Source organism: Curtobacterium sp. L3-7 (assembly GCF_048756585.1).
GTDB lineage: Bacteria > Actinomycetota > Actinomycetes > Actinomycetales > Microbacteriaceae > Curtobacterium.
This window is the reverse complement of sequence record NZ_CP151474.1, coordinates 1,063,849-1,119,781: the sequence shown is the minus strand read 5'-3', so window position 1 is coordinate 1,119,781 and position 55,933 is coordinate 1,063,849. Positions and strand designations below refer to the sequence as shown.

Below are 55,933 nucleotides of genomic sequence, written 5' to 3'. Positions count from 1 at the left end.
GAGAAGCTGGCCGAGGCCGGCAAGTAAGCAACACAGCACCCGACAGGGCCCCGTCCGCATCGCGGACGGGGCCCTGTCCCGTTCCCGGGCGCGACGCCGAGTCTCGGCGCCGCAGGCCCGAGTCTCGGCCTCAGCGACATTTCTCGCGCCCCCGGGCGCAAGCACCGTCGCTGAGCGCGAGACTCGCATCCGGGCATGCTGCCGGGGTGCGCGGACCGGGCCCGGCCACCACCGGACGGGAGGCTCAAGGCGGGCCCGCCACAAGCCTCCCGTCCGGTGCGGCGCGAGCCGGTACCAGGGCCGAGACTCGGCCTCAGCGACAGTTCTCGGGCCTCCGACCACGAGAACTGTCGCCCAGGGCGAGACTCGGGGCCGGTACGCGAGACTCGGCACGCGAGCGCGAGCGCCGACGGGCAGCTACGCGTGGCGGGCACGCAGGCGGCGGGCCGCCTCGCAGAGGTGCGGGACGTCCACCCGAGCGGTCCCGAGCACGATTGCCGGCGTCGTGTCGAAGTAGCGCCGGGTGAGTCGTTCGCCGAGGAGCGAGACCCGCGACCACGGGATGCCCGGCTCGCCGGCCGTCACCGCCACCGGGAGCATCCGCACGGCCTCGCCGATCTCGACGAGGCGCATCCGGACCGCGTCGTAGACGAGGTCCTCCGGCAGCGACGTGTCCGAGACGTACCGGTCGATGACCCCGCACGCCCGGATGACGTCGTCGAGCCGCTCTGGGACGTCGCGGTTCACAGCGGCACCGCGTCCCGGACGACGTCCTCGCTCATGCCGGCCGCCGCGACGACGTCGACGCGCACGCCGAGTACCTGCTCCGCGGCGTCCTGGATGCGCATGAGGGCGAAGATCCCGAGCCCCGGCCGCAGGTCCACCATCAGGTCGACGTCACTGTCCGGGCCGTCCTCGCCCCGGGCGACGCTGCCGAACAGTCGCGGGTTCATCCCGCCGAGTCGTGTGATGACCTCGAGCAGCTCGAGTCGGGCGGCGGCGACTCGTTCGCGGAGCGGCGGCGGATCGGCGACGGGCTCCAGGTCGATGACGGTCATGAAGCCCGCGGCGAAGAGCAACCGCTGGAGCGCCGCGAGGGACGGCTCGCGTCGACCGTTCTCGTAGGTGCTGATGACGCTCTGCGTGACGCCCGCCCGCTTCGCGAGCTGGACCTGGGTCAGCTCGGCACGGTGTCGCGCGTCACGGATGAGGTCGGCCGCGGACAGTCGGTCCGCGGGTCGTGCAAGGACACCTGACATGACGCCACGATACACAAGATGAGAAATTTCGTATCATCTCGCGCACTGATCGTTCTGCCCCGCGTGTCGGAGCGGTGCGTGTGGCCCGTCCGCGAGGTCGTCAGTCGCGGACGGAGACGTCCGTCCGGTGGAAGTTCTGCGCCGACCGCGACGGTGTCGGGCCACGCTGGCCCTGGTACCGCGACTGGTACTCGGCGGAGCCGTACGGCTTGTCCGCGGGGCTCGACAGCTGGAAGAAGCAGAGCTGCCCGATCTTCATGCCCGGCCAGAGCTTGATGGGCAGGGTCGCGACGTTCGAGAGCTCCAGGGTCACGTGGCCGGAGAACCCGGGGTCGATGAACCCGGCGGTCGAGTGCGTCAGGAGTCCGAGACGGCCGAGCGAGCTCTTGCCCTCGAGCCTGGCGGCGATGTCGTCGGGGAGCGTGACGACCTCGTACGTCGACCCCAGCACGAACTCACCTGGATGCAGCACGAAGGCCTCGTCCGGATCGGTCTCGACCAGACGGGTGAGGTCGGGCTGGTCCACGGCCGGGTCGATGTGGGGGTACTTGTGGTTGTCGAACAGCCGGAAGAACTTGTCGAGGCGCACGTCGACGCTCGACGGCTGGACGAGCGAGAGATCGCGGGGATCGAGGCCGATCCGGCCTGCAGCGAGCTGGGCGGTGATGTCGCGGTCGGAGAGCAGCACGGTACGGAATCTTAGCGGGCACAGGCGCTCCCCCGATATGCTGCTCGGCTGCCCTGCAGACGGCACGGGCGGCGGAAGGAACCACACCGTGTACCGCGTCGTCGAACTCGACGTCCCCGCCACCATGACCGACGACCCTGCGAAGGTGCGGGCGTTCCGCGAGTGGGTCGACGTGTCGAACCGCTCAGAGGTCGCCGTCCACGGCCTGGCCGAGCTCGCCTGGAAGGCCGAGGAACAGCTCCCCCTGCAGCACGATCCGGAGGCACCGAGCCGACTGTTCGTCGTCCGGGACGAGACGGCAGATTCCGGAGACGGAGGCATCGTCGTCGCCGCCGGCGCGTACGACTCGAAGACCGCCGAGGGCACCCCGAACTGCTGGATCTCGATCGGCGTCGACCCCGAGCACCGTCGCCGCGGGATCGGCACCCTGCTCGCCGACCACATCGAGGGCATCGCCCGCGCCGAGGGCCGCACCCAGTGGAAGACCTACGCGGTGTCGCGGCAGGTCGGCCCCGCTGCCGGCCCCGGGTACGTCGTCGCCCCGACCGGGTTCGGCGCCGTCCCGTCGGACGAGCCAGGGGTCCGCTTCCTGACCGGCCGAGGCTGGCGGTTCGGCCAGGTGAACCGCATCAGTCGACTCGCGCTGCCGGCCGACCACTCGGTGGTGCAGACCCTGCACGAGCGGGCATCGACCGCGGCAGGTCCCGACTACCGCGTGCACTCCTGGACGGGTCGCACGCCGACCGAGTGGCAGGCGGGCATCGCCCTGCTCGAGACCCGGATGAGCACCGACGCACCAGAGGGGGACATGGAGGAGCCGGAGGACGTGTGGACCGTCGAGCGGCTGCAGGAACACGAGGAACACCTCGAGGGCTCCCCCAGGACGATGCTCACCGTCGCGATCGAACACGTCCCGAGCACCACCCTGGTGGGTTTCACGCAGCTGTCCGTGCCGGACGACCGCGACCAGCCCGTGTTCCAGTGGGACACGCTCGTCCTCCGGGAACACCGCGGGCACCGGCTCGGCTGGCTGCTCAAGGTCGTCGGGATCGAGACGATCGAGCGTGACCACCCGGGGCACCCGTCCATCGTGACGTTCAACGCCGAGGAGAACCGGCCGATGCTCGACGTGAACGAGGCGGTCGGGTTCGTCGGCGTCGGCAGCGAGGGGATCTGGGAGCGCAAGGTGTGATCAGTCGGCAGCGCCTACCATGGAGGGTCCGCGGTCTCGCGGACGCAAGCGTCCCCGGAACAGGTCGATGACCGTCACGTCACCCGAAACACAGCCTGGAGGCTCGGCGCCGGAATCGGCGCCCGTCACCGCTCGTACGTCCACCGTTGCGACCGTGCTCGCCATCGCGATCCCGCTCGCGGTCGGCTGCTCGATCCTCGGCATGACCGTGACCGGCGCGTTCACGGCGAGCCAGCAGCTCGTGTCGGCCGGCGACCTCGTGCAGTACGGGCTCCCCGTCGCGCGGGTGGTGCACGACACGATGGCGGCGCTCACGATCGGGCTGCTCATCGTCGCCGCGTTCGCGCTCCCCGCGCAGAAGAAGGACCACGGCGCGATGTCGAGCGTCCAGCACCGGGCGGTTCGGTGGGCGGCGACGACCGGAGCGATCTGGTTCCTCGCCGCCGTCGTCAGCCTGGTCTTCACCGGGGCGAACACCCTCGGGGTCCCGCTGACGAACTCGGTGTTCGCGCGGAACTTCATGCTCTTCGCGTTCCAGGTCGAGATCGGGCAGGCGCTCGTCGTGTCGGCGGCCGCGATCCTCATCGCGACGGTGCTCGCGGCGTTCGCGACCCGGGTCACGACACTCGCCGTGGCGACGGTCGCCGGGCTCTTCGCGCTGCTCCCCCTCGCCCTCTCCGGCCATGCCGCCGGGTCCCTCGAGCACGCCAACGCGGTCAACTCCCTCGCGATCCACCTCATCGGGGTGTGCGTGTGGGCCGGTGGGCTCGTCGCGGTCGTCGCACTGCGCACCAGGACGAAGGGCGCCACCGGACGCATGGTCGCCCGGTACTCGACGCTCGCCGGGTGGTCGTTCGCCGCCGTGGCGTTCTCAGGCATCGTGAACGCCTCGCTCCGTCTGACCGGGCCGCTCGACCTGTTCACGACGACCTACGGCTGGCTCATCACCGTCAAGGCGTCGATCCTGATCTTGCTCGGACTCGCCGGTGTCGTGCAGCGACGGAAGCTCGTGCCGGCACTGCTGCGCTCCCCGCTGGACCGCCGGTCGTTCACCCGGTTCGCCCTCGCCGAGATCGTGTTCATGGCCGTCGCGATCGGCGTCTCGGTCGCGGTGTCCCGGAGCCAGCCGCCGATCCCGCAGACCCCGGAGACCGGCGAGGACACCCGCTCGGGCCTCATCGGCTACCCGTACCCGCCGACGCAGACACTGCACACCTTCCTCACGCAGTGGCACATCGACTGGGTGTGGCTCGCCCTCGCCGTGGTCGGTGCCGGCTGGTACCTCTTCGCCGTCCGGAAGCTCCGGAAGCGCGGCGACAAGTGGCCGGTCGGCCGGACGATCTCGTGGCTGCTCGGCTGCGCGGTGTTCATCTGGACGACCTCGGCCGGTCCGTCGGTCTACGGCATGATCCACTTCTCGTCGCACATGATCCAGCACATGCTGCTGATGATGTTCGTGCCGCTGCCGCTCGTGCTCGGCGGCCCGGTGCTGCTCGCGCTGCGGACCCTGCCGGTCCGGAACGACGGCTCGCGCGGCGCCCGGGAGTGGCTCATGCTGTTCGTGCACTCGCGGTACATGCAGTTCATGGCGAAGCCCGCGGTCGCCGGGGTGATCTTCGCCGGGTCCCTCGTGGTGTTCTACTTCACCGGTGCGTTCCAGGCCGCGATGCAGTCACACGAGTGGCACGTGGCGATGGTCGTCCACTTCGTGCTGAGCGGCTACCTGTTCTTCTGGGTGTTCGTCGGCATCGACCCCGGTCCCAAGCGCCCGCAGTACCCGATCCTCATCATCGCCCTGCTCGCGACCCTGGCGTTCCACGCGTTCTTCGGTGTCGCCGTGATGACGTCGGAGTCGATCTACGCCGTCGACTGGTTCCACGCGCTCGGGCAGACGAACGACGCCGCACTCCTCGCCGACCAGCACACCGGCGGCGGCATCGCGTGGGGGGCGTCCGAGCTGCCGATGGTGTTCGTGGCGCTGCTCGTGGTGCGGAACTGGGTGAAGTCGGACAAGCGCGACGCGAAGCGCCTCGACCGCCAGGCCGACCGCGACGGGGACGCCGAGCTGAAGGCGTACAACGAGCGCCTGTCCGCGATGAACCGCGACTGACGCCGAGCCAGTCGGGCGGCCCGCGGCGCCGTCCGCCGTCCGCGGCGTCCGCACAACCGAAAGCACCCCGAACCGCCGATCGCCGTGGTTCGGAGTGCTTTCGGTTGTGCGGGTGCGATCCGTACCGCCGCCGTACCGCCACCGCGCCGCGGCGTGGGAGCGCGCGCGCCGATCAGTCCCCGTGGACGATGCAGACCGCGTCGAGGTCGAGTGCGGCCTCGAGCGCAGCCGCGATTCCCGACTCGCCGTCCGACCCGGCAGGGGTCACGGTGTCCACCCACCACAGCGGGGTCCCGAGGGTCGGGGCGTCCGGAAGGATCCGCTCCACCTCGTCGAACGAGTCGACCCGGCGGACGCCGAGCACCGTGATCACCGGGTGCTCCTGGTCACGGCAGACCTGCATCATCGGTCCGTCGTCGAGTGCCCGCACACCCCAGGTGTCGTCGTGGAGCAGCAGCGCCTCGGCGACCTCGCGGATCTCCACCTGTTCCCGGCAGAGCAGGGTCACATCACGGGGCACCGATGCCACCGTGCCGACCGCCGGCACCGACGTGCCCGTCGAGCGTTCCCTCGTCGTGCGCCGGGTCGAGCGGAGCGCCGCCGACCAGCTGGAGGAAGCGGTCCTCGTCGATGCGGTCGAGGAACGACTCGAGCGCCGTCCAGCCGTCTTCGAGCCGGACGATGAGTCCCTGCCCGCCTCCGTCGACCGCAGCTCCGGCACCGAACGTCGAGGTCGAGGTGTGCGGCGGCGGCCACACGGCGCCTCGGTCGAGGAACCCGGCCGCCTCCGGCCCGACCACGACGGCGAGTGGTGCCGGTTCGCCGTGCGACACGGCACGGACGAGGTGGTCGGCGTCCCCACGCCGCTGCATCACGACGCCGAACACCGGGACGACGTCCTCGGCGACGCGGTGCACGGCGTCGAGCAGCCGGTCCGCGAGCGCCGGGTCCGCCCCGTCCTCCGGGATCGTCAGGACGGCGGACATGGTCTCGATGACGACGCCGTCGGTGAGGTGCGCGGTCATGGTCGCGGAGAACCCGTCGCCCACGGCGTACGAGGTGCTGACGCCGGGCGACTCGTGCTTGGCGTACTGCGTGACGACCCAGCGGTCCCACGGCACCGACAGCGGCTCGGCGGTGCCCCAGCGCGTCGGACAGGTACCGACCGTGTGGCACAGGGCCTCGATCGCGGAACCGATGTCGACCGCCCGCTCGTCGTGGTGGCGCAGCGTGAGGTCGATGCTGATCTGGCGCACCGAGTCACCGGCGACCGGGTGTTCAGGGGACGGTGTCCCGAGCAGTTCCGGCCCGCGCTCGACGAAGTCCTCGACGCCGGCGGCACGGACACCGGTCCGGCCGTCGCGGAGGCTCCCGTCGAAGTCCCGCACCGCCCATGCGGCACCGTGCACGCCCAGGGCGTGGCGGAGCGCCGGCGTGAGCGCAGCCTGCGGCCCGGTCCGGAGCACGACCATGCGTTCGGCCGCGGACGCACGCCGCAGCAGCGAGGCCAGCGCCTCGGTCAGCCACACCACCTGCGAGTCGGAGTCGACCACGATCGCGGGGCCGACGACGTCGTCGATGAGGGGATGTCTGACCATCCGGGTCCTCCTCGGTTCAGGGTCGCTGGAACTCCCTGGACGGTACACACGCGTCCGACACCTGTCCGTCAGGCGGGCGGGCTCACAGAAGAGACACGGGCACCGAACGGGAGGCTCGGGTCGGCCCCGGCACGACGGCACACGGCACGCGGTCGGCTGGCTTCCAGCCGAGAATCCGGTATGGTTGTCGAGTCCCGCTGAGCGGGTACGCGAGTGTAGTTCAATGGTAGAACTCCAGCTTCCCAAGCTGGTAGCGCGGGTTCGATTCCCGTCACTCGCTCCACAGGTCCCCGTGGTCGTCCTCGGGTACCGGCCTCCTACCGCCGGGCCTCCAAGAGCCCCAGCCGCTCCTCCGTCTCGGCGTCTGCCGGCAGGTGCACCAGCAGTCGCAGCCCTGGATCGGGTTCGAGCCACGTGGTCGCGACGTCGAACCGGAGCCGTCCGACCCGCGGGCTGTCGTAGACCTTGTGTCCGGTCCGCGGTTGCAGCACGTCGTGGCGATGCCAGAGCTCGACGAACCGCGGGGAGGCGGCGCTCAACCCGGCGACGAGCGCGGCGCGGCGGTCGGCGAGCGGTTCGATCTCGCTCTGCGACCGCAGCTGCGCGACCATCCGTCTGGTCACCGACTCCCAGTCCGGCATCGCGGCACGCCAGTCCGCGTCGGTGAACGCCAGCCACATGGTGTTCCGCTCCGTCGTCGGCAGCGCGTCGAGGTCCGTCACGAGGTGCCCGAAGGACGCGTTGTGGGCGACCACGTCGAAGCAGCCGTCCTGGACGTACGCCGGAACCGGGGACAGCCGCTCGATCAGCCGCACCACCACGTCGTCCACACGTGGTCGACCGTGTGACGAGGGCGTCACTCGGTACCCGCCGAGGTGCATCACGTAGGCCAGCTCGTCGTCATCGAGTCGGAGCACGCGACCGACGGCCCGCAGCACCTGCTCGGACGGGTGGATGTCACGCCCTTGCTCGAGCCACGTGTACCAGGTGACGCCGACGCCGGCGAGTTGGGCGACCTCTTCACGCCGCAGCCCGGGTGTGCGCCGACGTCCACCGGGGGCGAGGCCGATCTCCTGCGGCGGGATCCGTCCGCGACGCGACCGCAGGAACGCTCCGAGCTCGCGAAGTCGAGTGTCCACGACCTCATCCTGCCCCTGGGGAGCCGTTCCGTCCTGGTGGTGCTGGTAACCGTACCAAGAGGCTCCTGGTACCAGCAGTGCACCTGCGCGACGCTCCTCTCATGACCTCAGGCACGTCCCAGGACACCGCATCGCGGCGCACCCCGGCGCTCAGCCGGCTCGGACTGACGGTCCTGCTCGTCGGACCGTTCCTCGCCAACCTCGACCTGTTCATCACGAACGTCGCGCTGCCGAGCATCGCGCACGACCTGCACGCGTCCGCCGGAGCGCTCGAGCTGGTCGCCGGCGGGTACGCCGTGACGTACGCCGCGTTCCTCGTCCTCGGTGGCCGGCTCGGCGACCGCTTCGGACGACGCCGCCTGTTCGGCATCGGACTCGTCGCGTTCGCCCTGACCTCCCTGCTCGCCGGCACCGCGCCGACCGCGACGGTGCTGGTGCTCGCGCGGTTCGCCCAGGGCGCCGCCGCCGCGCTGCTGACACCGCAGGTGCTCGCCACGGTGCAGACCGTGCTGGAAGGCCCCGCGCGTGCTCGCGCCATCAGCCGGTACGCGGTCGCCGGCGGACTCTCCGCGGTCGCCGGGCAGCTGGTCGGTGGGCTGCTCATCCAGGCCGACCTCCTCGGCCTGGGATGGCGGACGGTGTTCCTCGTCAACCTGCCGATCGGCCTCGCGGCGTTGCTGCTCACACGTCGCACCGTCCCGGAGAACCGGTCGTCCGTCCGCGCGGGGCTCGACCTCGTCGGTGTCGTGCTGCTCGCCGTCGTGCTCGTCTGTCTGCTGGTCCCGTTGGCGGAGGGACCCTCGCTCGGCTGGCCCGTGTGGACCGTCGTGGTCCTCGTCGCCGTCGCGCCGGCAGCAGCCGCGCTGGTCGTCGTCGAAGCACGAGCGGAACGTCTCGGGCGACTGCCGCTGCTCCCGCCGTCGCTGCTCCGGCTACCGTCCATGCGGCGAGGACTCCCGATCCTGCTGGTGTTCTTCCCGGCAGTCAGTGCGTTCCTGTTCGTCTTCGCCCTCACCACGCAGGACCTCCTCGGGATCAGCCCGCTGTGGTCCGGTGTCGCCGTCACCCCGATCACGATCGCCTACGTCTGCACCTCGTTCGCCGTTCCCGCGCTCCTGCGACGCCATGGACGGAGGGTGCTCATCGCCGGCGGACTGACCCAGGGGATCGGGTTCGCGGGGACCGCAGCGCTCGTCATCGCCGCGCCCGACGGGCCCCCGATAGTCGCCGTGGTGCTGACGTTGGCGCTGTCCGGAATCGGGCAGGCCCTCGGCGTCGGCGCGCTCTTCGGGACGGTCCTCGCCGACGTCCCGTCGCACCTCGCGGGTGTCGGCGGCGGCGTGATGGTCACGGTGCAGCAGACCGCTCTCGCGCTGGGGGTCGCGGTCCTCGGCACCCTCTTCACCGCGCTGCTGCCGATCGACCGGACCCTCGCCATCGCCGTCGTCGCGGGCGCTCTCGTCGCCACACAGCTCGTCGTCGCCGTCGCCGCACGGTCCACGCTGCGAACGCCCGTGGTGCGCTGACCAGCCGTCGGGTCACGCCAGAGGATGACTTCCGACGGTCGGCCTTCGTCATCGAGGAGGACGCGGCCACGTGGTCCGTCTCCCTAGCGTTGTGCCATCGGGATGTGCCCGACGACCTGAAGGGCGATCACGATGGTGGACACGACGAAGCTCCTGGACCGCCGCGGCGCCGCGTGGCTCGCGTTGGCGGGGGCGTTGGTGATCGCCGTGGTGCTGTCGCCGGCCGCCGTCGCCGGTTGGACATCGGGAACACACCTATCGGTCGCGGAGCTCCCCGGCAACGTCGCCTCCGGGTTCGGTCAGTGGGTGGCGTCGGGGCGGGCGTCGAGCGCCCCGCTCGCCGCAGCGGTGTCGTACTGGTCGGTGTTCCACGTGGTGAAGGCCGCGGCGGCCATCGCACTCCTGGTCGCCCTCCTGCCGGTCGGGAGGCGGATCTGGGGTGCGTGGGCACGTGCGAGTTCCAGAGGACCTCGGACCGGCCTGCTGCTGGTCGGGGTGCTCGGCGCTGCGGTCGCACCGCTGGTGCTGCTGGTGGCGATGGCGAACGTGCAGGGTGCGGTCGCGCCGCTGTCGTCGGTCCTGAACTTCCTCCCGCTGGACAGCGCTCCGGTGGCGCAGGTCCGCGACCAGCTCGCCACCGGGGCGACGACCCCGGTGCTGACCGCCCTCGTCGACGACTTCCGGCTCTACCACGCCGCCCTCGTCGGGACCGCGGTCGCTGCGATCGTGCTGGTCGCCGCCGGCACCGTGGCGCTCTGGGTACGGCGGGCCCGCACCCCCAAGCCCGATCGGCGGCTCCGACGCGTGCTGACAGTCGGGGGCGTCCTGCTCCCCTGCATGCTCCTGTTCCTCGGCGTGGTACTCCTGGCGAACGTGTCCACCGTCGCGGACACGGCACCGGCCCTGTCCGCGTTCTTCGACGGCAGCGGGATGTGACCCCGCCACGGTCGGGTGAGCATCGGCGGGACGCTGAGCGGGGGCCAGCTTCCCGAGCTAGCGGCACGACGTCACATCGACTGGAGTCGGTAGGCGGCACCATCCTGCGAGCGGACGAGCACGCCGGAGTCGACCGCGTCACGGCGGACGAGCGCGACGTCCTCGACGAACATCGCGAGTGAAGCGTTCAGCGTCTCCTCGCTGATGCTGCGCCGGCTCGGCAACCGATCGAACGCGGTGCGCACGATGGCGTTCGAGAGTTCCTGACGCTTGTTCGCCTCGATCGGCAGGTCGCTGATCCGTCCGACGTGCAGGACAGCCCGGTCGGTGAGGAGGAGCTCGATCGCTTCCCTGGTCTCCGACAACATCTCACGGTCGACCGCCCCGTCGGGACCGACCCACTCGAACCGGTCCGCCGGGATCGCCGGATTCATCGTGGCCGCGACCACCTGTCGTGCACGCCGGAGCGCGGATTGCATGCTCACTTCGGACCCTCCACCCTTGTCTCAGTGTCCTCGACGATATCGAGGCCGTCGCGGCCAGCGCATACGATCTGGAGATGTCCTCGGACCAGACCACCACCCACGTCGTCATCGGCGGCGGGGTCGTCGGCGCCGCGACCGCCCACGCCCTCGCGACCCGCGGCGAGCGCGTCCTGCTCCTCGAGCAGCACGGTCGCGGACACCACCTCGGCTCGTCCCACGGCGCGACGCGGATCTTCCGGCAGGGGTACGCAGACCCGGAGTACGTCGCGCTCACCACGCGCGCACTCGAACGATGGGACGCGCTCGAGACCGCGAGCGGCGAGACGCTGCTCGACCGGACCGGTGCCGTCGACCACGGTCGGCCCGAGGTCGTCGACGCGATCGCCGCGGCGCTGTCCGACGCCGGCATCCCCCACGAGACCCTGACCCAGGAGGCCGCAGCAGCACGGTGGCCCGGGCTCGCCTTCGAGGGGCACGTCCTCGCGCACGCCACCGCCGGCCGGATCCGTTCCGCCGACGCGATCGAGGTCTTCCTCACGCTCGCCGAGCGGACCGGCCTCGCTGAACTCCGGTTCGACACCAGGGTCACCGGGATCGAGGACCACGGCGACACGGTCACCGTCTCGTCCACCGAGCCAGACGGAACGGTCCTGCGGACGACGACCCGGTCTGTGGTCGCGGCCACGGGGTCATGGGCTCCCGCGCTGGTCGGCGACCTGCTCGCGGCACGCGGGGCGAGCCTCCCGGCCATCCGCGTCACCCAGGAGCAGCCGGCCCACTTCCCCAGCCACCTGGCGGACGACGCCTGGCCGAGCTTCGTGCACTACCCGCTCGACGGCGGGGACGTGTACGGGCTGCTCACACCGGGCGAGGGCGTCAAGGTCGGGTTCCACGGCACCGGGCCGGTCGTCGATCCGGACGCGCGGGACTTCACCGCGGTGCCAGAGGAGCTCGAGCGGCTGCAGGCGTACGTCGCGCGCTTCGTTCCCGGTGTCGATCCGACCGAGCCCTCGCCGATCAGCTGCCTGTACGACAACTCCCCCGACGACGACTTCGTGATGGACCGTCGCGGGCCGATCACCGTCGCGACGGGCTTCTCCGGTCACGGCTTCAAGTTCGCGCCGCTCCTCGGGGAGATGCTCGCGGACCTGGCGACCGGCGGTGCTCCCCACCCGAGGTTCGCGCTGGCCTGAGTCCGTGACACGACCGCTACGGTGGTCGCGTGCACGTCGTGATCGCTCCTGACTCGTTCAAGGGGACCGCCACCGCGGCCGCCGTCGCCGCCGCGATCGGCGAGGGGTGGGCATCGGAGCGCCCGGACGACACCCTCATGCTCATGCCCATGGCGGACGGCGGGGAGGGCACGCTCGACGCCTTCGCGACCTCGTTCCCCGATGCCCGCCGCGTGCCGATCACCGTGACGGGGCCGGCTGGCGACCCCGTCGACGCCTCCTGGCTGGCGCTGCCCGACGGACGTGCGGTCGTCGAGCTCGCGGCGACGAGCGGGCTCCCGCTGCTGACGACCCTGCAGCCGGACACCGCGCAGACGATCGGCTTCGGGCAGGCGATCGCCGCAGCGCTCGACGCCGGGGCGACCGGGCTCGTGCTCGGCATCGGCGGGAGCGCGTCGACCGACGGGGGCGAGGGACTGCTGTCCGCGCTGACCCTCCCCAACGGGTCGTTCCGCCCGCTGCCGCCGCTCGGGGTCTCGGTGTTGACCGACGTCACATCACCCCTGCTCGGGCCGTCCGGTGCTGCGGCGGTGTTCGGTCCGCAGAAGGGCATCACCCCGTCGCGCGTTCCCGTGCACGAGGAACGACTGGCGGCGTGGGCCGCGCGGTTCCCGGACGTCGACCCGTCCACGCCAGGAGCGGGTGCCGCGGGAGGTGCCGGATTCGGGCTGCTGGTGTGGGGCGCGACGCTCGTGGGTGGGGCGTCCGGGGTCGCCTCGGTGCTCGGGCTCCCCGGTGCGATCGCGACCGCCGACGTCGTGGTGACGGGTGAGGGGCGCTACGACGGGCAGAGTGCCGTGGGCAAGGTGCCGTCGGTCGTGGCCTCGCTCGCTGCAGGACGTCGGCGGATGCTCGTCGCGGGGGCGATCGACGCTCCGCTCGACGACTGGGACGCGGGTGCTTCCCTGACCGTCATCGCCACGCAGACCACCGGTTCACCGTCTGATGCGCTCGCGGACCCGCTGCGCTTCGCCCGGATCGCGGGGCAGCGCCTGGCCCGCATGGCCTGACCCGCGCGGCTGGCGCTCGCGGTCCGTGCCGCGGAAGCGACAGAGCCAGGGCCTGACCCGCGGTCAGTGCCGCGGAAGCGACGGATTGCCGCAGGACTTCGGCGGGAGGGTGTCGCTTTCGCGGAACGCCCGGACGGCCCGGCGGCCCGGCGCACGGGCCTCGGCAGCGACGTCAGGCGGCGGGGGCCCGGAGGAAGTCGGCGTAGGTGGGCTCGTCGACGACGGCGAGCACGGGGTGCCCGAGGCGCGCCTCGACGAGCGCGGCGATCTCGGACGGGGAACGGAGGCCTCGGCGGTGCCACTCGTGGGACGGCAGGGATGCGGATGTGGCGGTCATCAGGACCAGCCCTTCGTGGGCCACTGGCCCGGTGTCTCCCGAGGTCGCTCCGCTGTGCCAGGGATCCGCAGGACGCGGACGGCATCGTGACGACGGATTCGTTTCGACTCGGTACAGCAACCGTACGGTCCCGATCGGGCGCTGTCGAAGGGCGTGCGTGTTCTGGACGAGCACTCGGTGTTCCGCCTCCGGGGTGCCCTGTCGGTACCCCCCACGGGAGCGCTCCAGCGGGCACGATTGTCGTCGGGCCGGAAACGGCCCGACGACAACCCCACGAGGAGACCATTGCGCACCGTCAACGCGTACGCGGCACCGTCCGCCACCGAACCGCTCGTCAAGACCACGATCACCCGTCGTGACCTCGGCCCGAACGACGTCGAGATCGACATCGCCTACGCCGGCATCTGCCACTCGGACATCCACACCGTCCGCGGCGAGTGGGGCCCCATCCAGTACCCGCAGGTCGTCGGTCACGAGATCGTCGGCCACGTCTCGTCCGTCGGCGAGAACGTCACGAAGCACAAGGTCGGCGACCGCGTCGGCGTCGGCTGCATGGTGAACTCCTGCGGCGAGTGCGAGAACTGCGTCGCCGGCGAGGAGCAGTACTGCCTCAAGGGCAACATCCAGACCTACGCGGGCGTCGACCCGGCAGACGGCTCGATCACCCAGGGCGGGTACTCGCAGGCCGTCGTCGTGAACGAGGACTTCGTCCTCCGTGTCCCCGAGTCGCTCGACATCGAGAAGGTCGCGCCGCTGCTCTGCGCCGGCATCACGACCTACTCGCCGCTGCACCACTGGAAGGCCGGCCCCGGCAAGCGCGTCGCCGTCGTCGGCATGGGCGGCCTCGGCCACATGGCCGTGAAGATCGCCGTCGCCCTGGGCGCCGAGGTCACCGTCCTGTCGCAGACCACGTCGAAGGAAGCCGACTCGCTCCGCTACGGCGCGAAGGCCCACTACGCGACGAAGGACGCTGCGACCTTCGAGCAGCTGGCCAGTTCGTTCGACCTGATCATCAACACGGTGTCGGCGAAGATCGACATGGGCGCCTACCTGGGCCTCCTCGCCGTCGACGGCACGATCGTCAACGTCGGCGCCCCGGCCGAGCCCCTCGAGGTCCCCGCGTTCTCGCTCATCGGACACCGTCGCAGCTGGGCCGGTTCGGCCATCGGCGGCATCCGCGAGACCCAGGAGATGCTCGACTTCTGCGCCGAGAAGGGGATCCTGCCGGAGACCGAGCTCATCAGCGCCGACCAGATCAACGAGGCCTACGAGCGCGTCCTGAACTCGGACGTCCGCTACCGCTTCGTCATCGACGCGGCGACGCTGGCGTAGTCAGTCCGCACCCATGACGGGTGCGATCGGAAGTCGATTCGCGCGTAGGAGGTCGGGAAAGCCGACCGCCTACGCGCGATTCCGCTTCCGACGCTCGGAAGCGCCACGCTTCGGGCGCCGACGCCCGCGGGGACTCACGCGAAGCCTCGGTAGGTCACCACCGGGGCCACGTCGCGCCAGCCGACGGTTCGGTAGAGCGCACGGCCCTCGTCTGAGGCCACCAGCAGCCCGGTGTCCGCGCCGTGCGACACCGCCCACGCCGTCAGTCCGGCCACGATCCGCCCACCGAGGCCCCGCCGTCGGTACGGCTCCTCGGTCTCGATGCAGTCGAACACCGCGTCGCGGCCGACGAGCGCGACCTGGCCGCGCGCAGCGGTGACCCCGTCCACCTCGATCCGCAGGAACGCCACCCCGTCGGCGGTGTCCACCACGACGTCCGCCGGCATCGGGACGGGCGCGAGCCGAGCCTCCATCACGGTGCCCGGCCTGGCCATCCGGTCGAGCGAGCCGAGTGCGGACAGCGCGTCCGGGGCGATCCCGCCGACGATCGTGAGCCAGCTCGTGTACCGCGGTGCCACGACGCGGGCGAGCCGCAGCGCCTCGACGCCGGACGGCTCCGCGACGACGTACTCGTCCAGTCGGGTCTCCGCGCCGACGGTGACGTGCCAGCCGCTACCGTCCGCCTCGAACGGCATCGACCGCGACCGTGCCCACCCGGCGACCCACCGCTCGACGACTGCTGCATCCATCGGGCTCGACGCTATCCGACCTCGTCGCCGCTCGGCAGCGCGCCGCACCAGTCGACGTCCTCACCGACGGTGCTCGCCTCGAGTGCGCCGGACGTCGCATCGACGATGCTGACGAGCGCGCCGGTCGGCGACTTCGTCGCGACCGCGACGAACTGGCCGTTCGGCGACGGGCAGACCGCCGTCAGGCTCGCGTCATCAGGGATGGTGACGGGCAGCCGGGAGGCTCGGCTCCCGTCCACGCGCACGATGCGGCTGGCGATCGTCCCGTCAGCTCGGACGTCGCCCACCGTGCGCAGGTACGTGTCGTCCGTCAGCTGGGCGATCCGACCGAGGTACTGCGCGTCCGTGCTCGCAGCGGGTGCGACGATCGCGGTCCGCATGCCGTCGGTCAGGTCCACGCGTTCGATCCCGGTGCCGGACTCGACGACCGCGGTGGTGCCGGTGCCGACGAAGCCGTGCAGGTAGGTGGCGGAGCCGAGCCGCACGAGGTCGGCGCGCCCGCTCATGTCGACGAGGAACAGCTCGTCGGCGGCCGTGCGCACCAGCGCGCTCTCGGTGCGCGGGACGTACGCCCACTGGCTCACGGTCATCGGGACGGCTCCGGTGGTGGGCTTGCCGTCGGCCGCGATCGCCTCGGGCATGTGGGTGCCCGTCATGTCGACGACGTAGAGCCCGACGTCCTTCGACTGCCCCGTCGACGTGTCCGCGTACTGGAACCCGAAGGACGCGCCGTCGTCCGCGGCGTGCAGCGCGCTCGCATGTCCCTCGGAGGTCGGGAGCGTGAGGTGCTCGACGGGCGCGTCGGGGTCCTCCACGCCGTTCCGCAGCGTCACGACGTCGATCCGGGAGTCACCGACGTCGGAGTCGCTCAGCACGACGAGGAACCGGCTCAGGCGGACGTACTCGGTGATGCCCGTCCCCTGGTACACGGTCGTCGCACCCGAGGCGTCGAGCGACCGGCGCACGACGCGGTCCTTCGCGCCGTCGGTACCCGGGACGAGGGCGAGCACGTCGGTGGTCCCGGTACGGATCGTCGCGCGGAGGTCGGCGGTCGCACGCTGTCCCGGTGCCCGCGCCCCGGCGACGGTCACGGTGTACGACCGGTCGTAGGCGAGCGGGCCGGCGAACTCGACGGCGACGGTGTTGCCGCTCGACGTCACGGTGTGGGCCGCGGCCGGCGAGACCCGGACGTCGTCCGCGGACACCTTCTGGAGCGCCTGGTTCGCCGTGATGATCACGCGCTGCGCCGGGCGGGAGACGATGCCGCTCGCGTCGTAGGACACCGACTTCAGCCGCGGACCCTGCTGCGACCCGACGACGGCGGCGAGCGCCGCGACCACGACGAGCACGAGCACGACGGCCGTGAACCGACGCCGGAACCGGTGCGCGACCGGGCGGCGCCGTCCTGGCTCAGTACTCATACGGGTCCTTCGGCTGGTCGACCCGCTTGACGGTGGCGGCCTTGATGACGATCCGGGCGTCGGCGGACTGGTCGGGGTTCGCGGCGAGGGCTCCCGTGACGGTCACCCACTCGTTCTCGTCCGGGACGGTGCCGTCGGTGGTCACGCCGAGGCCGACCGGCTGTGCGTCGACGGCGCAGCAGCTGATCACGAAGCGGGTGAGGGTGAACGAGCCGTCCGGTCCGGGGACGACGAACCCGGTGAGGGTGACCCGCTTGCCGACGAGGGAGCTCGTGTCGGTGGTCTGCCGGATGAGCGCTGCCCAGTCCTTCACGCCGTACCCGGACGTGTCGACCGACTCGCTGCCGAGGAGCGACACGGTGCCGGATCCGGTGGCGTTCGACAGCGTCGCGGAGTCCACACTCCGCTGCTGAGCGGTCCGTGCCGACAGCGTCGCCGGGGGCAGGACCAGCATGGCCACGGTGACCCCGATCGTGATCGCGGCCGCGATGCCACCGAGCGTGGCGCGCACGAGGCGAGCCGAGCCTCCAGGCCTGGCGACCGGTGCGTCGTCCGGACCCGCGTCGTCGTGCGTGTGTCCGGCTCCCCGCGCGACCACGACCAGCCCCGCGATCGACGCCGGCACGGCGACGGCCGCGAGGACGATCGTGAAGACCGCGTAGCGCGGGTTGATGTACAGGTCGAGGTGCCCGGCGACGGCGAGCCAGAGGGTGCAGAGCGCGACCGCGAGGACGGAGCCGAGGCCGAGGAACGCGGGCTTCCGCGATTCAGACGAGGACATTCATCACCAACCCCACGGCGAGGGCGAACAGGACGCACACGACGGCGAGCAGCACGAGGAAGCGGGCGCGGAACGTCGTGCGGAGCAGGGCGATCATCTTGACGTCGATGATCGGCCCGATGATGAGGAACGCCGTGATCGACCCGGGCAGGAACGTCGAGGCGAAGGACAGCGCGAAGAAGGCGTCCACGTTCGAGCAGAGCGACACCGTCATCGCGAGGAGCATCATCGCGAGCACGGACAGCACCGGGTTCGACCCGATCGCGACGAGGGTGCTCCGCGGCACCGCGACCTGGATCGCCGCCGCGAGTCCGGCGCCGACGAAGAGCGCCGGCATCATCGTGGCGGTCTCCCCGCCGAACTGGGCTGCGCTCTCCCGCAAGCGGTTGGTCGGGGCGGCGGCGCCGATCACGGCGCGGCACCGGGCCTCGAACGCCGGGAGCAGCAGGTCGGCGGGACGTCGGTGCGCCGCGACGATCCAGCCGACGAGGTTCGCGACCACGAAGCCGCCGACGATGCGGACGGGGAGGATCCACCCGGACCAGCCGAACGCCTGCGCGGTGCTGACGATCACGAGCGGGTTGAGGATCGGGGCCGCGACGAGGAACGTGACCGCCTCGGCCGGGGTGAACCCGCGGAGCATGAGGCCGCGGGCGAGGGGCACGTTGCCGCACTCGCACACCGGGAAGAGCATGCCGATCAGGGAGATCACCGCGCGGCGGGGCATCGGGCGACTGGGGAGGATGCGTTCGAGGGCGCCGTGCGGGACCCACACCTCGACGACGATCGACAGCACGATGCCGAGCACGACGAACGGCAGGGACTCCACGACGACGCTGATCGCGAGCGTGAGGAAGTCCTGCACGACGTCGGGGAGCCCGGCGGTGCCGACGGCCGGTGTGGCGAGCCGGATCCCGAGCAGCACGACGACGGCGAGCAGCACGAGACCGGGGCCGGTGCGGGTCCGGGCACGCTGCTGCTGCGGCGGCGTGGTGGTGCGCGTCGTCACCGGCTCAGGATAGGCGACGAGCGGGTCGCCGGCCGGCCTCAGCCCGCGGCCAGCGCCGCGACGTGGCGGTCGAGCAGGTCGATCGCCCACGTGGCGTCGCCAGCGGGGTCGAGCCGCACCACGTGCAGCGCGAGCCCGTCCACCAGGGCGTGCAGCCGCCGCGTCTCGTACTCCGTGTCCGCCGCGGGGACGCCGACCGCGTCGAGGATCCGCACGCACCACTGCCGCATCTCGTCGACGACCCGGTCGTGGAACGGACGGAGCTCGGGGTCCGTCAGGGCCGCCGTCCCGAGGGCGAGGTACACGTCGAGCTCGATGCGGCGCTCGTCGTCGAGGGGCAGCAGCTCCACGAGGACCGCGTGCGCGAAGTCCGTGCCACCGAGCGAGGCGGACAGCGCGTCGATGCGGGCGGCGGTGCCGTCGAAGACGAGGTTCAGCGCATGCTCGCGGACGCTCGCCTGCGTGGGGAACACGTAGCGGACCGTGCTCGGTGGGAGACCGGCTTCGGCCGCGACGTTCCGGACGCTCAGCGCGCCGAGGCCGTCGCGCGCCAGCACCTGGCAGGCGGCTTCGGACACGGTGCGGCGCCGTTCCTCGAGGTCGATGCTGCGCGTCACCCGATCATTCTGGCACGACTGTGCGACTCGTGCTAGAAAGGTATTGTCGCACAGTCGTGCGACTATCGGAAGGGAATCGTCATGACCTGGATCGTCCTGGTCCTCTCCGGCGTGCTCGAAGCGGTGTGGGCCACCGCACTCGGCGCGTCGAACGGGTTCAAGAAGGTGGTGCCGACGATCGTCTTCGTCCTCGGCATGGCCGCGAGCATGGCCGGCCTGGCGTACGCGATGACGGCGATCCCGGTCGGCACGGCCTACGCGGTGTGGGTCGGCATCGGTGCGTCGCTCACGGTGCTCGTCGCGATCGCCCGGAAGCAGGAAGCCGCGTCGTTCGGCCGGGTCGCCCTGGTGCTCGGCCTGGTGGCCTGCGTCGTCGGACTCAAGGTGGTGAGCTAGATGGCTTGGATCGTCCTCTTCGTCAGCGCCGCGCTCGAGACCGTCTGGGCGACCGCCCTCGGCCAGAGCCACGGCTTCACCCGGCTCGAGCCGACCATCGTCTTCGCGATCACGATCGTGATCAGCCTCGTCGCGTTCGGCTACGTCCTGCAGCACATCCCGATCAGCACGGCGTACGCGGTGTGGACGGGAACCGGCGCGGCACTCACGGTGCTCTGGGGCATGGCCACCGGCGCCGAGCCCGTCACGGTGCTCCGTCTGGCGTTCATCGCCGGCATCGTCGGCTGCGTCGTCGGCCTGAAGCTCCTGCCGGCCCGCCCGGCCGCGCCCGCCTCCCCGGCGCGGGCCCCCGCGCCCGCCTCCCCCGCGCCCGCCTCCCCCGCCCGGTCGAATCGCGCGTAAGGAGTCGAAACGCGCGTAGGAGGTCGGTTCTCCCGACCTCCGACGCGCGTTTCAGCTTTCCCCCGCACGTGACATGGGTGGGAACCACCGACGGACGGGAGGCCCGGCGCCAGCTGGCACCGGGCCTCCCGTCATGCGGATGGTGCGATCAGACCGACGCACCGGTCCACTCGTCGACAGCGGCCACGTGGTCGGTGCCGACCGTGCCCGCTGCGCGCGCAGCGGCGACACGCTCCGCGTGCGACGGCGGGTTCGACGGCACGCCTGCCGGGCGCCCCTCGTCGTTGATCTTGCGGAGCTCCGGCACGATGTCCGACGCGAGGATGTCGATCTGCTCGAGGACCGTCTTGAGCGGCAGGCCCGCGTGGTCGACGAGGAACAGCTGGCGCTGGTAGTGCCCGACGCTGTCCTTCATCGCCGCGTACCGGTCGATGACCTGCTGCGGCGACCCGACGGTCAGCGGGGTCTGCTCGGTGAAGTCCTCCATCGACGGCCCGTGCCCGTAGACCGGGGCGTTGTCGAAGTACGGGCGGAACTCGGCGACGGCGTCCTGCGAGTTCTTGCGTGCGAAGAACTGCCCGCCGAGCCCGACGATCGCCTGGTTCGCGGCACCGTGCCCGTAGTGCTCGAAGCGCTGCCGGTAGAGCCCGACCATCTGCGCGGTGTGCTCGATCGGCCAGAAGATGTTGTTGTGGAAGAAGCCGTCGCCGTAGTAGGCGGCCTGCTCCGCGATCTCCGGCGTGCGGATCGAGCCGTGCCAGACGAACGGCGCGACACCGTCGAGCGGACGCGGCGTCGAGGTGAAGCCCTGCAGCGGCGTGCGGAACTTGCCCTGCCAGTTGACGACCTCGTTCTCCCAGAGCTGGCGGACCAGCGCGTAGTTCTCGATCGCCAGGTTCACGCCCTGCCGGATGTCCTGCCCGAACCACGGGTAGACCGGGCCGGTGTTGCCTCGGCCCATCATCAGGTCCATGCGGCCGTCGGAGATCACCTGGAGCATCGCGTACTCCTCGGCGATGCGCACCGGGTCGTTCGTCGTGATGAGGGTCGTCGACGTCGAGAGCGTGATGTGCTTCGTCCGCCCGGCCAGGTAGCCGAGCATCGTCGTCGGCGAGGACGCGACGAACGGCGGGTTGTGGTGCTCACCCGTGGCGAAGACGTCGAGCCCGGCCTGGTCGGCGTGCTCGGCGATCGTCATGATGTCGCGGACGCGCTGCGTGTCGTCCGGAGTGGTCCCCGTGGTCGGGTCGGTCGTGACGTCACTGACCGTGAAGATGCCGAACTGCATGATGCCGCCTTCCATGAGATCGATGCGTTTGCATCGAACTGCCGGGTACAACGTAGCGCACCACACGGTATTCCCGCGAGCAGCGGACCCACCACGCGACCGAGCAGCGGGCTCGCCCGCGACCGGGCAGCGGCCCGCTCCTGTCCGCCGAACTGCGGACCGCGGGAGCCCGCCGATCCGCGTAGCGTCGAAGCGGAACCCCTCACCAGGTTCGCTGATCAGGACGAGGTTCCACCGTGACGACCATCACCTCGACAGCCGCACTCGTCGACGACGAATGGGTGCTGCGCTGCGTCGACTACCCGGCGATCGAACACCACGGCGCGTGGCTCGACGACGTCGTCGTCCAGCACCGCACGATGGTGCACGACTTCGCGGGCGAGACCCCGCGCATCGAGTTCGTCGTCGGCGACCCCTCGACCGCCTCCCGCATCGCCGCCGTCCGCTGCGCGAGCGAGCGCGCGCGGGCGATGCGCGCCGAGGCCCGGGCGCTCGAGGAGGCCGTCGCCGACGACCGCGACGCCCTGGTCGCACGGCTCACCGAGCTCAACGTCGCGCCGTCCGAGATCGCCGAGATCCTGGGGCTGTCCGTCCGCGCCGTGCGCGACGAGCTCGGTTCCGACGAGGAAGCACGGATCGCCCGGCGGATCCTCCGGACCCTGCACCACGCCGACGAGCCGCAGCCCGCGGAGGGGCAGCGCGACTAGGCGTCGTCCTCGATCACCCTGCCGCGCAGCACCTTCGACTCGCGCCACAACAGGTACGCGCCCGTCCAGACGAACATGATCGCGACGAGCGCCAGACACGGGAACAGGAAGACGAAGTCGAGCGTCGTCCCGATCGGCGGCGCACCCGGCATCGCGGACCGCAGCGCCGGGAACGACAGCAGCGTCGCGCTCAACCAGATCACGTTCGCGAACTCGAGCCTCCGCCGGAGGATCGCGCTGCCGACCGTGACGACCGCCATCAGCGTCGTGAACAGGATCGCGAGGATGTAGAACGACACGATCACGATGCTCAGCGCGTCGCGGTGTCCGTCGATCTGCATCGGGACCAGCGTGCGCCCGTCCTGCTGCTCGGCACCGGAGCGCTCGGCCTGCATGTTCCACGGCCGCGCGGAGTTCGACATGTCGACCTGGAAGGGGACCGCTCGACCGGTGTCGTCGTTCTGCACGCTGAGCTGGAAGTTCGCGAACGGCTGGTCGAACGGGTACGAGGTGTCACCGCGGTCGAGCGTCAACGTCAACGAGGTCGCGTCCACCACGGACTGACCGGGGAACGTCACGACGCTCGTGGTCACGCCGCCGCTCGACACCTCGATGCGCAACGGCTCCGAGATCTCACCGGCCTTGTCGCCGACGAAGTCCCCGTGCGGGATCGGCAGCACGTTCGCCTGCATCACCCGGTTCGACAGGTCGACGTCCTGCACGCTCATCCGCAGCGACATGTAGTTGCCGGTCCGGTCGTTCGGCCCGGACACCGGCACGGTCGTCGTGGTCTTCAGGGCTCCGGAGAGCCCGATCACGACGTAGTACACCGCCAGCAGCACCACCGCGACCAGCAGGATGATCGGCGCGGGGTTGCGTCGTGTGCGCCGTTCCGGCGGGGCTTCGGTCGTCTGCGTCATCGGTTGCTCCCGGACTGGTCGTCAGGTCGGATCGGACTGGAGGCTGTGGTGCCGCCCGGTGGGTCGGCTCCCGGAGGTGGGCCGGTCGCCACCGGGGCCGTCGGGCTCCCGCCGGTCGCCCGGCGGCCCGCCACCGTGGCGGCGAGCGCGAAGAGCAGCATCGCGAGGAGCGGCACCATCGCGCCGGGGAACTCGGTGACGTTGAACGTGGTGATCTGGTCGGCGAGCTGGGACGCCTCGGTCTCGCCCTTCGCGACCGCGGTCGTCACCGTCATCGCGTTGGCCTGCGATGACCGGTTCGACGCCACCTGGATCTGCTGCACGGCGGTGTCGGGAGCGTTCACGGCGTCGGCGAACACCCGGATCGCCACGTCGGCCTGCTTGCCGGGGTCGAGCGGGATCAGGCACGAGAACGTCGTCGTCGCCACCGAGCAGTCGACCGGTTGCTCGTCGACCTCGACGTCGACGTTCCGGTAGACCATGCCGGTGCTCATGCGGGCCGAGAACGTGATCGCCACGGTGGCGCCGGACGCGTTCGGCCCGAGCGTGCCGCGCATGTCGGCTGCCGTGCCCGGCATGATCCGCTGCGTCCCGAACCGCAGGTCCATCGGGAGCGCGCCGTTGCTCGTGCCGGCACCGTTCCCGCCACCCGAGCCGGAGCCGCCGCCGGAGCCGCTCCCCGGGGCGCTCGACGGGGCGCTCGACGGAGGGGCCGCTGGTGTGGAGGGCGTTGCCGACCCGGCACCCGCGCCGGCGTTCCCGCCGCCGCCGTTCGTGCCGGACCCGGCGGAGGCGCCGGACCCGCCCGTCGGGGTGGAGCCACCGCCTGCCGGAGCCGAGGGCGCCCCGGGAACGGGAGCCGAGCCTCCAGGCCGGGTCGTCGGCGGAGTCGGCGTGACCGGCATCTGCCGGACCGTGAAGCCGAGCGTCGCGCGTGCCGAGGTGATGCCGCCGTACGTCTGCGAAGCGGTGATGTTCACCGCGCCGTACGCGAACCGCGGCGACGGCGTGCAGGACCACAGGCCCCCGCTGTCCGCGGTCGCCGTGCACATCGCGGTGGGGCCCTGGAAGACCGTCACCACGGCACCCTCGACCGCCTGTGCGCCGCGGATGACCGGGGTCGCGTTCGTCGTGACCGACCCAGCGCTCGGCGACGTGAAGACCGGGGCGTTGAGCGGGACGACCTCGAGCGTCGCGGAGGACACGACCGGGGAGTCCGGGTCGGTGCTCGACACCGTGCTGGTCGCGATCGCGTAGGTCGTGCCGGGAGCCGTTCCCGCCGGAGCTGCCCCCGTGACGGTCACCACGACCGAGGCACCAGGCGCAAGTGTCCCCAGCGCGACCCCGCCGGGCAGCGCCGAACAGTCCGCCGCGGCGCCGTCGACCGTGCACACGGTGGCCGGGAAGCCGCCGAGGTCCGCGGTGAAGGTGACGTCCCTCGCCTCGCCGTCGCCGGTGTTGTCGATCGTGATCGTGTGGGTCGCCTCGCGCGTCGGCACGAGCTCGGTGGCGCCGGACTGGGTGATCGAGAACGTTGCCGGCGCGAGGACGGTGAAGGTGCTCGTCGCGACCGGGGAGGTCTGGCCGAACCGGTCGGTCTGCGTGGCGGTGACCGTGTGCTGGCCCACGGTGAGCGGCTCGCTCGGAGCCGGGCAGCTCCACGTGGCGGTGGCGTCGGCCGGGATCGCGCACGGGGCCTGGTCGTCGAGCGTGACGGTCGCGGCGTTCCCGGCCGTCTTCGTGCCGGTGATCGTCGGCTGAGTTGCGATGGACTCGCTGCCGTCGGCGGGTGCGGTGATGGTCGGGGCGCCGGGGGCCGCCGGCGCGACGATGCCGACCGAGTACGTCCCGGACTCGAGCCCCGAGATGACGGACGTCCCCTGGACCGTCTGCGGCGCATCGGCACCCGGGGCGATCGTCAGCGTGATCGCGACCTGGTTGTTCACACCCCAGGTGCTCGTCCCGCAGTTCGCCTGCTGCCCGCCGTTCACCGGGGCACACGTGAACTGTCCGAGCCCCGGCGCCGGGACCGACTGCGCGACGGTGATCGTCGTGTCCGGGGGCGCGGTGATCGTCCACGTGCCGAACCCGGCCGACTGGTTCTGGACCACCGCCTGCACCGAGGCACCGGGTGTGCCACTGACCGTGCCGACCTGGGTCATCGCGCTCGCGGGGGCGCTCGGGATGACCACGGCTGCGATCGCGAGGACGAATCCGAGCGCAGCGGCGAGCGTCCGCTGGCGGCGACGTGTCGTCCCCGCGGTGTGCTGCGCCCGCATGCTTCCCCTCGTCCGCGGCGGGTCCCGACGCCGCTGACACCGACGACGCTAGTCGGAAAGCGCAGCCACCGACCGACGCGTTACCGGGCTGTGACACGGCGTGCTCAGACGGGTGCGGGCACCCCCTTGGTGTTCGTCGTGGGGGCGGTGTGGTGCATGCCGTCCGCGAGCCACACCGCGGTCACCGCGAGGAGCACGCTCACCGACGACGCCATCCGCCCCGCCACGAGCATCGCGTCGTGGTCGTGCCCGCTGCCGTTCGTCACCGCGAGCACGAGCGCGGCGATCCCCACGGCGAGCGTCACCCCCGTCGAGACCAGCAGCACCGCCGTCACCACGCGTCGGGGACCCCGGCGGCCGTCCCGGTCTCCACGCGCACCACGGTCGACGACGGGCCCGACGGCACGGACCAGCCCCACCCAGAACAGGGCGACCGCACACGCGCCGACGATGTCGCTCACCCGGTGCCAGCCGTAGACCACCGTCTGGTTCGCCACGAACACCGCGTACGCGGCGCCGAGGAGCAGCACGATCGGCCGGAACCGACGGGGTGTGACCATCAGGACCGCGAACAACGCCGCCATCGCGATCGTCGCGTGACCGGACGGGTACGAGTTCGGCGTCGTGGACCCGGCGATCTCCGGGCGCACGGCGATACGCTTGAGGAGCGTGGAGGTGCCAGCCGAGGCGAGCACCACCACACCCGCCGCCAGTCCGACGGCGAGCCGCCTCCGTGCGAACGCGACGGCGGCGATCACCACGACCAGCAGCAGGATCACCGGGACCGAGATGACGTTGAGTGCGGTGTCCGACCCGAACAGGTCGGTCTCCCGGACCCCGCCGAGCGCGGAGTCCTCGACCCGTTGCCCGAGCGGCGTCAGCACGGCGACCGCGTAGACGAGAGGCACGACCACGAACCCCAGAGCCGACAGCACAGCCCACCGGAACCGGCGCGAGACGCTCGGTCCGCGCCCGTCGTCGCGCGGATCGGACGCTGTGCGCTCCGGCGTACGGGTCACGGGGATCGTCCTCCTCGGGGTCGTCGTCGCGGGCCTGGTGGTGCGCCTCGTCACGGCGCTCCGGACGGGCGGTCGCCCGAGCGGATCGTCGGCCGTTCGATTGGGTCGGTCGGGGTCGAACACGATACCGTTGTCGCGCCGGTCGGAACCTGGGAACCAGGGCCCGATCGGCCTGTTCCGGCAGGCAGCGACCAGCAACGCTGGACGCACCGCGCCGCAGGAGTCAGCCACGACGACCCTCGTGGCGCAAGAAGAGGAGACCGAAGTGGCCGTCAAGGAACCGAGCATCATCGCATCGCCGAACCGCGCACTCGCGCTGACGGTCGGTACCCTGCTCGTCATCTGGGGTGTCCTGGGCTTCTTCTTCGCCGGTGACGGTGGCCACGCGTTCTTCGGCGACTCGGGCGGCATGCTCTGGAACGCCTTCCAGGTGAACCCGGCACTCGCGTTCCTGTGGACGATCCTCGCCGCGGCGCTCTTCATCGTCGGACTCGGCAACACGATCGGGTCCCGCAACGTCAACCTCGTCGTGGGCGTCGTGCTGATCGTCCTCGCGGCGTACGGCTTCGTGTTCGTGAACACCTCGGCCAACGTCTTCGCGCTGAACACCACCGACAACGTCTTCAACGCCATCGTCGGCGTGGTGCTGCTCCTCACCGCGCTCGGCGCCGACAAGCAGAACATCCGCGCGCTGCGCGCCTCGGCCACCGCCTGACGCGTTCCGCCACACCTCGACGCCCGTCTGCCGGTCGGCAGGCGGGCGTCGTCGTGTGTGGGGTGCGGGCGGGGTGGTCGCTGGCACCGACGACCGACTCGGAACGACAGACTCGCTGTCGTACGACAACGGTGGTGTCTCTCGTTGCACGCGCAACGACCCGCGCAGCGCGAGCCCACGTGCCCGGCGGCGACGTGCTCAGGACTCGGTCGTGTCCTTCGGGGCCTCGAGCTGCGTGGCGACGATGCGCGGGGCCTCTGACATGAAGCGCCGGACGTCGAGGTCCACGATGATGTCCTGCGGGCGCAGCGGTCGGCTCAGGTAGAGCCCGTCGAGCGAGGTCAGCCGCGACAGCGCGACGTAGGTCTGCCCAGCGCTGAACACCCGGTTGCCGAGGTCGACCACCGCCCGGTCGTAGGTGCTGCCCTGCGACTTGTGGATGGTGACCGCCCAGGCCAGGCGCAGGGGGAACTGCTGGAACTCCCCGACGGTGTCCTTCTTCAGTTCCTTCTTGTCCGCGTCGTAGGAGTACTTGAACTTCTCCCACACCGACGGCTGCACCTCGAAGGACTCCCCGTCGACGTCGACCCACACGGTGTCGCGGATGGTCTGCACGATGCCGAGCGTGCCGTTCACCCAGCGCTGGTCCGGGTCGTTGCGGAGGAACATCACGTGCGCCCCCGGCTTGAGCTCGAGCGCTTCGTCGGCGGGGAAGTTCCGCCCGCCGAAGTCGCCGTTGACGTCCGCCCTGGCGGTCTTCGTGGCGCCGGGCAACCGGTCGAGCGCGGCCTTGTTGATCTTCGCGACGGTGTCGTTCCTGGTCGCGAGCGTGATGGCGTCGTCCGGCGCCGGCCGGGCTCCCGCTTCGTTCAGGCGACCCGCGATGTCCGCCGTGACCCGCCCGTGCCGCACTGCCGTGAGCATCGCGGCGAAGGCGTCGTCGCGCTGCCGGTGCACCGTCGCGAGCTCGATGATGTTGAGCTCGGCTTCGAGCCACACCTTCGCGTCGAAGAACCACAGCGACCGGTAGTGGTCCGTGAAGTACGCGCGCTCGTCGGCGTCACCAGGGACCGGGGGCAGCTGGTACGGGTCGCCGAACATGACGACCTGCACCCCGCCGAACGCCTCGAACTGGCGCCCGCGGGCCTTGCGGAGCGAGCGGTCCATCGCGTCGAGCAGGTCGGCGTTGACCATCGAGACCTCGTCGATGACCAGGGTGTCCATCGTGTTGAGGAGCTTGCGGGTCTCCGGTCCCTGTCGCAGTTCGGCGTCGGCGATGAGCCCGATCGGCAGCCGGAACAACGAGTGGATCGTCTGGCCGCCGACGTTGAGGGCCGCGACACCGGTCGGCGCGCAGATCACGACCTGTTTCTCGGTGTTCCAGGCCAGGTGGTTCAGCAGCGTGGACTTGCCCGTACCCGCACGGCCGGTGATGAACACGTGGTCGCGGGTGGACTCGATGTACTCGAAGACGGCCCGCTGCTCGGCGCTGAGCTCGACGCTCACGGGGTGCTCGCCTCGGAGTCCGCGCTGACGTCGTCGAAGTCGTGCTCCGCCGCCTGCACGGAACCGTGTTCCGGACCTCGCGGTTCTGTGTCCACTGCGGGGTGCTGCGGCCGACCAGCACCGGCGGTGCCCCGTCGCACTCGCACGAGCCCGACGACGAGCACCGTCACGAGCAGCAGGACCCCGGCGACGACGAGCACGACACCGCCCCGGGCCTGGTCGACCAGGGGGTCTGGGCCCCACGTGCGACCCATCGCACCGAACCACGACGCCTGCAGCAGCCCGAGGGGCCCCTGCATCGCGATGCCGAGCGACACCAGCCCCGCAGCGACGACGACTGCACCGACGGCGCGCACGAGGAACGCGGACCACGACGGCCTCCGGGCACCAGCGGCGATCGGCGTGAGGAGCGTCGGGAGTGCCAGGAGCCCCACCAGCAGGAACACCGTGTCGATCACGGTGCGTCCGGTCGGGTCGCTCGTGGACCAGCGCAGGGCCTGGGTGCCGAAGAATGCCCACCAGATGCCGGCGAGCAACAGGAACGCGGGGAACGGTTGCGCGAGGTACCGGACGGCCGGGTGGTCGACGATGACGTCCGTCCACTCGCGGACACCCGTGCTGTCGTCGTCACGCGGCAGCACCGCGGCACGGATGAGCTGCACGGGCGCCGACGCCCAGACGAGCCCGGGCACGACGAGCCCGAGCAGCACGTGCGCACCGACGTTCGCGGAGACCAGGAAGCGGTCGTAGTCGTGCAGCGAGCCGGACGTCGCGACGACCAGGCACACGATCGCGATCGCGGCGGCCACCGACCGGCGGACCGGCCACGAGACGCCCCGACGGCGCAGGCGGACGACCCCTGCCACGTACGTCGCCGCGAGCAGGACCGCCGCCATCAGCCAGAACAGGTCGAGGTTCCAGGACGTCAGCCAGCCCCAGGTTCCCGGAGCGTGCGGGAGGAGGTCGTCGGTGAGGAGCTCCGCCGGGGACGGGTTCGTGGTCTTGCTCAACGCGATCTGGTCGACCGGGGTGGCCGTGCGACCGAGCGCCGCGGCGAACCCGGACGCGACACCCATCACCGCGAGTTCCACGACGACGAGGAACCAGAACGGGCGCGACCGACCCGGCGTCGACACGAGCGAGGAGATCGTGCGACGTCGTTGCACCGCGCCGAGCACCCCCATGGCGACGATCGCACCGATCTTGACGAGGATCAGGACGCCGTACGGGGTGAACAGGTTCGACAGCGCGCCGACCCGGATCTGTGCGGAGGCGACGCCGGACACGGCGACGAGCACGAAGCACCCGAGCGCGATGCTCGAGTACCGACCGACGAGCGGAGCCAGGCGGTCGGCGGGGACGACACCCCGGACGAGGACCAGCATGAGCAGCCCGCCGATCCAGAGCGCCGCACCGACGAGGTGCAACCCGAGGGCCGTGACGACGGCGGCGTGGCTGGCCGTGCCGGCGGCGTGCCCCTGCTGCGCGAGCGGGATGAGCCCGATCATCGAGACGCCGGCGGTGAGCGCGACCATGCCACGCGACCGCACGGCGAAGCACAGCACGGTGACCGCTGCTGCGACGAGGACGGTGACCAGCCACGCGAGACCGAGGTCGGTGCCGGTGAGGAAGACCCCCATCGACTGCCCGAACTGCTCGTCGAGGCTGACCTTCGACCCGGCGACGCTCAGGAACGTGAAGAAGGTGGTGACCGCCGAGGCGACCGTCCAGACGCCGGCCGACGCGGCGGCGACGTCGATCGCCCGGTTCCACTCGGGGGCGGTGCGCGAGAGGCCGACGGTCGCGAGGGCGAGTCCGCCGATCGTGGCGGCGGCGGACAGGTCGACGAAGACCCGGGCGATCGGGAGCCCGAACCGCACGACGGCCCCTGGGTCGGCGATGAGCGCGGCGTTCGCTCCCCCGCCGATCACGAGCGCGACGAGGACCGCGACGAACGCGACCAGCACGAGCACGGCTGGGCCGCTGACACGTGCGATCCGGTTCACCAGGACAGCCTACGGGCGTGCCAGACCCCCAGCAGAATCGCCGGCGGCAGATGTGGAGAACGAAACGACGAAGGGGACGGCGAAACGCCGTCCCCTTCGTGCCGGAGCAGTCTTACTTGACCGCAGCCTTGAGCTTCGAGCCGGCGCTGACCTTGACCGAGTCGCTCGCGGCGATCTCGATGGCCTCACCCGTCTGCGGGTTGCGGCCGGTGCGGGCGGCACGGTGCGTCTTCTCGAAGGCGATCCAACCGGGGATCGTGACCTTCGTGCCGTCGGCGACGGAGCCCGAGACGACGCTGAAGAGTGCGTCGACGACGCCGTTGACGGTGGCCTGGCTCTGGCCGGACTCGGCGGCGACGGCCGCGACGAGCTCGGTGCGGTTCAGTGACTTGTCAGCCATTGGATGTCCTCCTCGGACTTCTTGCGTATCGGTCGGACGCACGTGGCGTCCGTTGCCCCGGGCGGTTGCCCGGTGCTTCGGATCAGCGGACCGGAGCCCGGCGGAACCGGAGTTGAAACTACCAGCAGGGTGGGACGAAACCTGCCGACTCGCCCGGGTTTCCGGGGTTGTTGAGGTGCTGGAGTGACAGATGTGACGAATGTGACGAACTTGTCCCCCGAGAGCGAACCGAGTTCACCCGCGGACGACGAACGCCCCGCCACCGGTGAGGGTGACGGGGCGTTCGGGAAGCGAGTGCTTACCAGGAGCTCTTCGTGATGCCGGGGAGCTCGCCACGGTGGGCCATGTCGCGGAAGCGGACACGGCTGATGCCGAACTCACCGAGGTGGCCACGGGGGCGACCGTCGATGGCGTCGCGGTTGCGGTAGCGGATCGGCGAGGCGTCGCGGGGGAGCTTCTGCAGCCCCACGCGAGCGGCCTCACGCGACTCGTCCGTGCCGTTCGGGTCCACGAGGGCCTTCTTCAGCTCGAGACGACGGTCGGCGTAGCGCGCGATGATCTCGGCGCGCTGGTTGTTCTTCGCGATCTTGCTCTTCTTCGCCATGCTTAGCGCTCCTCACGGAAGTCGACGTGCTTGCGGACCACCGGGTCGTACTTCTTCAGCACGAGACGGTCCGGGTTGTTGCGACGGTTCTTCTTGGTCACGTAGGTGAACCCGGTGCCCGCCGTGGAGCGGAGCTTGATGATCGGACGAACGTCCTGACCCTTCTTGGCCATCAGATCTTCTCCCCACGGGCGAGGAGGTCCTTGACGACGGACTCGATGCCGCGTGCGTCGATGACCTTGATGCCCTTTGCGCTGAGCGTGAGCGTGACGTTACGACGAAGCGAGGGCACGTAGTACGTCTTCTTCTGCACGTTCGGGTCGAAGCGGCGCTTCGTCCGGCGGTGCGAGTGCGAGATGTTGTGTCCGAAGCCGGGGGTGGCTCCGGTCACCTGGCACACTGCTGCCATGGTTTCCTCCTGTTGAGTACCGTGCGGCCGATCGGCCACACCCAAGGTCACTTGCCTGGCACGCACGCGCGTCGCCACCGACGGTGGTTCTGCGAGGGGGCTGTGCGTGCCGCCCGATCCGGCCGCGGCGTTCGCGACGGCAGGAGGGCTGAACAACTGGGCCCGCGCAGGCGCGGACCAGCCATCCACATTACGGGACGGCCGGGCGTGTCGCAAGTCGGCCTCCGGTCTGGAGGCCCGGGCCGGCCCCGCAACGCGACCGCGGCCCTGCAGGTGGTCACGTCCACCGGCCGCACGTGCGTCGCGGACGGAGGCGCGGTCTCCCGGTCGGCTACGGACCGACCGCGGGCTTCGGTGCCAACGCGTGGACCAGCAACTCGCCGAGCCGCCTCGGCGCCGTGAACATCGGCCAGTGGCCGGTGTCGAGACCGACGATGGTGAGTTCCTCGGTCGCGACGAGCTCGGCCGCCCACGCCTGGTGGTCGGCGACCATGGCGGCGAGCTCCTCTGGTCGGATCTCGCACGTGACGACCGTCGCCGGGATCGTGTGCCGTGCGGCGTCGTCGTAGTGGAACCGGTCGACGGGCAGTCGAGCGGGCTCCGGGATCGCACGGTGCTCGAAGGCGGCGCGGAGTTCCGGCGTCATCCCCCGTAGGGTCGCCGGCTCCCAGAAGTCCCACGGCGGCAGCGGTACGACGCCGTCCACGACCGGCAGTTCGTCGTTGACGCAGCCGCCAGCCGGGCCGGGGAAGGTGTCGACGTAGAGCAGGTGCCCGACGAGCGACGGACGCTGGTCTGCGGCCATGTACGCGATCGGCCCGGCGCCGGAGTGCCCGGCGAGCGCGACCGGTTCGTCCGCGGTCGCGACGTCGTCGAGTCGCTCGACGATCGCCGCCACCTGCTCGTCGAGCGAGTCCCCGTCGCGGGTGAGGGCCTCGACGGAGTGACCGGCCTCGCGGAGGACGGGCAGCACCTCGTCCCACGCGTCCGCTTCGAGCCAGAAGCCCGGCACCAGGATCACGTGCATGGTGTGGACGCTACGCGGACGCGTTGCCGCGTGCTGCCGTGCACGCTGCGCATTCGCCGAAGATGTCGACCACGTGACTGGCGTTCGTGAACCCGTGCTCAGCGGCGACCTGCTGCGCCCACTGCTCGACCGGGTCGGCTTGGATCTCGACCGTCCGACCGCAGTTCCGGCAGATCAGGTGGTGGTGGTGCTTGTCCGTCGTGCACGCCCGGTACAGCGACTCGCCGTCCTGCTGGAGCGAGTCGGCGTCCCCCTCGGTCGCGAGGTCCGCGAGGGCCCGGTAGACCGTGGCCAGGCCGATCGTCGAGCCGCCTTCGCGGAGGTGCGCGTGCAGCGCTTGTGCGCTGACGAACCCCTCGGTGGAGTCGAGCGCGCCGCGGACGGCTTCGCGCTGCCAGGTGTTGCGCTTGGGCTTCTGGACGGCGTTCACGCGTTCACTCCTTCCGTGCGACGCGACGGCGCCGCGGTCGTGTCGTGTTCGTCGCGGACCGCGACCCGGTCGCGACCACGACGTTCCTTCCGGGCACCGAGGATCCGGCACACCACCCAGATGGCGAACGAGATCGACGTCACGTACGGGCTGATCGGCAGACCGCCGCCGAGTGCCAGCAGGATGCCACCGACGACCGACACGACCGCGAACACCATGCTCAGCACGGGGACCAGGACGGGGTGCACCGTCAGCCGGAGTGCCGCGGCAGCCGGTGTGACGAGCAACGAGAGCACGAGCAACGCGCCGACGATCTGCACGGAGACCGCGGTCGCGAGCCCGAGCAGCAGCATGAAGACGAGCGCCAGGGTGCGGACGGGGACACCGGCCGCCGCCGCGACGTCCGGGTCGACGGACGAGAACATCAGCGGGCGCCAGATGACCAGCAGGGCGATGACGACGATCGCGCTGATCACGACGAGCGACTGCAGCTGGGGCTGGTCGACCGAGACGATCTGCCCGGTGAGCAGCCCGAACTTGTTGGCTGCGCGGCCCTTGTAGAGCGCCAGGCAGAGGATCCCGAGGCCGAGCCCGAACGGCATCAGCACCGCGATGATCGAGTTGCGGTCGCGCGCCCGGGAGCCGAGCAGCCCGATGAGGAGCGCCGCGATGACCGACCCGACGAGCGAGCCCGTCACGACGTTCACCCCGAGGAGCAGGGACGCACTGGCGCCGGCGAACGAGAGCTCGCTGATGCCGTGCACCGCGAACGGCATGTTCCGCGCGACCACGAACGGGCCGATGAGTCCGCCGACGACGCCGAGCACCGCACCCGCGATGATCGAGTTCTGCACGAGCGCGAGGAGCTCGCCGTAGTCCTGGAACGAGAAGATCGTCGACCAGACGTCCATCAGATCCGCCCTTCGTCCGGCGCCGCAGCGTGCGGGTCCGGGTCGCAGTGGTGGTCGTGGGCGTCGTTCGCGCCGACGATCACGATGCGCCCCATCGTCCGGACGACGTCGACGGGGGTGCCGTACAGGTCGCTCAGCACGTCGGCGCGGAGCACCTCGTCCGGCGATCCGATGCGGAACCGACCACCGGCGATGTAGAGCACCCGGTCGACCACGTCGAGGATCGGGTTCACGTCGTGCGTGACGAACAGCACCGCGGCGCCCCGCTGGCGGCGCTGCCGGTCGATGAGTTCGGTGACACCGCGCTGGTGGCGCAGGTCGAGGGAGATGAGGGGTTCGTCGCAGAGGAGCAGTGCGGGGTCGGCGGCGATGGCCTGCCCCACCCGGGTGCGCTGCTGCTCGCCGCCGGACAGTTCGGCGACGGGTGCGTCCGCGAACGCGGTGGCACCGACCTCGTCGATGATGCGGTCGATCCGTTCCCGCTCGGCCTTCCGCTCCGGCCGGATGCCCCATCGGGACCCGGTGACACCCTGCGCGATCATGTCCCGGGCGCGGAGCGGTGTACCGGAATCCATCAGACGCTGCTGCGGGATGTAGCCGATCTTCCGGTGCCCGCGGCGGACGGGTTGGCCGAGGAACGACATCGTGCCGCCGGTCAGCCGCTGCTGCCCGAGCACGGTCTTCAGCAGGCTCGTCTTGCCGGCACCGTTCGGGCCGAGGACCGCGAGGAACTCCCCCGGCGCGACGTCGAGGTCGAGGCCGTCCCAGAGCTTGCGGGTGCCGTAGGACAGGCCGGCGTCGCGGAGCGCGAGCACGGCGGAACCGCCACTGCGCTCAGCAGTGGCGGTTCGCGGGTCCCGTCGGGGCTGGGACCGGTCCTGTCGGGGCTGGACCGCTGTCACTTCGCCAGCGCCGCCTGCACCGCGTCGATGTTCGCCTGCTGCCACGAGACGTAATTCTTCCCCTTCGGGAGCGTCTCCGTGACACCGACCACGGGCACACCGTTGTCCTCTGCGGCCTTCTTGACCTGCTCGGTCTCCGGGCTCGAGGTCTGCTCGTTGTACGCGAGCAGCTTCGCGGTGTGGCTCGAGTAGAGCTTCAGCGTGTCGTTGAGCGCTGCCGGCGGGACGTCGTCGCCCTCCTCGATCGCCTCGGAGAAGTCGTCCGGCGTGACGTTGTCGAGGCCGATCGCGTCGAAGAGGTACCCGGGGACCGGCTCGGTGTACGTCACCTTCTCGCCGTCGTACTGCTTCTTCAGGTCGGCGGTCTGCGACTCGAGGTCCTCGAGCTTCGACGTGAGCGCCTCGGCGTTCTTCTCGAAGGTCGCCTTGTCCGCACTGTCGAGCGTGCCGAGCCGCTTCGACACGTCGGCGACGAACTTGACCATCGTCGGGTAGCTGTAGAACACGTGCTCGTTGAACTCCGCGTCGCCGCCCTTGTCGAGGCCGGAGAGCTTCACGACGTTGATCGTGTCGGCCTTGGTCTTCGAGGAGTCCGACAGCGTCGTCATGAAGTCGTCGTACCCGCCGCCGTTCTCGATGAGGAGGTCGGCCTTCGACACCGCGAGCTGCGTCTTGGCGCTGGACTCGAACGAGTGCGGGTCCTGCGAGGGGTCGTTCAGGATGCTCGTGACGTCGACGTGGTCGCCGCCGATGGTCTCGACGAGGGAGCCGTAGACGTTCGTGGAGGCGACGACCTTGATCGTGTCGTCACCGCTGTCGTTCGTGGACGCGGAGGAGGTCGCGCAGCCCGTCAGGGCGAGCGCGGCGGCGCCGGCGACGAGCGGCAGGGCGAGGAGGCGGTTGTGCATGTCGTCAACGCTAGCCGTTGATGATAACGATTGTCAAAACCGGTATCAGCCTTGAGTTTCCGCGTCGGGGGGTCGGTTCGCGCGTGGGAGGTCGTTTCGCGCGTAGCAGGCTTGAATTTCCGGCCACCCACGCGGGATTCCGCTTTCCACTCCGGTCGCGATGGGAAGGAACGTGCGCAGAGACGGACGGGAGGCACGGTGCCAGCTGGCACCGTGCCTCCTGTCCGACCGATGGTCGCGTCCTACGCCTTGGTGGCCGCCTCGATCGTGTTCTCCGCGATCGTGTCGTCCTCGCGGCCCGGCGTCCGCAGGTTCCACTTCCTGATCACCCAGCCGAAGAGGAAGTAGTAGATCACCGCGTAGCCGAGGCCGATCGGGATGAGCCAGATCGCCCCGTCCGCCTTGCCGAAGTTCAGCACGAAGTCGATCGCCCCAGCCGAGAACGAGAACCCGTCGTGGATGCCCAGCGCGTTCACGAGCGCCAGGGACGTCCCCGTGAGCACCGCGTGGATGATGTAGAGCGGGAACGCCACGAACATGAACGAGTACTCGAGCGGCTCGGTGATGCCCGTCACGAACGAGGTCAGCGCGGCGGAGAGCATGATGCCGCCGACGAGCTTGCGGTTCTGCGGCTTGGCGTTGCGCCAGATCGCGAGCGCACCGGCCGGCAGCGCGAACATCATGATCGGGAAGAAGCCGGTCTGGAAGATGCCGGCGGTCGGGTCGCCCGCGAGGAAGCGCGCGATGTCACCGTGGTAGGTCACGCCACCGGTCGTGAAGCTGCCGAGCTGGAACCACGGGAAGAAGTTGAGCAGCTGGTGCAGGCCGATCGGGATGAGCATGCGGTTGACGAACCCGAAGATGCCACCACCGATGACGGCGTTGTCCGCGACGGCCTGGCCGGCTGCGGTCAGCGCGATGTCGAAGTAGCGGTACACGAAGGACATGAGCACCGCGATGATCAGACCGGCGACCGCGGTCAGGATCGGCACGAGGCGACGACCGGAGAAGAACCCGAGGAAGTCGGGCATCTTCGTGCGGTGGAACTTCTGCCAGAGCCACGCGGAGACGAGTCCCATCACGATGCCGCCGAGGACGCCGAAGTTGATCGTCGCCTGGGCGCCGTTGGCATCCTTCACCCCGGCGAGCACGATCGGTGACATCGCCGCGAAGACCTGGTACATGACCATGTAGCCGACGACCGCGGCGAGCGCCGTGGTGCCGTCGGACTTCTTCGCCCAGCCGATCGCGATGCCGACCGCGAAGAGCAGCGGCAGCCAGGTGAACACACCGTTGCCGGCGGCCGCGATGATCGTGGCGCCCTTCTCGAAGCCGGGGATGGCGCCGAGCATGTCGGACTGGCCGAGTCGGAGCAGGATGCCCGCGGCGGGCATGACCGCGATGGGGAGCAGCAGACTCCGGCCGAGCCGCTGGGCGTTGGCGAAGAGCTTGCTCTGCTTCTTCGGCGTCTTCTTCTCCGGCACATCCGTGGCAGCAGTCGTGCTCATCGGAGTTCCTCTCGTCATTGGGTGGAGCTGGTCGGGGTGAGTTGAGTCGCGCAGCCGGCGCAGGTAACCTCGGCGGTATCGCCAGGTCCGGTCCTGTCCGGTCATGACCAGTACGTAGTGTCGATGACCGCGCACGGCATGTCAACCTGGACGCGCACCCTTAACGAGGAGGAAACAGATGGCCGACATCAAGGCTGCCGACATCATCGCCGCGCTCGGCGGTGCCGACAACATCGAAGAGGTCGAGGGCTGCATCACACGCCTCCGCGTCGAGGTCGAGGACGGTGACCTCGTCGACAAGGGCGCGCTCCAGGCCGCCGGTGCCCAGGCCGTCGTCGGTGGCGGGACCGGTTGGCAGGTCATCGTCGGTCCGATCGCCGACAACCTCGCGCAGGACATCCAGGACGAGCTGTGACCGTAGTCCTGACGCCGTTCGCCGGGCCGGTCGTCGCTCTCGCCGACGTGCCGGACCCGGTGTTCGCCGGGCAGCTCGTCGGTGCAGGTGTCGCGGTGGACCCGACCGGTGTCGAGGGCACGGTCACCGCGGTCGCACCCGTCGACGGCACCATCGTGAAGCTGCACCCGCACGCCTTCGCGCTGCAGGGCACTGCGGGGACGGACGTGCTCGTGCACGTCGGCATCGACACCGTGAAGATGTCGGGCGAGGGGTTCGAGCTCCTCGCGGCCGAGGGTGACACCGTCGCCGCCGGGGACCCCGTCGTCCGCTTCACTCCGGCGACGATCACCGCGGCCGGCTACTCCCCCGTGTGCCCCGTCGTCGTGCTCGGCTCGGCGCCGGACTCGATCGCACAGGGCGCCGTCGGCACCACGGTCACCGAGGGCGACACCCTCTTCGAGGTCTGACCCCCGCCGGTACCCCTTCACCAAAGCGACAGTTCGCCGCCGAGCCCGCACGACCCCCTCGCGAAGGCGACAGTCTGCCGCCGATGTTCCGCGGCAGCCTGTCGCTTTCGCGGTCCGGGCGAGCGCGGGCAGCGAGCGCGGGCAGCGAGCGCGGGCAGCGAGCGCGGGCAGCGGGCAGCGGCTACACGACGGACTGCGTCGCGGTGACCTCCATCTGCACGCGGTAGCGGTCCGACCGGTACCAGCTCATCGCGTGCTCGACCGGGCGGTCCCGCGAGTACGACACCCGGTCGAACTCGAGCACGGGTGCGCCGGTCTTCGTGCCGAGCAGCGTGGCGACGTCGTCCGCTGCCGGCTTCGCCGCGACCGTCTGCTGCGCGCGGTCGATCGGCAGGCCGTACTCGTTCGCGACGATCGAGTACACCGACCCGGACAGGTCGTGCTCGAGCAGCCCGGGGAACGCCCCCGCGGAGAGCCAGGCGTCGTCGATGGACACCGGCGCCCCGTCCGCCATGCGCAGGCGCTTCACGTGGTACGCCGTGTCGGTGTCCCCCAGACGGAGCGCAGCGGCGGTGTCGGCCGGCGGCACTCGTTCTTCGCGGACCAGCACGACCGTCGTCGGTACGTGCCCCATCGCCCGCATCTCCTCGGTGAACGACGCCAGGTGCAGCGTCGACTGCACGGGCCGGTGCGCCACGAAGGTGCCCTTGCCGCGGACCCGTTCCAGGTACCCCTCGTTGACGAGCTGCCCGAGGGCCTCGCGCACGGTGATCCGGGAGACGCCGTACTCCGCGATGAGCTGGCGTTCGGACGGGATCGCCGCACCAGGCGCGAGTCGCACCGTCGCGAGTTCGAGGAGGATGCGCCGGAGCTGCTGGTGCTTGGGCTCGGCTCCTTCGGTGATGCGGGTCGTCATCGGCTCCTCGTGCTCCATCGCGGTGGTTCGGCAGCTGGTCATGGGCGGACATGACCAGTTGCCATCACACTAGCGAGTCACGACCGTCCAGTCGATGTGCATGACAGAACGCGACATGTGGACGGATTCTCACCGATCCCGGAGGGGGCCCTCTGGGACGCTCCATCGGAAGCTGCCAGGATGTCGCCGTGACATCCGTGGTGATCATCGACGACGAGGGGCTCGTCCGCTACGGCTTCGGGCTCATCCTCGGGGCCGCCGACGACATCGAGGTCGTGGCGAGCGGCAACGACACCGACGCCTTGTCGATCGTCGCCGAGCACCACCCCGACGTCGTCCTGCTCGACGTCCGGATGCCCCGGATCAGCGGCCTCGACCTGCTCGCCGGGATCACGGCGATGCCGGACCCCCCTGCGGTCGCGATGCTCACGACCTTCGACGCCGCGGAGCACCTGGGCCGGGCGATGGAGCTCGGAGCAGCGGGCTTCCTACTCAAGGACACCGACCCCGAGCACCTCGCGCAGTACGTCCGCGTGCTCGCCGCCGGTGGCGTGGTGCTCGCCCCGGGGCTCGACCGGACCCGGCTCTTCGCGCAGACGTCCGAACCGGTCGCCTCGCCGCCGCTCTCCGATCGTGGGCGCGAGGTGCTCCGGCTCCTCGCCGACGGCGCGAGCAACCCGGAGATCGCCGCCCACCTGGGCGTGAGCACCGGCACCGTCAAGGAGGACGTCCGCGGCCTCCTCGCCGCCTTCGGCGTCACGAGCCGCGTCCAGCTCGCGCTCCGCGCCGCAGCCGCTGGCCTGCTCACGTGAGCGCACGAGGAATCCGGCGGCTCGTCAGGGCGACCGACGGGAGGCTCGACACGGCGGTCGACGCCGGCCTGCGCTGGGTGCGCGCGCACCGGGCACCGTGGTGGCTGGTCGACGCCTTCTTCGTCGCCGCCGCCGTCGCGGACGCCGTCCTCGACATCTCGGGAGCGACGCAGTTCGAGACCGCGATGTCCCTGGTGGCCGCCGCCGCGCTGCTCCTCCGGCGCCGGCTCCCCGTCACCGCGTTCGCGCTGACCCTTCCCGGGCTCTTCATCGGCTCGGCGGTGGTCGCCTCGGCGGTGGCGCTGTTCACGATCGGCGCGCGCACCCAGCGGCGGTGGGTGATGCTCCTCGCCGCGGTCGTCGAGTTCATCGGCTTCAGCGGGTTCGTCGGCCCACCGCAGACGCTGGACGACATCGTCGTGTCCATCATCTACGCGCTCATCTTCGCGCTCGGCCCGATCTCGATCGGGCTCCTGGTGCAGACCCGCGCCAGCCTCACCGAGCGCCTGGTGGAACGCGACGCCGCCCGGGCGGACGAACGCCGGCAGGCGGCAGCCGTGGCGCTCTCACGGGAGCGGGCCCTGCTCGCGCGCGAGATGCACGACGTCGTCTCGCACCAGGTCACGCTCATCGCGGTCCAGGCGGGCGGGATGCAGATGGCTGGCAGGGACGAGGCCGAACGCGGGTTCGCACGGACGATCCGGCAGCTGTGCGTCGTGACCCTGCAGGAGCTGCGCGAGATGGTCCAGGTCCTGCGCGCATCGGGTGGCACGGACCGCGAGATCGCTCCGCAGCCGGTGCTCGCCGACCTGCAGCGGCTCATCGACGACTCCGGACTGGACACCCGCACGGACGTCGCCCTGCCGGAGACCCTCGCGCAGCCGGTCCAGCGCGCCGTGTACCGCTTCGTGCAGGAGGCACTGACCAACGTCCGGAAGCACGCCCCCGACGCCGCCGTCCACGTCACCGGGCTCGTCGAGGACGGTGACGTGGACGTCCGCGTGTCCAACGGGCCGGCACGGGGCGCACGGCTCGAACTCCCCGGATCCGGCCTCGGACTGATCGGGCTCGGCGAGCGTGCGTCGTTGCTCGGGGGCTCGCTCGAGAGCGGTCCGACCGACGACGGCGGGTTCGCACTGCACCTCCGGCTGCCCGTCGAGCACCTGCCCCCCGCCCCGACCGCCTGATCCGACGGCCAGCCCGGGATGGCCGACCGGCCAGCGCGGTTCAGCCCGCGGGTCGATGTCCCCCGCTCGCTGATCCGCTGTGATGCAAGGGTGCGCATCACTCCCCTCGTCGCTCGGCTCCGTCGGTACCCGGTGACCGTCGTCGTCACGGCCGTGACCGTCGCGCTCGTCGCCGCCGCACGGCTGAACGGGTCCGAGCCGGACTTCCCGCACCACCCGCCCGTGGCGTGCGTCGCGTTGCTCGCCCTGCTCGTCGCGACGGCCGTGTCCGAGCGCGCGATCGGATCGGTCCGGACGATCGTCGTGGGTCTCGTGGTCCCGACCGTCGCGATCCTCCTCACCCGGGTCGCGGTCACGGTCGGCGCCGCCCTCGGTGAGGCCCACGCCGAGGTCGCCCACGGGCAGCAGCTCATGGCGCCGAGCACCGTCGCGGTGGCGCTCTTCGCCGCGTCCTCCGCTGCGCTGCCCACGCAGCGCCGTCGGCGCGTCCGCACGGTCCTCTGGACGGTGACCATCACCCTGCTGCTCTTCGCCGGCCACGGGTCGGACGTGGCCCGTGCCCTGGCCGCGCTGCTCGGGGTGGCGAGCGGCGCGCTCGTGCTGGGTCGAGCCTCCCGTCCGGCCCGTCGTGACCCGCTGTCGGTCCGCACCGTCGTCACGGCCGCGCTCGCGGCCCTCGGCTCCGGATCGCTCGTGACGCTCGTCGTCCCCGATCCGGACGGCGTCCTCTCGCCGTTCGCCGACGCGATGACCGACCGGGCCGTCGTACTGGTCGGTGCGCTCCTGCTGCTCGCGGCCTGGCTCGTGTCGCACGGTCGGCGGGCCGGCGTCGTCGTGGCGGTGACCGTGCTCGTGGTGGTGACCGCCGTGCTGGCGGACGCGTTCGTCATCGAACCGATGACCGCCGACGCGCTGCAGTGGCAGGGCCTCGGGCTCGACGAGATCGAGTGGCAGATCACGCTCATCGGTGCGTGGGTCGTGCCGGCCGGGGTGCTCCTCGCCGTCCTGCTGCTCCGCGACCGCCTGGTCAGGGGGCGGTTCCGTGCGGCGACCAGCACGACCGACCTCGTGGCGATGCTCCGCGACGGCGACGCCGGGACCCTCGGGCACATGGGGACCTGGCGGGGCAACGCCGTCTGGTCGCACCCCGAGGGGCTCGGTGCCGTGGCCTACCGGGTCCGCGGGGACGTCGCACTCACCGTCTCCGACCCGGTGTGCTGTGCCGACGACCGTGCCGCGGTGATCGCGGGGTTCGTCGTGCACTGCGACCAGAACGGCTGGACGCCGGCGTTCACGAGCGTGCACGCACCGGTGCGGGAGGTCCTGGCTGCCGAGGGGTGGACCGCGCTGCCCGTCGGGGTCGAAGCCGTGCTCGACGTCACCACGTTCGACCTGCGCGGGAAGCGCCGACAGGACCTGCGCACCGCGTCGAACCGCGCCGATCGCGAGGGTGTGCGTGACGAGTGGACCCGCCTCGAAGCGCTCGACGCCGAGCAGCGCGCACAGGTCGAGGCGATCTGCACCCGCTGGGCTGCCGATCGTCGTCTGCCGGAGATGGGGTTCACGCTCGGCGGGTTCCGGGAGCTCGACGACCCGGACGTCCGTCTCGCGCTCGCCGTCGACGCCGAGGAGCGGGTCGTCGCGGTGACCAGCTGGCTGCCCGTGTACGCGCACGGGACCCTCATCGGCTACACGCTCGACGTGATGCGTCGCGGGGACTCAGGGATGCCCGGCGTGATCGAGTTCCTGATCGCCAGGACCGCCCTGCGCTCCCGCGAGGCCGGGCTGACCATGCTGAGCCTCTCCGGCACGCCGCTCGCCGCGCACGACCCGACGGCACGCGGGGTGCTCGACCGGGGTTCGCTGCTCGTCTCGCGGGTCCTCGAGCCGGTCTACGGGTTCCGCTCGCTCCAGCGCTTCAAGGAGAAGTTCGGCGCAGCGCACGAGCCCCTGTGGCTGGTCGTCCCCACGCCCCTGCACGTCCCACGGGTGGCACGGGCGCTCGCGAGTGCGTACGTCCCCGGGTTCCGCCCGCGGCACCTGCTCGAACTCGGCCGGGCACACCGCGCGGCGGCCGGAGCACGTTCGTGACGGACCCGTTCCACTGGCTGATGGGCACGCGGCTGCAGGTACCGACGAAGCTCGTGCCGGCCGACGTCGTGTTCGTCGTGCTCGTCCTGCTCGTGGCGTTGCCGGCGTTCCGGTCGACCGGGCGCGACGGAGGCGGCGGGGGCAGGTGGCCAGACCGCGCTGCCTGGCGCCGGACCGGGTTCCGTGCGCTCGGCGCCGTCGGCGGTGGGCTCGTCGGGCTCCTCGCCTGCTGGGTGGTCGGCGACCTGCTCAACGCCTTCGACGTGCGGTTGACCGACGTGACGCGGATGTGGGTGGCCTTCGCCTTCGCCGGGCTCGGGCTGGCCGCCGTCGGTCTCGTGCAGGGCGGACGGGTCCGACGTGTCCTCGCGGCGGTGCTCGTCCCCCTCGCGCTCCTCGTGCCCGCGCTCGGCGTGAACGTCGACTACGCCGCGTACCCGACGCTGAACGCGCTCGTCCAGACCGATCCGTTCCCGGCGCTCGACCTGGGTGCCGAGACCGGCGCTGTCGGGGCGGCGGCCGGCGCCGGCACGTCCGGGTCCGCCAGCGCCGGCGCGGCCGGGTCCGCGGGTGCCGGCGCGGCCGGTGCGGCTGGCGCTTGGGCTCCGCCCGCGACGATGCCCGCCACCGGCCTGGTCGGCACCGTGCGGATCCCCGGCCGCGAGTCCGGCTTCCCCGCCCGCCCCGCAGTCGTGTACCTGCCGCCGGCGGCCCGCACCGCCGACCCGCCGCCGCTGCCCGTCATCGTGTCCCTGTCCGGCCAGCCGGGCTCACCGAGCGACATGTTCACCGTCGGCGGCCTCGCGACCACACTGGACGCCTACGCCGCCGCCCACCACGGGATCGCGCCGATCGTCGTGTCGGCCGACCAGCTCGCCGTTCCCGGGCACAACACGATGTGCGTGGACTCGACCATCGGCAACGCCGCGACCTACGTCACGCGGGACGTCCCCGACTGGATCACGTCTCACCTCCGCGTCACGACCGACCGCCGCGGGTGGGGGCTCGTCGGGTTCTCGCAGGGGGCGACCTGTGCCATGCAGTTCCTCGCCGGGCACCCCGACCGGTTCAGCGCTGCCCTCGCGATCTCCAGCGAACCGCAGCCGATCGACCGCTCACCGCAGAACAGCGCGGACGAGGCGTTCGGCGGCTCCCTGAGTCGCTGGCGAGCCGCCGCACCGGGTGCGCTGATGGCCGCGAACCGCCCGTACTCGGACACGTCGGTGTGGCTGACCGCAGGGTCCACGGACGGCGAGTTCGTCCGGTCCGCCCAGCACCTCGGGTCGGCGGCACGGGCGGCCGGGATCCGCACGAGGGTGGCATCGGCACCGGGCAGTGGCCACGACTGGAACACCGTGCAGTGGTCCGTGTCGAACGAGCTCCCGCACGAGGCGGACGTCCTGCTCACCGCTCCTGGCGTGGTGCACGGATGAACGACCACTCGGCGATCACAGCGATGCGCGTGGTGGTGTTGGGGATCGCGGTGTTCGTGGCGGTCGTCGTGCTGACCTGCTGCTCGGCGGCGTGGGCCCTCGGCAGCGTGCTGCTCGTGCTCGCCACCGTCGCCGGCGCGTTCGTCGTCACGCTCGGCGCCGGGCGACACTGACGAGGGCCGCGCCCCCGCGCCGCGCCGGGGCCGGCGCCGGAACGATCGAGTCCGCAGACAACGGGTCCAGACCGCCCGGCATCGGCCCACTTCCGCGCACTCGATCACTGGACCGACGAGCGATTCGCCGGGCGACGCTGACGCGGGCCGTCAGGCGTTCGCGACGAGCCAGTCGTACTGGGCGTCGGTCAGCGCACGATCGGCCCAGACCTGCCGTTCGACACCGCTCGGCGTCGGCGCGGCGGTGGAGCCCTGCCACACGAGGGACAACCCGGCGCGGGCGAGCACCGTCGCGGAGGCGGGGTTGTTCGTCAGCACCCGTCCGGTGATCGGCGTTCCCGGGGCGGTCTCGAGCGCAGCACTGACGGCCGCCCGAGCGATCTCGGTCGCGTAGCCGTGGCCCCACGCGCTCGGTGCGAGGCGGTACCCGAGGTTCCACACCCCACCCGCGGTCATGTCGACGCCGCCCACCCCGATCACGACGCCGTCGTGCCGGATCGTCCACGACCCGAGCCCGTGCCGGACCCGCCCGCCGATCTTCCGCTGGACGAGGTCCTGCGTCTGCTCGCGCGACACGTGTCGACCGGAGGGCAGGTGGGTCCAGGTCCGGGCATCGGCGTAGATCGCGTGCACGGCGTCGATGTCGGCCGGTGTCACGGGGGTCAGGACGAGGCGATCCGTTCGGATCTCCTGCGGGGCGCTCAGGAGCTGGTGGACCATGTGATGATCATCTCTCCGACCACCGACATCCGCGTGAACACCACGCGACGATCCGTCGGACCGGCCGAAGTCGACCGAGGGGTTTTTCATTCGGGGATGCTTTTTCACTGTACAGTGAAAACGTGCCGATCACTGAAGAGATGCTGCTGCGCGAGTTCCGGCGCACGCTGCCGCCCGGCGCTCTCGACATCACCGCAACGCAGGACGGGCAGCCGTCGGCGCTGCTCCCGGACGGCTCGCGCGTGCAACTGGACCTCAGATGGGCAGGGCTCGGGTACCCGCGCGACGTCGCCGCCGCGCTCGGTCGGGGCCCTGCAGCTGACCAGGGCGGTGACACGGTGCTGATCGTCTGTGCACAGGCGATGTCCGACGGCTCGCGGCGACTGCTCGCCGAACTGGGCATCTCCTGGTTCACGCTCGACGGTGCGGCCTCCCTGCGCATCGGCACGATCTGGGTCGAACGGAGCGCGCGAGCAGATACCTCGCCACGCATCCGGGAGTTCCGATGGTCCAACGCACGTGCGGAGATCACGGAGGTCCTGCTCGACATCGTCGCGAACGGTGCCGCGTGGGAGGACGGGCGGCCGCGGGTCGCCGACGTCGAGACGTTGTCGAGCCTCTCGGGCCGATCACTCGGGTCGGTGGCGGGGACCCTCGCCGGGCTCGACTCGTCGGCGTGGACGGAGCCCGGGCCGGAACCGCGGAGCCGCGCGGTCGCCGATGCGGCCGGACTGCTGGACTCGTGGAGCCGATGGGAGAGCACACGTGCCGCGACGTGGGTGTCGTTCCACACCCTCGACCGTGACCCGTCGCGCATCGAACAGCGACTCGCGTCGGCCTTCGGCACCGGCTTGATCCTCACCGGCAGCACGGCCTCAGAGCTCGTCCGTCCGATGCTGACGGGCGCGAGGCCCGTGACCGCGTACGTCGAGACGGACCAGGAGACACTCGGCGCCGCGGCCGCCGGAGCCCAGATGCTCCCGGCCGACGGTGGCCGGATCCGTCTCAGCCCCGCTCCGTACCAGGTCGCCCGGACGAGCCGGTTCGTCGATGGCCGTCGGACGGCGTCGGCGGTCCGTGTCTACGCCGATCTGCTCGCTGGTTCGGAGCGCGAACGAGAGGCCGCGGAGGTGTACCGATCGACGGAACTGGCGGTGTTCGGGTGAGCGGCCCGGAGCGTGCACGTGACAGCGGGGCACGGCGGCTCGCGGAGTCCGCGCTCGCAGCCTTGCTCCACGCAGCCGGAGACCGCTCGACCGAGCTCGTGCTCATCGGCGGGCTCGTCCCCGAGTACCTCGTCGAAGCCGACGAGCCGCACCAGGGCACCAACGACGTCGATCTCCTCCTCGACATCGGCCTCCAGTACGACCGCGAAGACGACGACTACGCGTGGCTCGAACGGGCCCTCGCGCGGGCCGGGTTCGTGCCGGTCTCCCCGAACGTGGGCTGGCGCTGGATGGTCGACGTCGACGGTTTCCCGGTGGTGGTCGAGTTCCTCACCGACGTCGCCGACGACCTCGACCAGGAGATCGCACTGCCGGGGGTCGCGACGCTCAGCGTGAAGAACCTCCGCGGTCCCGGCCCGGCACTCCGTGACGCCTCCGTCGCGAGCGTCCTCGGCGAGCAGGTCCGGATGACCGATCTCGGCGGGTACCTCGCAGCGAAGGGGGCGGCGGCGTACTGGCGGCGGGCGGACAAGGACCTCTACGACTTCGCCTGGGTGCTCGTCAACGCATCGCGCGCCGATTCGACCCGCGCCGCGATCGCCGTCTCCGCGGTCCTCGACCCGGGCGTCGACCGAGACCGGTGGGGTGCCGTCCTCGGCGTGTGCGCGCTCTTCGAAGCGGTCACCAGCGAGGGAACGGAGGTCTTCGTGTCGACTGCGCTCGCAGCGGGGAGCGAACAGGACGCGAACTCATTGGCCCTCGACGCCGTCCTCGCAGTGCGCCTCTTCCGCGCGGGGCTCCAAGGACAATTCCCGGGAGACGTCACGCGCGCGCAGCCCTAGTCGAGCAGGAGCGCCGGCTCCTCGAGCACCGAGGCCACGTCGTGCACGAACCGCGACGCGACGTCGCCGTCCACCACGCGGTGGTCGAACGAGGCACCGATCGTGGTCACCATGCGCGAGCGGACCTCGCCGTCGACGACCCACGGCTTCGGCTTGATCGTGCCCATCGCGACGATGGCGACCTGCCCCGGGTTCAGGATCGGCGTGCCGGTGTCCATGCCGAACACCCCGATGTTCGTCACGGTGATCGTGCCGTCGGCCATCTCGGCAGGGCTGGTCTTGCCGTCACGCGCCGTGAGCGTCATCTGCTCGAGGGCCTTCGCGAGCTCGAGGAGCGACATGTCCTGCGCGTCCTTGATGTTCGGCACGATGAGCCCGCGGGGGGTCGCCGCCGCGATGCCGAGGTTCACGAAGTGGTGCACGATGATCTCGCGGTCGGTCCACGACGAGTTGACCGAGCGGTTGCGGCGCACGGCCCAGATCACGGCCTTCGCCATGATGAGCAGCGGCGACACCTTGACCCCGGCGAACGTCGGCGAGGACTTCAGCCGCTTGACGAACTCCATGGTGCGGGTCGCGTCGACGTCGACGAACAGGGAGACGTGCGGTGCCGTGAAGGCCGACGTGGTCATCGCGGTCGCGATCGCCTTGCGGACGCCCTTGACCGGGATGGTCTCCTGGCGGACGTCGCCCCACTCGGGCGTCTCGATGTTGCGGAAGACGGTGGCCTGCGTCGCGTGGCGGATCACGTCGTCACGCGTGACCTCGCCGGCGAGCCCGGTCGCGACGACGGTGGTCAGGTCGACCCCGAGGTCCTTCGCGAGCTTCCGGATCGGCGGCTTCGCGATCACCGGCAGCGCGTTGGCGGCGGGAACGCTGGACGGGCGCGCTGGACGCTTGCCCTGCTCGGCAACGGCATCGGCGGTGCTCGCCTCGCCGTCGTCGGTGACCAGGTCGAGGTCGGCTTCCCGACTGGAGGCACGGCTCGCCTCCGCAGCGACGGCTGCGGCCCGGCGGGCGCCCGGCTTCCGGCGAGACGGTGCGCTGGTCGCGGAGCCGTAGCCGACGAGGACGGCGCCGGAGGACTCGTCGGTGCCGATGACCGAGGCGCCGTCGGCTGCCTGGATCGGGGACGCGGGAGCTTCGGCAGCGGGTGCCGGGGCGGGAGCGGGCGCGGCGGGTGCCGGAGCCGGTGCTGCGGGCGTCGAGGCCGCAGGCGTCGCCGGAGGCGTCGGGATGGCGGGCGTCACGTCGGGCGAGACCGGAGCTGCGTCGGCAACCGGAGCCGAGCCTCCCGGCTGTGCCGACGGGACGTGCGCGTCGGACTCGACCCGGATGATCGGCTTGCCGACCTCGACCGTGTCGCCCTCGCTGACGAGCAGCCCGGTGACCTTGCCGGCGAAGGGCGACGGCAGCTCGACGAGGGACTTGGCGGTCTCGATCTCGACGAGGACCTGGTCCACCGCGATGTCGTCGCCGATCGCCACGCGCCACTGCACGATCTCGGCCTCGGTGAGGCCTTCACCCACGTCGGGGAGGGGGAATTCGGCGACGGCCACGTCGGCTCCTTCGTCGGTCGGTCGTGCGGGGATGGTCCGGGTCAGTAGGCGAGGGCGCGGTCGACGGCCTCGAGGACGCGGTCGGCGTCCGGCAGGTGCAAGTGTTCGAGCTTCGAGACCGGGAACGGGATGTCGAACCCGGACACCCGGAGCGGTGGTGCCTGCAGCGTGTAGAAGGTCCGCTCGGCGACCGTCGCGGCGATCTCGCTGCCCACGCTCACGAAGCCGGAGGCTTCCTGCGCGATGACGAGCCGGCCGGTCTTGCGGACCGATGCCAGCAGCGGCTCCCAGTCGATCGGCGAGATCGAGCGGAGGTCGACGACCTCGCAGCTCGTCCCTTCGCCCTCGGCGATGTCCGCGGCCTGCATGAGCGTCGCGACCATGGCACCGTGGCCCACGAGCGTGACCTCGGTGCCGGTGCGGGCGACGCGGGTGGTGTGCATGGGCACGTGCCCGTCGACCAGGTCGACCTGCCCCTTCGGCCAGTACCGCGACTTGGGCTCCATGAAGATCACGGGGTCCTTCGACGCGATCGCCTCCTGGATCATCCAGTAGGCGTCGTTCGGGGTGCTCGGGCTCACCACGCGCAGGCCGGGGGTGTGCGCGAAGTACGTCTCCGGGGACTCCTGGTGGTGCTCCACTGCGCCGATGTGCCCGCCGTAGGGGATGCGGATGACGATCGGCAGCGACATGTGCTCGGGGAGACGGTTCGCCATCTTCGCGAGCTGCGACGTGATCTGGTCGAAGCCGGGCCAGACGAACCCGTCGAACTGGATCTCGATGACGGGCCGGTAGCCGCGGAGCGCCAGGCCGATCGCGGTGCCGATGATGCCGGACTCCGCGAGCGGGGTGTCCATCACGCGGGTGTCGCCGAAGCGTTCCTGCAGGCCCTCGGTGATGCGGAAGACACCGCCGAGGCGGCCGATGTCCTCGCCCATCAGCAGGACCTTGTCGTCCGCCTGCATCGCGGCGGCCAGTCCGGCGTTGAGCGCCTTGGCCATCGGGAGCGTCGGGGTCGGGTCGGTCGGGACCTCGCCGGCGCCCGGGTGCGAGCGCAGCGTGTAGTCGAAGAGCTGCTCGGTGGTGCTCATGCGTGCGATGCTCCGTCCTGGTCGGCTTCGTACGCTTCGAGCCACCCGCGCTGCTCGTCGATCCTGGGGTGGGGCTCGCGGTAGACGTGGTCGAACATCACCTGCATCGGCGGCGCGACGAGCTGCGGGGTGCGCGTGCGGATGTCGGCAGCGACGGCTTCGCCCTCCGCGTCGAACTCGGCGAGCTGGGCGTCGGTGACGCCACGGCTGCGGAGGTAGCCCTCTGACCGGACGATCGGGTCGCGCTCGACCCAGCTCGCGAGCTCGTCGTCGCCGCGGTAGCGGGTCGGGTCGTCGGAGCTGGTGTGCGCACCGATGCGGTACGTCTCGGCCTCGACGAACGCTGGGCCCTGTCCGCTCCTGGCGTGGTCGGTCGCGACCACGCTCGCCGTGTAGGACGCCAGGATGTCGTTGCCGTCGACCTTGATCGCAGGGATGCCGAAGCCGCGGGGCCGGTCGACCAGCGGTGTCGGCGACTGCACCGACACCGGGACCGAGATCGCCCAGTGGTTGTTCTGCAGGAAGAAGACGACCGGTGCCTTGTAGGACGCGGCGAAGACGTACGCCTCGTTCACGTCGCCCTGGCTGGTGGCGCCGTCGCCGAAGTACACGATCGAGCAGGCGTCGCGGTCCGGGTCGCCCGTGCCGACGTCGCCGTCGAGCCGCATGCCCATCGCGTAGCCGGTCGCGTGCAGGGTCTGCGAGCCGATCACGAGCGTCGAGATGTGGGTGTTGCCGCGCTCGTCCGGGTCCCAGCCGCCGTGGGTCAGCCCGCGGTACAGGCTGATGATCTCCATCGGCTCGACACCACGGGTCATCGTGACGGCGTGCTCGCGGTACGACGGGAACACGTGGTCCTGCGGGCGGAGCGCGAACACCGAGCCGACCTGCGCCGCTTCCTGTCCGTGGCTCGGCACCCACAGGCCGAGCTGGCCCGTGCGCTGGAGGTTGTGGGCGGCGTGGTCGAACCGACGGGTGATGACCATGCGACGGTGCATGGCCAGCAGGGTCTCGTCCGGGATCGCCCGCGCGGCGGCGGCGTACTCGGCGTTCTCGTCGGTCTCCACGAACCGGCCCTCTGAGTCGAGGAGCCGGATGGTGGTCGTCGCGGGAGCCGCGGCGTGGAAGGACATGCGGGTCAGCGTAGCGTCCGGGTTCCTGGCGCCGTTGTGAGTCCCCCGACAAGCGAACGCGCCGTTTCGAGGAGCTTGTCGACAGCCTCGTGCTCGCCGATCGAGATGCGGACGCCTTCGTCGGCGAACGCCCGGACGATGATCCCGGCCTGCTCGAACCGCTCGGCGGCGCCCCCCGTTCGCTCCCCCGTCGCGAGCCACACGAAGTTGCCCTGGGCGTCCGGGACGTCCCAGCCCTGGGCGCGCAGCTCCGTGACGATGGTGTCCCGGCGCTCGGCCAGCTCGGCGACGCGCGCCAGGAGCTCGTCCTCGCGCTCCAGGCTCGCGAGCGCTGCCGCCTGGCCCTGCGCCGTCACGCTGAGCGGGATGGCACACGCGCGGACGGCGTCGAGGACGTATGCCGGTCCGAGCGCGTACCCGACGCGGAGGCCGGCGAGGCCGTACGCCTTCGAGAAGGTGCGGAGCACGACGAGGTTCGGGTGGCGCTCCAGCAGCGGGACACCGTGCACGGCGTCGGGATGGGTGACGAACTCGGCGTAGGCCTCGTCCAGGACGACCAGCACGGACTCCGGAACCGCGCCCATGAACGCCTGGAACTCGGCCGCGGTCACGATCGGCCCGGTCGGGTTGTTGGGCGTGCAGACGATCACCATGCGGGTGCGATCGGTCACCGCGGCCGCCATGGCGTCGAGGTCGTGCCCGCCGTCTGCGCGGTTCGGGACTTGCACGCTCGTCGCACCGGCGACCGTGACGACGCCCGGGTACGCCTCGAAGGAGCGCCACGCGTAGACGATCTCGTCACCGGGGCCGGACGTGGCCTTGGCGAGCTCGTGCAGGATCGCGACGCTGCCAGGGGCGATGTGGACCTCGTCGACGGTGGTCCCGAAACGGTTCGCGAGCTCGGCCCGCAGCGCGAGCGCCGAGGCGTCCGGGTAGCGGTTGTACGCCGTCTGCGCCTGCACCGCCTCGATCACGCCGGGCAGCGGCGGGAACGGGTTCTCGTTGCTGGAGAGCTTGAACGCGTCCGCCGCGGCCTGTCGGCCCTGCTTGTAGGCGGGCAGCGATGCGATCTCGGGGCGGATGTGCACAGTCACCTTGCAAGCGTAACCGGCCGGTCCCGGGCATCATGGGTGCATGCGATTCCTCGTCCGCCTCGTCATCAACGCCGTCGCGCTGTGGCTCACCACGCTCATCGTCAGCGGTGTCTCCGTCATCGCCTTCGGGGACGGCGGCGCGATCGCGACCGTCCTCACCTACCTGCTCGTCGCGTTCGTCTTCGGACTCGTCAACGCGGTGATCGGCACGCTCATCCGGATCGTGGCGTTCCCGATCTACATCCTGACCCTCGGTCTCATCTCCCTCGTCGTGAACGCCATCCTGCTGCTCATCGTCGCCGGGATCTCGTCCGCGATCGGCTTCGGCCTGCAAGTCGAGTCGTTCGGCTGGGGTGTCGTCGGCGCCCTCGTGCTCGCCGTCTTCGCATGGCTGATCGGGCTCTTCGCCCGCCCGGTCCTCAACCGTCAGCGCGCGTGACCGGACCGTCGTTCCGGGTGTCGTTCGTCTGCAGCGGGAACATCTGCCGGTCGCCGATGGCCGAGATCGTCTTCGCGAAGATCGTCGAGGACGCCGGTCTGACCGAGCAGTTCCAGGTCGAGTCGGCCGGCACGGGTGACTGGCACGTGGGTGAACCCGCCGACGAGCGCACGATCGCAGCACTCGCGGCGCGCGGATACGATGGCAGCAGGCATCGCGCCCGTCAGTTCGACCCGGACCGGTTCCCGGAACTCGACCTGGTGGTCGCACTCGACCGCTCCCACGAACGCATCCTGCGCTCATGGGCACCCACGATGGACGACGCCGCGAAGGTGACGCTGTTGCTGCGGTACGACGACGCCTGGCCCGAGCAGGCCGACGTTCCGGATCCGTACTACGCGGACCGGCACGAGTTCGACCGGGTCCTCAGCACGGTCGAACGGGCCTGCCGAGCACTCTTCCACCAGATCGAACCGGCCGTCCGCCAGGGAGCACCATGACCCCCCTTCCCCCGCAGCCGATCAGCCCCCTCGACGGGCGGTACTACCCGGTCGTGCACACGGTGGGCGAGCACCTCTCCGAGGCCGGCCTGAACCGTGCCCGCATCACCGTCGAGGTGGAGTGGCTCGTCTTCCTCACCGACCACGCGATGTTCACCACGTCGCCGCTGTCCGTCGACGACAAGGCCGCCCTCCGCGCCGTCGTCACCGACTTCGGCCAGGCGCAGATCGCCGAGCTCGCGGAGATCGAGGCGACGACCCGGCACGATGTCAAGGCGGTCGAGTACTTCGTGCGCCGTCGACTCTCCGACCTCGGCCTCGACGCCATCGCGGAGCTGACGCACTTCGCCTGCACGAGCGAGGACATCAACAACCTCTCCTACGCGCTGACGATCAAGGACGCCGTCGAACAGGTCTGGCTGCCCGCGTTCAAGGCCGTCGTCGCCCGTCTGACCGAGATCGCCACGGAGCTCCGCGCCGTCCCGATGCTCTCCCACACGCACGGGCAGCCCGCGACCCCGACGACGCTCGGCAAGGAGCTCGCGGTGGTCGTGTACCGCCTGGAGCGCGTCCTCGCCCAGATCGAGGGCGGCGAGTACCTCGGCAAGTTCTCCGGCGCCACCGGCACGTTCTCGGCCCACCTCGCCGCGGATCCCGAGGCGGACTGGCCCGCGCTCAGCCGCGAGTTCGTCGAGGGCCTCGGCCTGACGTGGAACCCGCTCACCACGCAGATCGAGTCGCACGACTGGCAGGCGGAGCTCTACGACCGGATCCGTCACGCGAACCGGATCCTGCACAACCTGGCGACCGACGTGTGGACCTACATCTCGATGGGGTACTTCACGCAGATCCCCGTCGCCGGTGCCACGGGCTCGTCGACGATGCCGCACAAGATCAACCCGATCCGCTTCGAGAACGCGGAGGCGAACCTCGAGATCTCGTCGGCGCTCTTCTCGACCCTGTCGGAGACCCTCGTCACGAGCCGCCTGCAGCGCGACCTGACGGACTCCACCACGCAGCGCAACGTCGGTGTCGCGGTCGGGCACTCGCTGCTCGCGCTCGACAACCTCCGTCGCGGGCTCGGCGAGATCGCCGTGAACGAGCAGCGCCTGGCCGAGGACCTCGACGGCAACTGGGAGGTGCTCGGCGAGGCCATCCAGACGGTCATCCGCGCCGAGGTCACCGCCGGGCAGTCCGACATCGAGGACCCCTACGCGATGCTCAAGGAGCTGACCCGCGGCAAGCGCATCGGCCAGCAGGACCTGATCGCGTTCGTGAACGGACTCGACATCTCGGACGGCGCGAAGGCCCGGCTGACGAACCTCACTCCGGCGACCTACACCGGTCTCGCGGACGAGCTCGTCGACCACCTCGAGGTCTGAGCGCCCGCACACCCGCACGTCGAACGCACACCCGGCAGGCCGTCCTGCCGGGTGTGCTGCGTTTTCCGACAGGGATTCCCACCGATCCCCAGGTTCCTGCTAGGTTCGACGAGCTGAGTACAACTCAGGCCGGGGGGCGTCGCAGGAGATGCACCCTGCGTCCCTCACGACCGGATGGAACTCCACACCGTGCTTCGCTCCCGAATCGCCGCGGCCGCCGTCGGCGCCACCGTGCTCGGCGTCACCGCCGCACTCGTCCCCACCGTCTCCAACGCAGCGGACGACTCCGTCGCGCCGGCCACCTCCGTGGTCACGTGGGCCGACAGTGCCGCCGACTTCACCGCCATCGACACCGACTCCTCCACGCCGGCGATCCCGGCCGGCTGGTCCTGGTTGGGCATCCAGCAGGGCGGGAGCGACTACGCGACCTCCCTGGACCAGGTTGCTTCGTTCGGCGCCGACGGCGTCACGGCGAAGGACGGCTCCGCGGTGCTGCTGCTGCACCCGCTGCAGTCCACGGTCGCCCCGAACGCACTCGCCGGACTCATCGACGACGCGGCCGCGAACGCCGGTGGCGACACCGAGGTCGGCCTCCTCGTCGCGAAGGCGAGCTCACCGACCCTCGTCGAGGAGACCGTCTACACGACGGGTGGCCTGCAGGGCGCCGACACCGTCTGGGCCGGCGGGGAGTCGACCGACGAGCTCGCGACACAGCTGCAGGCCGATGGTGACGTCGTCTTCGGGTACGCCGTCGTCCTGAACGGCGCGGCCGC

General features: G+C 71.0%; 60 protein-coding genes and 1 tRNA gene (2 of these 61 running past the window's edge). 26 read left to right on the top strand and 35 right to left on the bottom strand.

What is annotated here, in order from left to right; translation table 11 throughout:
* On the top strand, positions 1–27 hold the 3' end of the coding sequence (locus AAEP80_RS05705) for a substrate-binding domain-containing protein (protein WP_420366293.1). It extends 1,080 nt beyond the left edge of the window; 27 of the gene's 1,107 nt are visible here — the last part of the coding sequence; its start codon lies off the left edge, out of view; its stop codon occupies positions 25–27.
* A gap of 390 nt (positions 28–417) precedes the next feature.
* On the opposite strand, the gene AAEP80_RS05700 is transcribed toward AAEP80_RS05705, so the two are convergent.
* The 3 genes from AAEP80_RS05700 to dcd form a co-directional block, all read right to left on the bottom strand.
* Positions 418–747: a DUF86 domain-containing protein gene (locus AAEP80_RS05700; RefSeq protein WP_420366292.1), complete on the bottom strand. Its 330-nt coding sequence runs from the start codon at positions 745–747 to the stop codon at positions 418–420.
* The gene (locus tag AAEP80_RS05695) at positions 744–1,259 is read right to left on the bottom strand and encodes a helix-turn-helix domain-containing protein (RefSeq protein WP_413603002.1); all 516 of its coding nucleotides are present in this window, start codon (positions 1,257–1,259) and stop codon (positions 744–746) included. The genes AAEP80_RS05700 and AAEP80_RS05695 overlap by 4 nt, the downstream gene beginning before the upstream one ends.
* Positions 1,260–1,359: 100 nt before the next feature.
* A complete protein-coding gene (gene dcd, locus AAEP80_RS05690; protein ID WP_402727958.1) occupies positions 1,360–1,947 on the bottom strand; it encodes a dCTP deaminase in 588 nt (195 codons plus the stop codon).
* A gap of 88 nt (positions 1,948–2,035) precedes the next feature.
* On the opposite strand from dcd, the gene AAEP80_RS05685 reads away from it, so the two are divergent.
* On the top strand, positions 2,036–3,139 hold the full coding sequence (locus AAEP80_RS05685; protein ID WP_420366291.1) for a GNAT family N-acetyltransferase: 1,104 nt from the start codon (positions 2,036–2,038) through the stop codon (positions 3,137–3,139).
* 154 nt (positions 3,140–3,293) lie between these two features.
* Positions 3,294–5,249, top strand: coding sequence for a cytochrome c oxidase assembly protein (locus tag AAEP80_RS05680; protein ID WP_420366290.1), 1,956 nt, complete (start codon positions 3,294–3,296; stop codon positions 5,247–5,249).
* A 172-nt stretch (positions 5,250–5,421) separates the two neighbouring features.
* Here the strand turns inward: AAEP80_RS05680 and AAEP80_RS05675 are convergent, their stop codons facing one another.
* Complete coding sequence (locus AAEP80_RS05675) at positions 5,422–5,769, bottom strand: hypothetical protein (RefSeq protein WP_281266729.1); 348 nt, start codon at positions 5,767–5,769, stop codon at positions 5,422–5,424.
* Entirely contained in the window at positions 5,759–6,847 is a 1,089-nt protein-coding gene (locus tag AAEP80_RS05670; protein ID WP_420366289.1) for a DUF6177 family protein, read from the bottom strand. Before AAEP80_RS05670 ends, AAEP80_RS05675 begins: the two co-directional genes overlap by 11 nt.
* Before the next feature lie 209 nt (positions 6,848–7,056).
* Between AAEP80_RS05670 and AAEP80_RS05665 the strand changes: the two genes are divergently transcribed.
* Positions 7,057–7,130, top strand: a tRNA-Gly gene (locus tag AAEP80_RS05665).
* Positions 7,131–7,164: 34 nt separating this feature from the next.
* On the opposite strand, the gene AAEP80_RS05660 is transcribed toward AAEP80_RS05665, so the two are convergent.
* The gene (locus tag AAEP80_RS05660) at positions 7,165–7,986 is read right to left on the bottom strand and encodes a helix-turn-helix transcriptional regulator (protein WP_420366288.1); all 822 of its coding nucleotides are present in this window, start codon (positions 7,984–7,986) and stop codon (positions 7,165–7,167) included.
* 101 nt (positions 7,987–8,087) lie between these two features.
* Between AAEP80_RS05660 and AAEP80_RS05655 the strand changes: the two genes are divergently transcribed.
* A complete protein-coding gene (locus AAEP80_RS05655) occupies positions 8,088–9,512 on the top strand; it encodes an MFS transporter (RefSeq protein ID WP_402727953.1) in 1,425 nt (474 codons plus the stop codon).
* A 132-nt stretch (positions 9,513–9,644) separates the two neighbouring features.
* Entirely contained in the window at positions 9,645–10,448 is an 804-nt protein-coding gene (locus AAEP80_RS05650) for a hypothetical protein (RefSeq protein WP_420366287.1), read from the top strand.
* Positions 10,449–10,519: 71 nt separating this feature from the next.
* Here the strand turns inward: AAEP80_RS05650 and AAEP80_RS05645 are convergent, their stop codons facing one another.
* Positions 10,520–10,927, bottom strand: a complete 408-nt coding sequence (locus tag AAEP80_RS05645; RefSeq protein ID WP_420366848.1) for a DUF2087 domain-containing protein — start codon at positions 10,925–10,927, stop codon at positions 10,520–10,522.
* Between the two features lie 80 nt (positions 10,928–11,007).
* Here AAEP80_RS05645 and AAEP80_RS05640 point away from each other — a divergent pair, with 80 nt between their 5' ends.
* Entirely contained in the window at positions 11,008–12,126 is a 1,119-nt protein-coding gene (locus AAEP80_RS05640; RefSeq protein WP_420366286.1) for an FAD-dependent oxidoreductase, read from the top strand.
* Positions 12,127–12,155: 29 nt separating this feature from the next.
* Entirely contained in the window at positions 12,156–13,175 is a 1,020-nt protein-coding gene (locus tag AAEP80_RS05635) for a glycerate kinase (RefSeq protein ID WP_420366285.1), read from the top strand.
* Between the two features lie 172 nt (positions 13,176–13,347).
* On the opposite strand, the gene AAEP80_RS05630 is transcribed toward AAEP80_RS05635, so the two are convergent.
* Positions 13,348–13,512, bottom strand: a complete 165-nt coding sequence (locus AAEP80_RS05630) for a hypothetical protein (RefSeq protein WP_281266723.1) — start codon at positions 13,510–13,512, stop codon at positions 13,348–13,350.
* Between the two features lie 285 nt (positions 13,513–13,797).
* On the opposite strand from AAEP80_RS05630, the gene AAEP80_RS05625 reads away from it, so the two are divergent.
* Positions 13,798–14,844: an NAD(P)-dependent alcohol dehydrogenase gene (locus AAEP80_RS05625; protein ID WP_413600076.1), complete on the top strand. Its 1,047-nt coding sequence runs from the start codon at positions 13,798–13,800 to the stop codon at positions 14,842–14,844.
* 134 nt (positions 14,845–14,978) lie between these two features.
* Here the strand turns inward: AAEP80_RS05625 and AAEP80_RS05620 are convergent, their stop codons facing one another.
* From AAEP80_RS05620 to AAEP80_RS05600, 5 genes are read right to left on the bottom strand one after another with little or no spacing between them, the layout of a single operon-like run.
* Positions 14,979–15,593, bottom strand: coding sequence for a GNAT family N-acetyltransferase (locus AAEP80_RS05620; protein ID WP_420366284.1), 615 nt, complete (start codon positions 15,591–15,593; stop codon positions 14,979–14,981).
* A gap of 11 nt (positions 15,594–15,604) precedes the next feature.
* A complete protein-coding gene (locus AAEP80_RS05615; RefSeq protein ID WP_420366283.1) occupies positions 15,605–17,014 on the bottom strand; it encodes a hypothetical protein in 1,410 nt (469 codons plus the stop codon).
* Positions 17,004–17,795, bottom strand: a complete 792-nt coding sequence (locus AAEP80_RS05610) for a TIGR03943 family putative permease subunit (RefSeq protein ID WP_420366282.1) — start codon at positions 17,793–17,795, stop codon at positions 17,004–17,006. The genes AAEP80_RS05615 and AAEP80_RS05610 overlap by 11 nt, the downstream gene beginning before the upstream one ends.
* A complete protein-coding gene (locus tag AAEP80_RS05605) occupies positions 17,782–18,804 on the bottom strand; it encodes a permease (RefSeq protein WP_420366281.1) in 1,023 nt (340 codons plus the stop codon). Before AAEP80_RS05605 ends, AAEP80_RS05610 begins: the two co-directional genes overlap by 14 nt.
* A 38-nt stretch (positions 18,805–18,842) precedes the next feature.
* Positions 18,843–19,421, bottom strand: a complete 579-nt coding sequence (locus tag AAEP80_RS05600) for a TetR/AcrR family transcriptional regulator (RefSeq protein WP_413600081.1) — start codon at positions 19,419–19,421, stop codon at positions 18,843–18,845.
* 81 nt (positions 19,422–19,502) lie between these two features.
* Here AAEP80_RS05600 and AAEP80_RS05595 point away from each other — a divergent pair, with 81 nt between their 5' ends.
* Positions 19,503–19,817: a DMT family transporter gene (locus AAEP80_RS05595; RefSeq protein ID WP_281266716.1), complete on the top strand. Its 315-nt coding sequence runs from the start codon at positions 19,503–19,505 to the stop codon at positions 19,815–19,817.
* A complete protein-coding gene (locus tag AAEP80_RS05590) occupies positions 19,818–20,219 on the top strand; it encodes a DMT family transporter (protein WP_420366280.1) in 402 nt (133 codons plus the stop codon).
* 148 nt (positions 20,220–20,367) lie between these two features.
* Here the strand turns inward: AAEP80_RS05590 and AAEP80_RS05585 are convergent, their stop codons facing one another.
* The gene (locus AAEP80_RS05585; protein ID WP_420366279.1) at positions 20,368–21,507 is read right to left on the bottom strand and encodes a CE1758 family FMN-dependent luciferase-like monooxygenase; all 1,140 of its coding nucleotides are present in this window, start codon (positions 21,505–21,507) and stop codon (positions 20,368–20,370) included.
* 236 nt (positions 21,508–21,743) lie between these two features.
* On the opposite strand from AAEP80_RS05585, the gene AAEP80_RS05580 reads away from it, so the two are divergent.
* Positions 21,744–22,214: a hypothetical protein gene (locus AAEP80_RS05580; protein ID WP_281266713.1), complete on the top strand. Its 471-nt coding sequence runs from the start codon at positions 21,744–21,746 to the stop codon at positions 22,212–22,214.
* On the opposite strand, the gene AAEP80_RS05575 is transcribed toward AAEP80_RS05580, so the two are convergent.
* The 3 genes from AAEP80_RS05575 to AAEP80_RS05565 all read right to left on the bottom strand — a co-directional run bounded on the left by AAEP80_RS05575 (position 22,211) and on the right by AAEP80_RS05565 (position 26,321).
* Positions 22,211–23,134: a DUF4436 family protein gene (locus tag AAEP80_RS05575; protein WP_420366278.1), complete on the bottom strand. Its 924-nt coding sequence runs from the start codon at positions 23,132–23,134 to the stop codon at positions 22,211–22,213. The genes AAEP80_RS05580 and AAEP80_RS05575 overlap by 4 nt on opposite strands.
* On the bottom strand, positions 23,131–25,413 hold the full coding sequence (locus tag AAEP80_RS05570; RefSeq protein ID WP_420366277.1) for an Ig-like domain-containing protein: 2,283 nt from the start codon (positions 25,411–25,413) through the stop codon (positions 23,131–23,133). Before AAEP80_RS05570 ends, AAEP80_RS05575 begins: the two co-directional genes overlap by 4 nt.
* Before the next feature lie 104 nt (positions 25,414–25,517).
* The gene (locus AAEP80_RS05565) at positions 25,518–26,321 is read right to left on the bottom strand and encodes a phosphatase PAP2 family protein (RefSeq protein WP_420366276.1); all 804 of its coding nucleotides are present in this window, start codon (positions 26,319–26,321) and stop codon (positions 25,518–25,520) included.
* A gap of 376 nt (positions 26,322–26,697) precedes the next feature.
* Between AAEP80_RS05565 and AAEP80_RS05560 the strand changes: the two genes are divergently transcribed.
* Positions 26,698–27,147 carry a DUF4383 domain-containing protein gene (locus AAEP80_RS05560; RefSeq protein ID WP_413600089.1) on the top strand — a complete coding sequence of 150 codons (450 nt, stop codon included), beginning with the start codon at positions 26,698–26,700 and terminating at the stop codon, positions 27,145–27,147.
* Between the two features lie 198 nt (positions 27,148–27,345).
* Here the strand turns inward: AAEP80_RS05560 and AAEP80_RS05555 are convergent, their stop codons facing one another.
* From AAEP80_RS05555 to AAEP80_RS05500, 12 genes are all read right to left on the bottom strand, one after another.
* On the bottom strand, positions 27,346–28,653 hold the full coding sequence (locus AAEP80_RS05555; RefSeq protein WP_402727935.1) for an ATP-dependent DNA helicase: 1,308 nt from the start codon (positions 28,651–28,653) through the stop codon (positions 27,346–27,348).
* Positions 28,650–30,659, bottom strand: coding sequence for a cytochrome c oxidase assembly protein (locus AAEP80_RS05550; protein WP_420366275.1), 2,010 nt, complete (start codon positions 30,657–30,659; stop codon positions 28,650–28,652). The genes AAEP80_RS05555 and AAEP80_RS05550 overlap by 4 nt, the downstream gene beginning before the upstream one ends.
* Positions 30,660–30,771: 112 nt before the next feature.
* Complete coding sequence (locus tag AAEP80_RS05545; RefSeq protein WP_022908191.1) at positions 30,772–31,059, bottom strand: HU family DNA-binding protein; 288 nt, start codon at positions 31,057–31,059, stop codon at positions 30,772–30,774.
* A gap of 298 nt (positions 31,060–31,357) precedes the next feature.
* Positions 31,358–31,663 carry a 30S ribosomal protein S14 gene (rpsN, locus tag AAEP80_RS05540; RefSeq protein ID WP_071299872.1) on the bottom strand — a complete coding sequence of 102 codons (306 nt, stop codon included), beginning with the start codon at positions 31,661–31,663 and terminating at the stop codon, positions 31,358–31,360.
* A 2-nt stretch (positions 31,664–31,665) separates the two neighbouring features.
* Entirely contained in the window at positions 31,666–31,836 is a 171-nt protein-coding gene (gene rpmG / locus AAEP80_RS05535) for a 50S ribosomal protein L33 (protein WP_056123557.1), read from the bottom strand.
* Positions 31,836–32,072: a 50S ribosomal protein L28 gene (rpmB, locus tag AAEP80_RS05530; RefSeq protein WP_022903747.1), complete on the bottom strand. Its 237-nt coding sequence runs from the start codon at positions 32,070–32,072 to the stop codon at positions 31,836–31,838. Before rpmB ends, rpmG begins: the two co-directional genes overlap by 1 nt.
* A 331-nt stretch (positions 32,073–32,403) precedes the next feature.
* Entirely contained in the window at positions 32,404–33,099 is a 696-nt protein-coding gene (locus AAEP80_RS05525) for an alpha/beta fold hydrolase (protein ID WP_420366274.1), read from the bottom strand.
* A gap of 10 nt (positions 33,100–33,109) precedes the next feature.
* Positions 33,110–33,529: a Fur family transcriptional regulator gene (locus AAEP80_RS05520; protein WP_420366273.1), complete on the bottom strand. Its 420-nt coding sequence runs from the start codon at positions 33,527–33,529 to the stop codon at positions 33,110–33,112.
* Positions 33,526–34,440: a metal ABC transporter permease gene (locus AAEP80_RS05515; protein WP_413600094.1), complete on the bottom strand. Its 915-nt coding sequence runs from the start codon at positions 34,438–34,440 to the stop codon at positions 33,526–33,528. The genes AAEP80_RS05520 and AAEP80_RS05515 overlap by 4 nt, the downstream gene beginning before the upstream one ends.
* Positions 34,440–35,255: a metal ABC transporter ATP-binding protein gene (locus AAEP80_RS05510; RefSeq protein ID WP_420366272.1), complete on the bottom strand. Its 816-nt coding sequence runs from the start codon at positions 35,253–35,255 to the stop codon at positions 34,440–34,442. Before AAEP80_RS05510 ends, AAEP80_RS05515 begins: the two co-directional genes overlap by 1 nt.
* An 83-nt stretch (positions 35,256–35,338) precedes the next feature.
* Positions 35,339–36,250 carry a metal ABC transporter solute-binding protein, Zn/Mn family gene (locus AAEP80_RS05505; RefSeq protein ID WP_281266702.1) on the bottom strand — a complete coding sequence of 304 codons (912 nt, stop codon included), beginning with the start codon at positions 36,248–36,250 and terminating at the stop codon, positions 35,339–35,341.
* 242 nt (positions 36,251–36,492) lie between these two features.
* Complete coding sequence (locus AAEP80_RS05500; protein WP_402727929.1) at positions 36,493–37,758, bottom strand: PTS transporter subunit EIIC; 1,266 nt, start codon at positions 37,756–37,758, stop codon at positions 36,493–36,495.
* A 178-nt stretch (positions 37,759–37,936) separates the two neighbouring features.
* Here AAEP80_RS05500 and AAEP80_RS05495 point away from each other — a divergent pair, with 178 nt between their 5' ends.
* A complete protein-coding gene (locus AAEP80_RS05495; protein WP_144761695.1) occupies positions 37,937–38,173 on the top strand; it encodes a PTS transporter subunit EIIB in 237 nt (78 codons plus the stop codon).
* Positions 38,170–38,622 (top strand): PTS sugar transporter subunit IIA, encoded by a 453-nt coding sequence (locus tag AAEP80_RS05490; RefSeq protein WP_420366271.1) that lies wholly within the window; start codon positions 38,170–38,172, stop codon positions 38,620–38,622. The genes AAEP80_RS05495 and AAEP80_RS05490 overlap by 4 nt, the downstream gene beginning before the upstream one ends.
* Before the next feature lie 181 nt (positions 38,623–38,803).
* Here AAEP80_RS05490 and AAEP80_RS05485 read toward each other — a convergent pair whose 3' ends face one another.
* On the bottom strand, positions 38,804–39,580 hold the full coding sequence (locus AAEP80_RS05485; protein WP_413600098.1) for a GntR family transcriptional regulator: 777 nt from the start codon (positions 39,578–39,580) through the stop codon (positions 38,804–38,806).
* 146 nt (positions 39,581–39,726) lie between these two features.
* Between AAEP80_RS05485 and AAEP80_RS05480 the strand changes: the two genes are divergently transcribed.
* From AAEP80_RS05480 to AAEP80_RS05460, 5 genes are all read left to right on the top strand, one after another.
* The gene (locus tag AAEP80_RS05480) at positions 39,727–40,350 is read left to right on the top strand and encodes a response regulator (protein ID WP_402727927.1); all 624 of its coding nucleotides are present in this window, start codon (positions 39,727–39,729) and stop codon (positions 40,348–40,350) included.
* Positions 40,347–41,537 carry a sensor histidine kinase gene (locus tag AAEP80_RS05475; RefSeq protein WP_420366270.1) on the top strand — a complete coding sequence of 397 codons (1,191 nt, stop codon included), beginning with the start codon at positions 40,347–40,349 and terminating at the stop codon, positions 41,535–41,537. Before AAEP80_RS05480 ends, AAEP80_RS05475 begins: the two co-directional genes overlap by 4 nt.
* Positions 41,538–41,627: 90 nt before the next feature.
* Positions 41,628–43,628, top strand: coding sequence for a bifunctional lysylphosphatidylglycerol flippase/synthetase MprF (locus AAEP80_RS05470; protein ID WP_420366269.1), 2,001 nt, complete (start codon positions 41,628–41,630; stop codon positions 43,626–43,628).
* Positions 43,625–45,061, top strand: a complete 1,437-nt coding sequence (locus AAEP80_RS05465; protein WP_420366268.1) for an alpha/beta hydrolase — start codon at positions 43,625–43,627, stop codon at positions 45,059–45,061. Before AAEP80_RS05470 ends, AAEP80_RS05465 begins: the two co-directional genes overlap by 4 nt.
* The gene (locus tag AAEP80_RS05460) at positions 45,058–45,234 is read left to right on the top strand and encodes a hypothetical protein (protein ID WP_420366267.1); all 177 of its coding nucleotides are present in this window, start codon (positions 45,058–45,060) and stop codon (positions 45,232–45,234) included. Before AAEP80_RS05465 ends, AAEP80_RS05460 begins: the two co-directional genes overlap by 4 nt.
* Before the next feature lie 150 nt (positions 45,235–45,384).
* Here the strand turns inward: AAEP80_RS05460 and AAEP80_RS05455 are convergent, their stop codons facing one another.
* On the bottom strand, positions 45,385–45,954 hold the full coding sequence (locus tag AAEP80_RS05455) for a GNAT family N-acetyltransferase (protein ID WP_402727922.1): 570 nt from the start codon (positions 45,952–45,954) through the stop codon (positions 45,385–45,387).
* Between the two features lie 122 nt (positions 45,955–46,076).
* Here AAEP80_RS05455 and AAEP80_RS05450 point away from each other — a divergent pair, with 122 nt between their 5' ends.
* Together AAEP80_RS05450 and AAEP80_RS05445 are read left to right on the top strand one after the other, a co-directional pair.
* Positions 46,077–47,120 carry a hypothetical protein gene (locus AAEP80_RS05450; protein ID WP_420366266.1) on the top strand — a complete coding sequence of 348 codons (1,044 nt, stop codon included), beginning with the start codon at positions 46,077–46,079 and terminating at the stop codon, positions 47,118–47,120.
* Positions 47,117–47,962 (top strand): hypothetical protein, encoded by an 846-nt coding sequence (locus AAEP80_RS05445; RefSeq protein WP_420366265.1) that lies wholly within the window; start codon positions 47,117–47,119, stop codon positions 47,960–47,962. Before AAEP80_RS05450 ends, AAEP80_RS05445 begins: the two co-directional genes overlap by 4 nt.
* Here AAEP80_RS05445 and AAEP80_RS05440 read toward each other — a convergent pair.
* The 4 genes from AAEP80_RS05440 to AAEP80_RS05425 form a co-directional block, all read right to left on the bottom strand.
* The gene (locus AAEP80_RS05440) at positions 47,959–49,521 is read right to left on the bottom strand and encodes a dihydrolipoamide acetyltransferase family protein (RefSeq protein ID WP_420366264.1); all 1,563 of its coding nucleotides are present in this window, start codon (positions 49,519–49,521) and stop codon (positions 47,959–47,961) included. The genes AAEP80_RS05445 and AAEP80_RS05440 overlap by 4 nt on opposite strands.
* Positions 49,522–49,562: 41 nt before the next feature.
* The gene (locus AAEP80_RS05435; RefSeq protein ID WP_281267659.1) at positions 49,563–50,522 is read right to left on the bottom strand and encodes an alpha-ketoacid dehydrogenase subunit beta; all 960 of its coding nucleotides are present in this window, start codon (positions 50,520–50,522) and stop codon (positions 49,563–49,565) included.
* Between the two features lie 86 nt (positions 50,523–50,608).
* Positions 50,609–51,745 (bottom strand): thiamine pyrophosphate-dependent enzyme, encoded by a 1,137-nt coding sequence (locus AAEP80_RS05430; RefSeq protein WP_420366263.1) that lies wholly within the window; start codon positions 51,743–51,745, stop codon positions 50,609–50,611.
* A 5-nt stretch (positions 51,746–51,750) separates the two neighbouring features.
* Positions 51,751–52,833, bottom strand: coding sequence for a histidinol-phosphate transaminase (locus AAEP80_RS05425; RefSeq protein ID WP_420366847.1), 1,083 nt, complete (start codon positions 52,831–52,833; stop codon positions 51,751–51,753).
* 46 nt (positions 52,834–52,879) lie between these two features.
* Between AAEP80_RS05425 and AAEP80_RS05420 the strand changes: the two genes are divergently transcribed.
* From AAEP80_RS05420 to AAEP80_RS05405, 4 genes are all read left to right on the top strand, one after another.
* Positions 52,880–53,278, top strand: a complete 399-nt coding sequence (locus AAEP80_RS05420) for a phage holin family protein (protein WP_420366262.1) — start codon at positions 52,880–52,882, stop codon at positions 53,276–53,278.
* Positions 53,279–53,334: 56 nt separating this feature from the next.
* On the top strand, positions 53,335–53,778 hold the full coding sequence (locus AAEP80_RS05415) for a low molecular weight protein-tyrosine-phosphatase (RefSeq protein ID WP_402728317.1): 444 nt from the start codon (positions 53,335–53,337) through the stop codon (positions 53,776–53,778).
* Entirely contained in the window at positions 53,775–55,160 is a 1,386-nt protein-coding gene (purB, locus tag AAEP80_RS05410; RefSeq protein ID WP_281266687.1) for an adenylosuccinate lyase, read from the top strand. The genes AAEP80_RS05415 and purB overlap by 4 nt, the downstream gene beginning before the upstream one ends.
* A gap of 189 nt (positions 55,161–55,349) precedes the next feature.
* Positions 55,350–55,933, top strand: the 5' end (the start) of a protein-coding gene (locus AAEP80_RS05405) for a hypothetical protein (RefSeq protein ID WP_420366261.1). The gene runs 604 nt beyond the window's last position; the window shows 584 of its 1,188 coding nt (coding positions 1–584); the start codon lies at positions 55,350–55,352; the stop codon falls past the right edge of the window.

Coding starts and splice junctions, on each gene's coding strand:
- AAEP80_RS05695 (WP_413603002.1), bottom strand. CDS start 1,259: ATGTCAGGTGTCCTTGCACGACCCGCGGACCGACTGTCCGCGGCCGAC.
- AAEP80_RS05670 (WP_420366289.1), bottom strand. CDS start 6,847: ATGGTCAGACATCCCCTCATCGACGACGTCGTCGGCCCCGCGATCGTG.
- AAEP80_RS05655 (WP_402727953.1), top strand. CDS start 8,088: ATGACCTCAGGCACGTCCCAGGACACCGCATCGCGGCGCACCCCGGCG.
- AAEP80_RS05650 (WP_420366287.1), top strand. CDS start 9,645: ATGGTGGACACGACGAAGCTCCTGGACCGCCGCGGCGCCGCGTGGCTC.
- AAEP80_RS05645 (WP_420366848.1), bottom strand. CDS start 10,927: ATGCAATCCGCGCTCCGGCGTGCACGACAGGTGGTCGCGGCCACGATG.
- AAEP80_RS05640 (WP_420366286.1), top strand. CDS start 11,008: ATGTCCTCGGACCAGACCACCACCCACGTCGTCATCGGCGGCGGGGTC.
- AAEP80_RS05630 (WP_281266723.1), bottom strand. CDS start 13,512: ATGACCGCCACATCCGCATCCCTGCCGTCCCACGAGTGGCACCGCCGA.
- AAEP80_RS05620 (WP_420366284.1), bottom strand. CDS start 15,593: ATGGATGCAGCAGTCGTCGAGCGGTGGGTCGCCGGGTGGGCACGGTCG.
- AAEP80_RS05615 (WP_420366283.1), bottom strand. CDS start 17,014: ATGAGTACTGAGCCAGGACGGCGCCGCCCGGTCGCGCACCGGTTCCGG.
- AAEP80_RS05610 (WP_420366282.1), bottom strand. CDS start 17,795: ATGTCCTCGTCTGAATCGCGGAAGCCCGCGTTCCTCGGCCTCGGCTCC.
- AAEP80_RS05595 (WP_281266716.1), top strand. CDS start 19,503: ATGACCTGGATCGTCCTGGTCCTCTCCGGCGTGCTCGAAGCGGTGTGG.
- AAEP80_RS05590 (WP_420366280.1), top strand. CDS start 19,818: ATGGCTTGGATCGTCCTCTTCGTCAGCGCCGCGCTCGAGACCGTCTGG.
- AAEP80_RS05585 (WP_420366279.1), bottom strand. CDS start 21,507: ATGCAGTTCGGCATCTTCACGGTCAGTGACGTCACGACCGACCCGACC.
- AAEP80_RS05575 (WP_420366278.1), bottom strand. CDS start 23,134: ATGACGCAGACGACCGAAGCCCCGCCGGAACGGCGCACACGACGCAAC.
- AAEP80_RS05570 (WP_420366277.1), bottom strand. CDS start 25,413: ATGCGGGCGCAGCACACCGCGGGGACGACACGTCGCCGCCAGCGGACG.
- AAEP80_RS05545 (WP_022908191.1), bottom strand. CDS start 31,059: ATGGCTGACAAGTCACTGAACCGCACCGAGCTCGTCGCGGCCGTCGCC.
- rpsN (WP_071299872.1), bottom strand. CDS start 31,663: ATGGCGAAGAAGAGCAAGATCGCGAAGAACAACCAGCGCGCCGAGATC.
- rpmG (WP_056123557.1), bottom strand. CDS start 31,836: ATGGCCAAGAAGGGTCAGGACGTTCGTCCGATCATCAAGCTCCGCTCC.
- rpmB (WP_022903747.1), bottom strand. CDS start 32,072: ATGGCAGCAGTGTGCCAGGTGACCGGAGCCACCCCCGGCTTCGGACAC.
- AAEP80_RS05525 (WP_420366274.1), bottom strand. CDS start 33,099: ATGCACGTGATCCTGGTGCCGGGCTTCTGGCTCGAAGCGGACGCGTGG.
- AAEP80_RS05515 (WP_413600094.1), bottom strand. CDS start 34,440: ATGGACGTCTGGTCGACGATCTTCTCGTTCCAGGACTACGGCGAGCTC.
- AAEP80_RS05505 (WP_281266702.1), bottom strand. CDS start 36,250: ATGCACAACCGCCTCCTCGCCCTGCCGCTCGTCGCCGGCGCCGCCGCG.
- AAEP80_RS05500 (WP_402727929.1), bottom strand. CDS start 37,758: ATGAGCACGACTGCTGCCACGGATGTGCCGGAGAAGAAGACGCCGAAG.
- AAEP80_RS05495 (WP_144761695.1), top strand. CDS start 37,937: ATGGCCGACATCAAGGCTGCCGACATCATCGCCGCGCTCGGCGGTGCC.
- AAEP80_RS05485 (WP_413600098.1), bottom strand. CDS start 39,580: ATGACCAGCTGCCGAACCACCGCGATGGAGCACGAGGAGCCGATGACG.
- AAEP80_RS05460 (WP_420366267.1), top strand. CDS start 45,058: ATGAACGACCACTCGGCGATCACAGCGATGCGCGTGGTGGTGTTGGGG.
- AAEP80_RS05455 (WP_402727922.1), bottom strand. CDS start 45,954: ATGGTCCACCAGCTCCTGAGCGCCCCGCAGGAGATCCGAACGGATCGC.
- AAEP80_RS05435 (WP_281267659.1), bottom strand. CDS start 50,522: ATGGCCAAGGCGCTCAACGCCGGACTGGCCGCCGCGATGCAGGCGGAC.
- AAEP80_RS05430 (WP_420366263.1), bottom strand. CDS start 51,745: ATGTCCTTCCACGCCGCGGCTCCCGCGACGACCACCATCCGGCTCCTC.
- AAEP80_RS05420 (WP_420366262.1), top strand. CDS start 52,880: ATGCGATTCCTCGTCCGCCTCGTCATCAACGCCGTCGCGCTGTGGCTC.
- AAEP80_RS05415 (WP_402728317.1), top strand. CDS start 53,335: ATGGCCGAGATCGTCTTCGCGAAGATCGTCGAGGACGCCGGTCTGACC.
- purB (WP_281266687.1), top strand. CDS start 53,775: ATGACCCCCCTTCCCCCGCAGCCGATCAGCCCCCTCGACGGGCGGTAC.